Raw genomic sequence first — 55813 nt, 5'->3', positions numbered from 1 at the left:
GCGTCGGGCTCGTCATGGCGGTCACCGCCATCGCCCTCGCCGAAGTCGACGCCGGCCGCGACGTCGGCCCCGTCCAGGCGTACCGGATGGGCCTGACCCGGTACCCGAAGCTGCTCGGAGCGCTGGCGGTCGCGCTCGTCGTAGTGCTGCCGCTGACCCTGAGCCTGGTCCTGGTCCCGCTCGGCGTCTGGCTCGCCGGCCGGTGGGCGCTGCTCGCGCCGGTCGTCACGCTCGAAGATCCGCCGCCCGGGCCGCTCCGCGCGTTGCGGCGCAGCGCGGAGCTGGTGCGGGGACGGTGGTTCAGGGTGACGTCGCTGTCGGTGGCGGCGATCGCGCTGGCGCTAGCGCTGGGGCCCGTGATCGGCACGCTGCTGATCCTGTTCACCGACATGCCGTTCGGGCTGCTCAACGTGGTGAGTGGCGCGGTATACGCGTTGGCGATGCCCCTGGCCGCCCTGACGACGGCGTACGCCTACGCCGACGCGGCCACCGCTGCTCCCGACCCCGTCGGCGCGGCAGCACTCGCGCCCGACCGCGCCAGCGCGGGTTAGCCGCCGGAGTCGGGGAGCTCGGCGCCTTCCGGGACGGAGTCGTCGTCGCGGGTGGCCAGCCAGCCGTCCGGCAGCGCGACCTTGCCCGGAGAGTTGGTGCGGCCGCGAGGCTGGCCCAGGGTGTGCGCGGGGAACGGCTCGGCAGGGTCCAGGCGGGACAGGAGGTCGTCGAGCTCGGTCAGGGTGCTCACCATCGCGAGCGCCCGCCGCAGCTCGGCACCCACCGGGAAGCCCTTCAGGTACCAGGCGACGTGCTTGCGGAAGTCGGTGCAGCCGTCGCGCTCGGAGCCGAACGCCGCGACCAGCAGCTCAGCGTGCCGGCGCATGGTCGCGGCCACCTCGCCGAGCGCGGGCATGACCCGCTCGGGGCGGCCGGCGAAGGCAGCGGCGAGGTCGGCGAAGAGCCATGGCCGGCCGAGGCAGCCGCGCCCGACCACCACGCCGTCGACGCCCGTGTGCGCGACCATCCGGAGCGCGTCGTCGGCCTCCCAGATGTCGCCGTTGCCGAGTACCGGCACGTCGAGGCGCGCTTTCAGGTCGGCGATGGCGTCCCAGTCGGCGGTGCCGGAGTACCGCTGGGCGGCGGTGCGCCCGTGCAGGGCCACGGCGGCCACACCAGCGTCCTGGGCGATCAGCCCCGCCTCGGCGTACGTCAGGTGCTCGTCGTCGATGCCCTTGCGCATCTTGATCGTCACCGGAACGCCGGCGGGCGCCGCCGCCTCGACCGCGCCCCGCACGATGCGCTCGAACAGTCGGCGGCGCCACGGCAGGGCCGACCCGCCGCCCTTGCGGGTGACCTTGGGCACGGGGCAGCCGAAGTTGAGGTCGATGTGGTCAGCGAGCCCCTCGTCGACGATCATCTCGACGGCCTTGCGGGTGATCACCGGGTCGACGCCATAGAGCTGGAGACTGCGGGGCCGCTCGCCTTCGGCAAACGCGATCATGCGCAGTGTCTTCGGGTTGCGCTCGACGAGGGCGCGGGTCGTGACCATTTCGCACACGTACAGGCCAGCCCCGTGCTCGCGGCAGAGCTGCCGGAACGCCACGTTGGTGATGCCGGCCATCGGTGCCAGCACCACCGGCGGGTCGACCGGGTACGGCCCGAATGCCAGTGCGCCACTCACGGTCACAAGGATAGTGTCGTACCCGTGACCACCGATCCGGCGTGCGCGACCGCACACGGTGACCTGCCGCCTGAGCCGGGAAGGCGCACCCTGGTGGCGGTGTTCGAGTCGCCGGTCGCCGATTACCTGCTGAAGTTCGCTGCCGACGTGGGATACCGCACGGTGCTGGTCGATCCGGCGCAGGGCGGCACGGTCAAGGCCGCCGGCCTCGACTCCGACACCGATGTGGTCGTGACCGACCACGACCGGCCCGAGCTGGGCGAGGTGCTGCGTGACGCCCTCGCCGAGACGACCCGGTGGATCGGCCTGATGGGCAGCCCGCGGCACGCGCCGCCGCACATCGAGGCGCTGCGTGCGCTCGGCGTCACCGACGGCGAGATCGGCCGGGTGCACCGCCCGATCGGGCTGAACATCGGCTCGAAGGCGCCAGCCGAGATCGCGATCGCCACGCTCGCCGGGCTCATCGCCGACCGGAACGGCCGCCCCGGCGGCTTCGACTTCTGATGTCGTCGCCGGCGGCTGCGGGGGCTGCCACCAGCCGCGATCCGGTCATGCGTCCGTACACGGACGCCGACATGCCGCGCCTGCTGGACGCGATGGCCGGCTGGATCGCCGAGGTTGGGCGGTGCGGGTACGACCACATCGGCGAGCTGCCACACCGGATCTACGGTGAGAACCGGGGCGACCAGCGCCCGGCTTGCGAGTTGGCGCAGGTCTGGGAGGTCGGCGGCGAGATCGTCGGGCTGGCCGTCAACGGGCGGTTCGGCTCGGCGTTCGACGTGTTCACGGCGCCGGCGCTGCGGGGAACGGACGCCGAGCGCGAGATGCTGCGCACCGCCGCGGCGACCACCGCCGCCCTCACGACCGGCCGATACGTGTCGACCGATCTCTTCGAGTGCGACGCCACCCGCATCAGGCTGCTCAACGCGCTGGGCTTCACGCACTTTCGCACCTGGGATCACGTCAACGAGGTCGACCTCACCGCGCCGGTGCCGGAGCCGCGGGTGCCTGACGGATACGCGGTGCGCACGGCCCGTCTGAGCGACGCCGCCGGGCTCGCCGAGGCGCGCAACTCCTCGTTCGGCGACGACTGGACCGGCGAGCGTTACCGCTCCGGGTTCATGACGAAGCCCGGCTACGACGCTGACCAGGAGATCGTGGTGGAGGCGCCCGACGGCCGGATCGCCGCGTTCACGATCTGCTGGGTCGACGAGCGCAACCGCGCCGGGCACTTCGAGCCGGTCGGCACGCACCGCGACTTCCAGCGCCGCGGGCTCGCTCGGGCCGCGATGCTGTGGGCGATGCGTCGGATGGCGGAGCGCGGCATCACGATGGCGTCGGTCAACCACAACGCCGAAAACGTGCCGGCCCGCAAGCTGTACGAGTCGATCGGCTTCGTCCGGCGGTACGAAACCTACGGCTTCCGCCGGAAGACCCTCCGCACGTGATCAGGGCGTCCCCCAAGTCGTTAGAACGACTTCAGGGACGCCCTGATCACGAAGGGGTTAGCAGCCGGGGAGACGCTCCAGCAGGTACCGCTCGACGGCGTCTAGCGCGACCCGCTCCTGCCGCATCGTGTCGCGGTCCCGGATCGTCACCGCGTCGTCCTGCAGGGTGTCGAAGTCGACGGTCACGCAGAACGGGGTGCCGATCTCGTCCTGCCGGCGGTACCGGCGACCGATCGCCTGCGAGTCGTCGAACTCGACGATCCACCGCTTGCGCAGCGTGGCGGCCAGGTCGCGGGCCTTCGGCGACAGGTCGGGGTTGCGCGACAGCGGCAGCACCGCCACCTTGATCGGCGACAGCCGCGGGTCGAACCGCATCACCGTGCGCTTGTCGACACCGCCCTTGGTGTTGGGCGCCTCGTCCTCGTCGTATGCCTCCAGCAGGAACGCCAGCACCGCGCGGGTGAGGCCGGCTGCCGGCTCGATCACGTACGGCATCCAGCGCTCCTGCTTCTCCTGGTCGAAGTACGACAGGTCGACGCCGGAGTGCTTGCTGTGCGTGGTGAGGTCGAAGTCGGTGCGGTTGGCGATGCCCTCGAGCTCGGAGAACTCCGTGCCACCGAAGCGGAAGCGGTACTCGATGTCGACAGTCCGCTTCGAGTAGTGCGACAGCTTCTCCTTCGGGTGCTCGAAGAAGCGCAGGTTGTCGGGCGACAGGCCGAGGTCGATGTACCAGTTCCAGCGCTCCTGGAGCCAGTACTCGTGCCACTGCTCGTCGCTGCCCGGCTCGACGAAGTACTCCATCTCCATCTGCTCGAACTCGCGCGTCCGGAAGATGAAGTTGCCCGGCGTGATCTCGTTGCGGAACGACTTGCCGACCTGCGCGATGCCGAACGGCGGCTTCTTGCGTGCCGAGGTCTCGACGTTGCGGTAGTTGACGAAGATGCCCTGCGCGGTCTCGGGCCGCAGGTAGTGCAGGCCCTCTTCGCTCTCGACCGGGCCGAGGAAGGTCTTCATGAGGCCGTTGAACATGCGCGGCTCGGTGAAGGTGCCCTTGTTGCCGCAGTTCGGGCAGTTGATCTCGGAGAGGCTGGCGGGCGGGCGGCCGTGCTTGGCCTCGTACGCCTCTTCCAGGTGGTCGGCGCGGAAGCGCTTGTGGCAGGACTGGCACTCGGTCAGCGGGTCGACGAACGCGTCGAGGTGGCCCGAGGCGGCCCATACGTCCTTGGCGAGGATCACCGCGGAGTCGAGGCCCACGATGTCGTCGCGCTGCTGGACCATCGAGCGCCACCACTGCCGGCGGACGTTCTCCTTCAGCTCCACGCCGAGCGGACCGTAGTCCCAAGCCGACCTGGTGCCCCCGTAGATCTCGCTGGAGGGGAAGACGAAGCCCCGGCGCTTGGCAAGGCTGACAACGGCGTCGATGCGATCGGCTGGCATGGTTTTTTCCTCCTACGCCGGCTGGCGGTCGGCGGGGACGGGCGGGTGGACGAGATGAACAACGGCTGTCACCACCGTACGGTTACCGGTGGCGCAAACCCCAGCAGATTACTCCTCGAAGCCGCACACCCTGAACTCGCCGCTGCCGCTGTCCTGGTCCATGGCCACCCGCACGGTGTCGCGGTCACCACTCGTATAAGTGAGATCCGCGGGCAGGGTGAGGTTGATGAGATCCACGTCGCCGAGGCTGTACGAGGTGATCCGCGGCTCGCGCCCCATTCGCGCACCGAACTGCTCCGGCGTCTCGTCGTTGCGCAGCCGGTCGCAGAGCAGGTCGTACGCGTCGTTGAACTTCTGCTCGCGCAAGGCGTCGAAGTAGTCTCCGGCCGTCGCCTGGACCTGCTCGTTCACGGCCTCGCCACCGGTGATGAAGAGGCCCACCAGGGCGGTGCCGCCGGCACCGCAGCACAGCACCGTGGCGAGGGCGGCCACGCCGAGCGCCATCCAGAGCCGGAAGGAACGCCCCTCGGTCGGCGGAGCCGCGAACGGCGGCGTGACCCCCGGACCGGGTGGCGGCTGTGTCATGACGGCAAGCGTAATGTGCGTGGGCTCACGGGAAGTCTGGGGCGCGGTCGCTCGCCGTCGCCACCACCTGGCCGCCGGGCTCGGCCGCCGCGAGCTCCTCGTACGCGGACGGCTCGTCCAGCGACTGCGCGAGCAGCGGTGTGGCGTACACCTTGACGTCGAAGTTGCTCAGCGCCCGCCGGTACGTGCCCACCGACTCCCACTCGGTCACCAGGCACCAGTGGCTCGGCTCGTCCAGCGATCGGGTGAGCTGGCCACGCACGTAGCCGGCGCGTCCCGCCAGTGCGGCGAGGGCGGCGTGTGCCCGTTCGGTGAACGCGGGCGCCGCGTCGTCGTCGACCAGGAACCGGTTCAGAACCAACACGAGCCACTCCCTACAGTGATCCGATGAAGCTTACGCGGCTGAATCCCACCGCCGTGTTCCTCGCCACGCTGGCGCTGGTACTGGTGGCGCTGTTCACGCCCGGCGTGGTCGGTGGCCTGTTGATGCTGGCGCTGGCCGGCGGGCTCATCTACCTGATGACCAGGTCCTGGCCTGTACAGACGCCCGCAAACCGCGCGATCCGGCTCGTGATCCTCACCCTGCTGATCGCCGGCGCCCTTACCAAGATTATGTGAACGAGACTCATGCGCTTTTGACAATCATTGTCATTGAGGCGGAGAGTTGGGGCATGCGTAACCGCACCACCCCTCGCACCCTCCTCGCCGCGGGCGCCGCGGCGCTCGCACTGACCGGCCTCACGGCCTGCGGCGACGACAACGCCAGTTCGGCCAGCGCCGGCAAGCTGGACGTCGTGGCCGCCTTCTACCCGCTGCAGTTCGTCGCCGAGCGCGTCGGCAGCGACGCGGTCACCGTGACCAACCTCGTCAAGCCCGGCGCCGAGCCGCACGACCTGGAGCTGAACCCCGACCAGGTGGCGCAGCTCGCCGACGCCAAGTTCGTCGTCTACCTGAAGGGCTTCCAGCCTGCGGTCGACGAGGCCGTCGACCAGCAGGCGAGCGACAAGGCGCTCGACGTGACCACGGCGGTCCCGCTCATCGACCTCGCCGAGCACGCCCACGAGGGCGAGGAAGGCGAGGAGGAGCACGAGGAGGCGGCCGGGGGCAAGGACCCGCACGTCTGGCTCGACCCCACGCGCCTCGCCACCATCAGCGACGCGGTCGCGAAGCGGCTCGGCGAGACCGATCCGGACCACGCGGCGGACTACACGGCGCGCGCGGCCACGTTGCGGTCCGATCTCGAGAAGCTCGACAAGGAGTACGCGGACGGCCTGAAGACCTGCCAGCGGCGCGAGATCGTCACGAGCCACAGCGCTTTCGGGTACCTGGCCGACCGGTACAAGCTGGAGCAGATCGGGATCACGGGGCTGACGCCCGAAGACGAGCCCTCGCCGCAGCGGCTGGCCGCGGTCGCCGACGAGGCCCGGGAGCACAAGGCGACGACGATCTTCTTCGAGACGCTCGTCAGCCCGAAGGTCGCCGACACCATCGCCAAGGAGGTCGGGGCGCAGACCGCGGTGCTCGATCCCCTGGAAGGGCTGCAGCAGGGCAGCACCGACGACTACTTTTCGGTAATGCGGAAAAACCTGACCACCCTCCGGACGGCTTTGGGGTGTACGTGACGGCTGAGCCGGTCTTCAGCGCTGAGCCGGTCGTAGAAATCGCGCACGGGGTGGTCGGGTACGCCGACCGCCCCGTGCTCCGTGACGTGTCCCTGTCGGCCGCGGCCGGCGAGGTCGTCGCGATCCTCGGCGCCAACGGCTCCGGCAAGTCCACGCTGATACGCGCCATCCTCGGGCTGGTACCCCTGCGGGGCGGCACCGTGCGGCTCTTCGGCACGCCGCTCAAGCGGTTCCGGCAGTGGCGGCGGGTGGGCTACGTGCCACAGCGGCTGGGCGCCGGCAGCGGCGTACCGGCCACCGTCGGCGAGGTCGTCGCCTCCGGGCGGCTGGCTCGCCGGGGCGTCCTGCGGCCACCGGGAGCGGCTGACCGGGCCGCCGTGACCGCCGCGCTGACCGCCGTCGGCCTCGCCGAGCGTGCCGCCGAGCCCGTCGCCACCCTTTCCGGCGGCCAGCAGCAGCGCACCCTGATCGCGCGGGCGCTCGCCGGCGAGCCGGAGCTGCTCGTGCTCGACGAGCCCACGGCGGGAGTCGACGCGAGCAGCCAGACCGCGTTCGCCGACGCGCTGCGGGGCTTCGTCGACACCGGCGGTACCGTGCTGCTGGTGGCACACGAGCTCGGACCGCTCCAGCCACTGATCAACCGGGCCGTCGTGGTACACGATGGCAAGATCGCGCACGACGGCGCCGCACCGGTGCCGGCCGGTCACCACGCCGCGCCCGACCATGACCACGTGCACCCGCACGCGCCCGAGGAACCACCAGGTGTCTGCCTGACATGAACCTGTTCCAGTACGACTTCATGATCCGCGCGCTGATCGGCGCGCTGGTCATCGGCCTCGCCGCGCCCGCGCTCGGGATCTACCTCGTGCAGCGCAAGATGTCGCTGATCGGCGACGGCATCGGCCACGTGGCACTCACCGGCGTCGGCGTCGGGCTACTGCTCGACCGCTCCCCCGTGATCACCGCGGTGATCGTGGCAGCGGCCGGCGCGGTGGCGATCGAGCTGCTGCGCGAGCGCGGGCGCACCTCCGGTGACCTGGCCCTCGCGCTGCTCTTCTACGGCGGTATCGCGGGCGGCGTCATGCTCGTCGGCCTGTCCAACAACCGCAGCAACGCCAGCCTGATGGCGTACCTCTTCGGCTCCCTCACGACCACCTCCCGCACCGATCTCGTGGTGATCTGCGTGCTGGGCGCCGTGGTCCTGGCCGCGATGCTGCTGTTGCGCCCGGCGCTGTTCGCGATCTGCCACGACGAGGAGTACGCCCGGGTGTCCGGGCTGCCCGTTCGCGCGCTCAACATCCTGATCGCGGTCGCGGCCGCGGTCACCGTGACGATCGCGATGCGCACCGTCGGCCTGCTGCTGGTCAGCGCGCTCATGGTCGTACCGGTGGCGGCGGCGCAACAGGTGACCCGCGGCTTCCGCAGCACGATGGCCGCCGCGATGGCGCTCGGTGTGCTCGCCGCTGGCCTCGGGGTGTGGCTGGCGGGCGAGATCGACACGGCGGTGGGCGCCACGATCGTGGTACTGGCCATCGCCGGGTTCCTCGCGGTGGCGGTCGCCGCGGCGGCCTGGCGAGCGCTCCGGCGGCGGCCGTTCACCCGTACCGCTGAGGTGGAACCGCCAGACGTGATCCTGGAGCGCTGAACCCTCCAGACATTGGTTACCGTTGCAAGGTGACCACGACGACCGGTTACGAGGCGTACGAGGGTGCGGGCGAGCTGCTGCGTGCCCTGTCGGCGCCGATCCGCGTGGCGATCGTTACAGAGCTCGCCGATGGGGAACGCTGCGTACACGAGCTCGTCGACAAGCTCGGCGCGCCGCAGCCGCTCGTCTCCCAGCACCTGCGGGTGCTGCGCGGAGCCGGGGTCGTCCGTGGCGCCCGGCGCGGTCGCGAGATCGCGTACACGCTCGTCGACGAGCACATCGCCCATATCGTCGCCGACGCGGTCAGCCACGCGCGGGAGGCAAGATGATGACCGAGGACGGGGCCGGCACGGTCCGCAACACCCGGCAGCGCACGGCGGTCAGCGCCCTGCTGCGCGAGGTGGAGGGGTTCCACAGCGCCCAGGAGCTGCACGCGATGCTCCGCGACCGGGGCGAGCGGGTCGGCCTGACCACGGTCTACCGCACCCTCCAGGGGCTCGCGGACGCCGGCGAGGTCGACGTGATGCGCCCGCCCGGGGGTGAGCACCTGTACCGGCGGTGCAGCGAAGGCCACCACCACCATCTCGTCTGCCGGTCCTGCGGCCGCACGGTCGAGGTGGAGGGGCCCACAGTGGAGGCATGGGCCGAGCGGGTGGCGGCGCAGCACGGGTACGTGGGCGTCTCGCACACCCTGGAGATCTTCGGCACCTGCCCGTCCTGCGCGCGCTGATTCGGTGATCTTGGCGGTCGTGCCGGACGCTTGACGGTGTGAAGATCTACGCCACGCGCGTCCCCACCGCCCTCCGTCAAATCGTCACCGATCTCCTCGTCGTCGCCTGGGTGTACGCGTCGATCCGGATCTCGATGTGGGTGTACGACCTGATCGAAAAGCTGGCCGTGCCCGGGCAGAAGCTGGAAGGCGCCGGCACCGGCATCGCCGACAACCTGTCCGACGTCAGCGGCAAGGTCGGCCGGATACCGGCGGTCGGCAACGACCTGACCAGGCCTTTCGAGAGCGCGGCCAACGCCGCCCGCTCCCTGTCCGACGCCGGCCAGAGCCAGCAGGACGTGGTGGCCGACCTGGCGTGGGCGCTGTCGTTGGCGCTGCTGGTGTTTCCGCTCGGGCTCGTACTCTTCCTGTGGCTACCGCTGCGCATCCGCTGGATGCGGCGAGCCGGAGCGGCCGCGGCCCTGCGCAGGGCACCCGCCGGGCGCGACCTGCTCGCGCTGCGCGCCCTGGCCAACCAGCCCTTGCGCAAACTGACCCGCATTGACCCGGACGTGGCCGAGGCATGGCGCCGAGGCGACGACGACGTAGTCGACGCCCTCGCGTCGTTGGAACTCCGAGCCCTAGGCCTCCGCTAATTTCATTGGGGTCAATCCCCCAGGAGAATCCTCGCTAACTTGTCGGCCATGCCGTCGTACCTGCATGAGGCATTGGTGGAAATGTTCCGGAATCAGCCGGCGTTGGCCGCCGAACTGCTGGCCGGTCCGCTCGGTGTCGACGTGCCGCCCTTCGACCACGCCGGCGTCACGTCAGGAGACCTGACGGATGTGACGCCGACGGAGTACCGGGCGGACGTCGCGGTGACCTTGAACAAGGACGACACCGCTGTCTTCGCCGTGGTGGTGGAGGCGCAGTTGACTACCGCTCCTTACCGCTACCAGAGCGATTTCGCCCGCCGCTACTTCGCTAAGGGCGAGGCCCAAGCCGTGCTGTCGGTCCTGGAGGCCCGCGACCTGCCCGTGGCCGAAGCCGTACGGGAGCGGATCCTTCGCTGCTCTGATGCGGATCAGCTCGAAATCTGGCTCCGCCGAGCCGTCACCGCCCGTAAGGCGGAGGACCTGTTCGCCTAGGCTCGCGCCCCACTGTGATCAGGGCGTCTCTCAAGTCGTTAGAGCAACCTGAGGGACGCCCTGATCACTGTTAGCGGGGGATGCGGCGGCGGGCGTCTTCGGCTGTGGAGGGGCCGGGCTCCCAGTGCGCTACCCATGGCAGGTCGGACTGCGGGGTCACCACGCCCTCCTCCAACCAGGCGTACCGGCCATCCAGGATGCGCTTCGCCGCCGCCGAGTCGCGGCTGTCGGTGTTGTCCCACAGGCCGTCGAAGAGCGCCTCGGCGCGCAGCCGCGCCTGGCGGCAGAACAGGTCGGCCAGTTCGACGCCCTCGGGCCGGTCGCCACGCTGGGCGCGAGCCCGTACGCAGACCGCGGACATCGCGAACAGCTCGGCTCCGATGTCGACGATCCGCCCGAGGAAGCCCTGCTTGCGCTCCAGCTTCCCCTGCCAGCGGGACATCGCGTAGAACGTCGACCGGGCAAGTTTGCGGGACGCCCGTTCCACGTACCGCAGATGGGTGGCGAGCGGCCCGAACTCCCCGTACCCGGTGGGCACCTGCCCCTTGCCGACCGTGAGCGTGGGCAGCCACTTCGCGTAGAACGCACCCGCCTTCGCGCCGGCGCGCGCCTTGCGGCCCAGGTCGGCTTCCGGGTCGATGATGTCGCCGGCCACCGACAGGTGCGCGTCGACCGCCTCACGGGCGATGAGCAGGTGCATGATCTCGGTGGAGCCTTCGAAGATCCGGTTGATGCGCAGGTCACGCAGGATCTGCTCGACCTCGGCGGGGCGCTCGCCACGGGCGGTCAGCGACTCGGCGGTCTCGTATCCGCGCCCGCCCCGGATCTGGATCAGCTCATCGGCGACCTGCCAGGCCATCTCGCTGGCGTACAGCTTGACCAGCGCCGCCTCGATTCGGATGTCGTTGCGGTCGTCGTCGGCGATCATGCAGCAGAGATCGAGCATGGACTCCATCGCGTACGTGGTCGCGGCGATGAACGCGAGCTTCTTGGCGACCGCCTCGTGCAGCCCGACCGCCCGGCCCCACTGCACGCGGTCGGCGGCCCAGAGGCGGGCCACGTTGAGCGACCACTTGCCGGCGCCGACGCACATGGCGGGCAGCGAGAGCCGGCCCGTGTTGAGCGTGGTCAGTGCGATCTTGAGGCCCTTGCCGAGACCGCCGATCACGTTCTCGGCGGGTACGAACACGTCGTGGAACCGGGTCACGCTGTTTTCCAGGCCGCGCAGGCCAAGGAACGCGTTGCGCCGCTCGATCGTGATGCCCGGCGAGTCGCCCTCGACCACGAACGCGGTGATGCCCTTGTCGGGCACGCGGGCCATGACGACGAGCAGCGTGGCGACGGTGCCGTTGGTGGCCCACAGCTTGACGCCGTTGAGCTTGTACCCGCCCTCGACGGGCTCGGCGATGGTGGCAAGGCGGGCCGGGTCGGAACCGACGTCCGGCTCGGTCAGCAGGAAGGCGGACACCTCACCAGCGGCCAGCCGGGGCAGGAACGCCTTCTTCTGCTCGGGGGTGCCGAAGAGCTTGAGCGGCTGCGGCACGCCGATGGACTGGTGCGCCGAGAGCAGTGCCCCGATCGACGGGCTGACCGAGCCGGCGAGCGTCAACGCCTTGCAGTAGTGCAGATTCGAGAGCCCGAGGCCTCCGTACTCCTTGTCGATCTTCATGCCGAAGGCGCCGAGCGCCGCGAGGCCCTGGAAGACCTCGTCCGGGATGCTCGCCTCCCGCTCGATCCGCTGGCCGTCCACTTCGGACCGCACGTATGCGTCGAGCTTGCCGAGGAACTCGGGCTCCGGTTCTGGCTCGGGCCACGGATCGATCAGGTCGAGGCGGAATCGGCCGAGGAACAGCTCCTTGCCGAAGCTCGGCTTGCGCCAGTCCGACTCGCGGGCCGCCTCGGCGACCTGACGGGCCTGCTTTTCCGAAACGTTCGTCTCGGTCACGGCGTACCCCCTTGCCCGAGTGCTGTGACGTGTCCCACGCTACCGGCGAGTATTACCCGGTGGTAGGGGTTCATCGGTCCAGTTACGCCTTAAGAAGGGGAGGAACGCCCAGAACGTGAGGAACCACAGCGCGGTCGCCCCGCTGAGTATGAGCGCGACGGGGCGAGACAGCAGGAAATCGGTGATCAACAGAACCGACGCCACCATCGCCACCAACGTGAACGCCAACCCGCCGGTCGCCATGCTGTGCGCGAAACGCACCAGCTCCGGCTTGCGGCCGAGCCGGAAGAGCGCCCGGTGAAACGCCACCGGCGAGATGATCAGCGCGGCCGAGCCAGCCGCGGCGAGCAGCGCCACCACGTACACATCCCGCTGGAAACCGGTCGCCTTCGGAAACTCGGCGCTGAACGGGAGGATCAGCAGGAAGGCGAAGAGGATCTGCACACCGGTCTGCGCGACGCGCAACTCCTGCAGCAGATCGGCGAAATTACGGTCCCAGCGCTGTTTTTCGGTCTCCTCCTCCACGGTCCAGAGAACTGCCCGCAACCGCCGCTGATCAAACTTTGAGCTACCGCGACGTCCGCGGCGCGCCAGACCGTCGCTCCCGCGGCCTCACCGTCCGCGGGTCACGGTCAACCCCCGCGGGGCGTGGGGACGCGCGGGGTGAGGCCGCGGGAGCAACGGGCAGCTACCGCGACGAACGTCGCGGTAGCTCAGAAGATCTTGATCTACGACCCGCGGCGGATGCGGCCGGCGTAGCGGGCTTCCAGGTCGGTGTTGTGGGCGTCGCCGCCGGGGATGTTCGCCGAGAGGTACACCGGTGGCCGCTCCCCCGCCTCGATCATCCGGCGCACCACCTCGACCACGATCTGCTGGGCGAGCAGCGCGGCGGTGATCGACGAGACCGCGCCCACCGCGCCGCCTCCGGGCAGCGGCAGGGTGGCGTCGCCGTATGGTGCGCCGTTGTCGAGCACCACGTCGGCGAGGTCAGCGAGCTTGCGACCGGACGGGTGGCGGGACTCCACGCGCTCCGAGTGCTCTCGCGACGTGATCGCGATCAGGCCGTGCCCGCGCTCCTTGACCAGGGTCGCGAACTCCACCATCGCGCCGTTGACGCCGGAGTTCGACGCGAGTACGAAGACGTCGGCCGGCTCGATGGGCGCCAGCGCGTACAGCTTGTGCGCCACCGTGAGGTCGCGTTCCAGGAAGGGGCCGAGGATGCTCGCCGGCTCGCCACCCCGCAGCACCAGGTCACGCAGGGCGATCCGGTTGGTGGGCACGAGACCGCCGGCCCGGCCCGCGATCTCCATCGCCAGCGCCTCGGAGTGCCCGGTGCCGAACGCCTGCACGACGCCGCCCGCGCGCAGCGCCGACACGATCAGTTCCGCGGCGCGGCCTACCTCGGAGCGCTGGCCGCTGGCGACCCGGTCGATGGTCTCGGTGACGACCTTCAGGTAGCCGTCCGCGCTCAAAATCATTTACGCCCTACTCGTACTGCTGCTTCGGCGGATCGATCTGCCGCCACGACTCGACCTCGATGAACGGGATGGACTCGTCGTTGACGGGGTCGGTGGCGGTGCGGTCGGTGTACTTGCCGACGACCTCGACCCACGTGTCGGCGGCCAGCCCGCTGGGCGCGTCACCCGACATGCCCACCTTGATCGGTCGCCCGTCGGCGGCGCAGCACGACAGGATGATCCGGGCGAGGATCGGATGGCCGTCGGCGCCCTCCGCGATGAACCCGGTGAGCTGCACCCGGCGGTCACCGATCGAGGTGCCCTTGTCGAAGACCGCCCTCGACGCGTAGTCGAGCACCGTGATCCGCGCCGGATCGCCCTCGGGAAGCGGCGGATAGTCCGACATCTGCTGCTGGTTGGAGAGCGCGGTGCCCGCCTGGCCCGCGGCGTACGAACCAAGTGCCGGCGGGGCCACGAGCAGCAGGCCGAGCACGGGCAGGATCAGGAACCAGCCGACGCGCGGCTCGCGGTGCGGCTTGCCGTCACCATGGTCGTGATCGTGATCCGCCGTCTTTCTCAAGTCGTAGAACAGGGTCATGACCGCTGCCGCGATCAGCAGTACGCCCGCCGCGATCAGGAACGGCCGCAGCCCCTCCTTGACGTACCGGAGGTACATGTCGGTGACGCTGGCCTTCACCACCGCGCCGCCGAAAAGCAGCATCACGACCGCCTGAGCCTGCCGGTTCACAGCAGCACCACCCCTACCGCCACGGCGATCAGGATGCACACCGCGAACGTGGACGGCGCGAACCGCAACGCGAACCGCCGCCCGAACACACCGGCCTGCATCGAGATCAGTTTGAGGTCGACCATCGGCCCCACGACCAGGAACACCAGCCGCGAGGTAAGCGAGAACTGCGACAGCGACGCCGCCACGAACGCGTCGGCCTCCGAGCAGATCGACAGCAGCACGGCGAGTACCGCCAGCGCGATGATCGACAGGACCGGATTGTCAGCGAGCGTCTGGAGCCACCGCTCGGGCACCACGACGTTGATTGTCGCGGCCGCCATCGCGCCCACCACCAGGAACCCGCCCGCGTGCACCACGTCGTGCCGGACCGCCGCCCAGAACGCCTGCCCGCGCGGCACCCCGTCGAGGTCGGGCCGGTGCGGCAGGCGGATCCAGTCGGCGCGGCCGAGCCTCAGCCAGAGCCAGCCCATGATCATGGCGACGATGAGGCTCGCGACGCCCCGGCCGACGACCATCTCGGGGTTGTTGGGAAACGCGACCGCCGTCGCGGTGAGCACGATCGGATTGATCGCGGGTGCGGCCAGCAGGAACGCCAGCGCCGCCGCTGGGGTGACCCCGCGCCGGATCAGCGAACCGGCGATCGGCACCGCGCCACACTCGCAGCCGGGCAGGATCACGCCCGCGCCGCTGGCTACGGGGACTGCGAGAGCCGGGTGCTTGGGGAGCGCCTTGGACCAGAACGACCGAGGGACGTACACCGCGATCACGGCCGACAGCGCGACGCCGAAGACCAGGAACGGCACGGCCTGCACCATCACGGACACGAACACCGTGGTCCAGGTCTGCAGTCGCGGGTTGGAGATGGCGTCGGCCAGTGGATTGCGGAAGAGCACCAGCAGGACGAGCACGACCGCGAGCACCTCGACCGAGCCGATCCGGTCGCCGAAAAGCCGCCGCGGCGCCTCTTTCGTCTCCCGCGCCTCCTGGCCTGTTGCTTCCCGCGCCTCCTGGCCTGTTGCTTCCCGCGCCTCCTGGCCTGTTGCTTCCCGCGCCTCCTGGGTCTCCGGGTCGACAGAGGTCACGGCAGGAGAGTAACGCACCTGGCCTGCGGTGTAACGTTGGCGAGAACAACCGACAGGGGAGCGCACAGCGCTGAGAGTGCGGCCGGCGATGACGCGGCACGCAGACCCTCGAACCTGATCTGGGTAATGCCAGCGCAGGGAGTCCGGAGGATGTCACATGTCACCTACTCGATGGCGCACCGTCGATATCGTCGTCGCCGCCGTGCTCGGCGTCGCGTTCGGCGTGATCTTCTGGGCCTGGGGCCTGCTCTGGGAAGGCCCGGCCAACGCGATCCCGCTGCCGGGCCGCGCGTTCATCTACGGCGTCTGGCTGCTGCCCGCGGTGCTCGGCCCGCTCGTCATCCGCAAGCCGGGCGCCGGCATCTTCACCGAACTTGTCGCCGCGCTCGTCTCCACGCTCCTCGGCTCGCCGTGGGGCCTGCTCACCGTGCTGTACGGGCTGTTCCAGGGTGCGGCGGGCGAGTTCGCGTTCGCCGCCACCGGGTACCGGCAGTGGCGGCTGCCGACCGCCATCGTGGGCGGCGCGCTGGCCGGTGGCGCGGCCACTCTCCTCGACGTCATCAACTACTACCCCGACACGTCGACCGGCTGGAAGTGGGCGTACGGCGCGCTCGTCGTGCTCAGCTCCGCGGTCATCGCCGGTGGCGGCGCCTGGGCGCTGACCCGCGCGCTCGCGCAGACCGGCGTGCTGGACCGGTTCCCGGCGGGCCGCGACCGCGTCACGGTCTAGGCCCTAATGCGCGCGTGAACGACCCGAGCGGAGCGAGGCATCAGACTCAGTGATCAAGCTCAGCGGGTTCGGGTGGCGGCACGCAGGCCGGAAACGGTGGGCGCTGCGCGATCTCGACCTGCGGGTGGAGCGCGGCGAACGGGTACTCCTGCTCGGGCCTTCGGGCGCCGGCAAGAGCACGCTGCTCGCCGCGCTCGCCGGCCTGCTCGCCGCCGACTCCGGTGAACGGGAAGGCACCGTCGACGTCGACGGGCGCGCCGGCATCCTCTTCCAGGACCCCGAGACACAGCTCGTCATGGCACGCTCCGGCGACGACGTGGCGTTCGGGCTGGAAAACCTCGGCATACCGCCGGACCAGATCTGGCCACGCGTCGACGAGGCGCTGCGACGGGTCGGCTTCCCCTACGGCCGCGACCGCCACACCGCGGCCCTGTCCGGCGGCGAGCAGCAGCGGCTCGCGCTCGCCGGCGCCCTCGCGCTCAGGCCAGACGTGCTGCTACTCGACGAGCCCACCGCCAACCTCGACCCCGAGGGCGCCGACCTGGTGCGCGGCGCGCTCGCCCAGGCGCTCGACCCCGACAGCACGCTGATCCTGGTAGAGCACCGGGTCGCGGAGGCGCTGCCACTCGTCGACCGGGTGGTGGTGCTGGAGCCGGGCGGTGGCGTGCGCGCGGACGGCCCACCCGAGAAGGTGTTCACCGAGCACGGCGACCGGCTCGCCGCCGAGGGCGTGTGGGTGCCGGGACATCCGGTGCCACCGCGACGCGCGGTTCGCGCGCCCGGAAAGGCGTTACTGTGCGCGGAAAAGGTCGCCCTCCGCGACCGCTTGGCCGCCGTCGACCTGACGGTACTGGAGAACGAGGCGCTCGCGGTCCTCGGGCCGAACGGCGCCGGCAAGTCCACATTGGCCCTTCTGCTGGGCGGCCTGCTCAAGCCCGACAATGGACGGGTACGGGCGACGGAGGCGTTGGCCGGCACCGAGGCGGCCACTCCCCCGCACCGCTGGCGGGCGCGCACGCTGGCACGGCGCATAGGATCGGTCTTTCAGGACCCGGAGCACCAGTTCGTCACCGCCCGTGTCCACGATGAACTCGCCATCGGTGCCGATCCATCCACTGTGGACGTACTATTGGGACGGTTGCGTTTGGACCAGCTCGCCGGTGCGAACCCGTACACCTTGTCAGGTGGCGAGGCGCGGCGGCTGAGCGTGGCGACGGCGCTGGCCGCGGCGCCACGCCTCCTTGTTTTGGACGAGCCCACGTTCGGCCAGGACCGTCGCACGTGGATCGAGCTGGTCGACCTGCTGGCAGACCTGCGCGACGCCGGCCACGGCATCGTCGCCGTCACCCACGACCGCGACTTCGTCCAAACTCTCGCCGACCGCACGGTGACCCTGTGACCACGCTAGCTGGCAGACCTGCGCTACGCCGGCCACGACCGCGACTTCGTCCAAGCTCTCGCCGACCGCACGGTGACGCTGTGAGCGCGCTGGCTGGCGCTCGCTCTGCTCCCCCTTTTGCGGGTGCGGGAGGCGGCGCATGACCGGGCTCCTCGCGCGGCGGAATCCGGTGGCCAAGCTGGCGGCGGCGCTGGTGTTCACGCTCGCGCTGGTCGTGACGCTCGACCCTCTGACGCCGGCCATCGCGATCGCGATCGAGCTGGCGCTGGTGCCGCTGTTCGGGCTGAGCTACGGCACACTGGCCCGGCGCGCGTGGCCGTTGCTGGTGAGCGCGCTCGGCGTGGTCGTGACGATCGTGCTGTTCGCGGCGGAGCGCGGCGGCGACCACCTCTTCGAGGCCGGCCCGATACTGGTGACGACCGGCGTGCTCACGTCCGCACTCGGCCTCGCGCTGCGCGTCGTGGCTATCGCCCTGCCAGGCGTGCTGGTGTTCGCGTCCACCGACCCGACCGACCTCGCCGACGCCCTCGTGCAGAACGCGCGCGCACCGCACCGGTTCGCGATCGGTGCGCTGGCGGCGTTCCGGCTGGCACCGTTGATGCGGCAAGAGTGGCAGCAGCTCACACTGGCCCGCCGCGCCCGCGGCATCGACGCCGGCCGCAACCCACTGGCCGCGCTGCGCATCTTCGCGTCGACGTCGTTCGCGTTGCTGGTAGGCGCGATCCGGCGCGGCACCCGGCTGGCGATCGCCATGGACGCGCGCGGCTTCGACTCAGGCATGACCCGCACGCACGCCCGCGTCCAGCACTTCCGGTTGGCGGACGCCGCGCTGATCGTGGCCACCGTGGCGGTAGCCGCCACCATCCTGGCCATCTCCGTAGCAGCCGGCACCTTCCGCCCCCTCCTCTAGCTCCCCCTCCCACCCCCGCCCCCGCCCGTGATCATTGCGTCATTCAAGTCGTAAGAACGCCTTGAATGACGCAATGATCACGGGCGCCGCGCCCCGCGCCCCTTCGCTGCCCCCGCGCAGCGCGGCCCCCGTGGGCCGCGCTGCGCCCGCGCGGGCTCTCTTCTCGTCGATCAAGGGCGAATGCACGTGGTTGGATCTCTTTTCCGCGTGCGTTTGCCCTTGATCCATGGGGTTGCCCTTGATCGGCGGCGGGCCGCGCGACGCATTCGCGGTGACTGCCGGGGCTTGATCGCCGCCGCTGGGAGGCGGGGGGACGCGCGATGGACCAGATCCCGGTTATGTGCCACGAAAAGCGTGCGATCCGCCGTGGCGGGTGTGGGGGCGGGACCATTTATGTATGACGACGTGGAAGTGGGCGGGGCCCACATAGCTGACGCGGCGCCTCCGCTGGTCGACAATGACCGCTGTGTGGGGCGATGGGCGGGACGGCGGTAATCCGCGCTGGGTGGTGGCCGAGCTGGTGGCCGACGCGGCACGCCACCGATATCCGGCGGACGTACTCGCGGTTGGGGTACACGGGTCTCTGGCTCACGGCGACGACACCGATACCAGCGACGTTGACATGATCGTGGTGACCTACCGGCCGGGCAGCGGGCCGCGCCCCGTGACGCGGCGGGTCGATGGGGTGCTGGTGGACCTGAGCGTGATCGGCGCCGACCAGTACCTGCAACACGCACGCACCTTGTCGACGTCGTGGCCCTTGGCCGCCGACCGGTACATGACGACGAAACCGATTCACGATCCGGACGCGTGGCTGGAACAGCTGCGCGACACCCATCTGAGCCGGCTGGCGGACGCGCGACCGGCGGAGTTCAGCACGCTGGCGCGCGAGGCGTGGTGCCGGGCCGCCTCGGCGCACGCCCGCGCGATCCGGCTCACCCAGTGGTACGACACCGACACCGCGATGCTGATGATCGGCGAGGCGCGGTTGAGCGCGTCGATGGTGGTGGGGCTGCTGTCCCGCACGTACTTCCGCAACAGCGCCGACGCGGTCAAGCGGACGGGTCTCGCGGGCGCGGACATGACCGAGTTGGGGTCGGTACTGCGCGCCCAGTCCGACGACCTGGCCGCCCGCGGTCGCCCGGTCGACGCCACCGTCGGCGAGTTCTTCGAGTAGCGAGGCCCGCCGGCACCGCCCGGCGTACCGAACGCGCCGGTGTCGCGGTGGCGGCGGCCGAGACTGTGGCGATCTGCTGCCCCTGCAGGGGCAGCAGATCGCCACAGACGCCGCAGCGTCTGAATCTTGGAGCGCTACCGTCGCCCCAGCGACGCTGCAGCTCCAAGATCTGCCAGCGGCATTGCTACGCGCTGGTGCGAAGGGGGCGAATCGCCCGCCCACCTCGGCCGCAAGTGCCGCGAACCTGCCCCAGACCCGCCGCAGACCGCGGCGGCGCTCGCCGATCAAGGGCAAGCCCATCGATCAAGGGCATATGCACGCGGAAGAGAGATCCAACCACGTGCAATCGCCCTTGATCGGCGCGCAGGGGGCGAGCCGCGCACGAGCGAGGCCGCGCGCAGAGGGCGAGCCGCGCGAGGACCGCGCGCAGAGAGCGAGCCGCGCGAGGGGCGCGCGCAGAGAGCGAGCCGCGCGAGGGCCGCGCGCAGAGAGCGACGCTGCGCGCGAGCGAAGCGCGCGCAGGGAGAGGCCGGGCGTGGAGGGCGGCGTCGCGCCGGGCGCGGTGAGGGAGGGGTTACAGGGGGCCGGTTACGCCGATTAGGGAGCCGATTGCGTACGTTGCCGCCGCGGCCGCCGCGCCGAGAAGGAGTTGGCGGAGGCCGCTGCCCAGCCAGGAGCGGTTGGTGAAGCGGGCGACAAGCGCACCCGCCACGAATAGTCCTACCCCGCCCACCGCCAGCGCGAGCCACAGCGCGTCGAAGCCCACCAAGTATGTTGCCAGCGGCACCAGCGCCCCGACAGAGAAGCACACGAACGAGGAGCCGGCCGCGACCCAGGGACTGGGGCGCTCGTCCGGGTCGACGCCCAGCTCCTCGCGGGCGTGCACGCGCAGCGCCTCGTCGGGGTTGCGTTTCAGGATGTCGGCCACCTGCTCGGCGAGATGGCGAGGCAGCCCGCGCTTGGTCCACAGGGAGACCAGCTCGCGCGCCTCGGCTTCGGGGAAGCGTTCGAGCTCGCGCCGTTCCTTGGCCACCTCGGCGGCCACCTGTTCGTTCTGGGTGCGCACGCTCGTGTACTCGCCGAGGCCCATCGATATTGCCCCGGCGACCAGTCCGGCGACGCCGGTCAGCACGATGTTGCGCGACGATACGCCGCCACCGCCCACGCCGGCGATCAGCGCGATGTTGGTGACGAGGCCGTCCATGGCGCCGAACACGGCCGGCCGGAGCCAGCCGCCGGAGACGTCGGCGTGGTGGTCGGAGTGGATGGCCGCCGGTCTGTCGGCGGTCACGGAAGGGTGAGGATCTCGTGCCCGTCGTCGGTCACCACGATGGTGTGCTCGAACTGGGCGGTCCACCGGCGATCCTTGGTGACCACGGTCCAGCCGTCGCGCCACATCTCGTACTCGTGCGTGCCCAGCGTGATCATCGGCTCGATGGTGAACGTCATCCCCGGCTCCATGATCACGTCGAGCTGGGGGTTGTCGTAGTGCGGCACGTACAGCCCGCTGTGGAACGCCTCGCCGATGCCGTGCCCGGTGAAGTCCCGCACGACGCCGTACCCGAACCGCCGCGCGTATGCCTCGATGACCCTGCCGACGGCGTTGAGCTGACGGCCCGGCGCGACCGCGCGGATGCCGCGCATCATCGCCTCGTGCGTGCGCTCGACCAGCAGCCTGGCCTCTTCCGACACCTCACCGACGCAGAACGTGGCGTCGGTGTCGCCGTGTACGCCGTTGATGAACGCTGTGACGTCGACGTTGATGATGTCGCCGTCTTCGATCACGGTCGTGTCGGGGATGCCGTGGCAGATGACCTCGTTGAGGCTGGTGCAGCACGACTTCGGGAAGCCCTTGTAACCGAGTGTCGACGGGTAGGCGCCGTGGTCGCAGAGGAACTCGTGGACGACCCTGTCGATCTCGTCGGTGGTGACGCCCGGCTTGCAGTGCTCACCGGCGAGCTGCGTGGCCTGCGCCGCGAGCCGCCCCGCGAGCCGCATCTTCTCGATCGTCTCGGGGGTCTGCACATGCGAGCCGCGCCACTCGCGGGGGCGCTTCTTGCCCACGTACTCGGGACGGACGATCTGGGCGGGCACCTGGCGCCACGGCGAGAGCTGGCCAGGCACCAATGGGGCGCGGACGTTCATGGCATCCACCCTAGCGCCGCCGACCGTACCCCCGATGGTTGCCGCATGACAAGCGATGTGAAACGGTGAGTGCGTGGATCAGGAGTTCTCCACCCGGGTGAGTCAGGCGGGTGACCAAGTCACCGTCTGGGTCGCGGGCGAGGTGGACATGGCTACGGCCGACCTCATGTACAAGGCGGCGACCCCCGAGGGCGTCCGCGAACTGACGCTCGACCTGACCGGCGTCACCTTCTTCGACTCGGCCGGCATCCACGCCCTGATCCGGCTCACCGGCCGGTACCCGGAAGCGATGACCGTACTCCCCTCGCACGCGGTGCGCCGCGTCCTCGACATCGCCGGCCTCGGCGACCAGGGCTGGCTCAGCCGTCCTTGAACACGCGGCGGATGGTGATCTCCGTGCCTTGATCGGTGCGGTCCACCGCCAGATCGGCGAGCGCCCCGATCAGCACGAGCCCCCGGCCGCGGAGCCCGGCACCGGCCGAATCCCGCCACTGGCCGCTGTCTCGCACGACCGCCACGACCTCCGGCCCCCGGATCTCCGCGCGCACCGCGATCCTCGACTCGGTTGGGTCGACGGGGTGCTCGATCGCGTTCGCCGCCGCCTCCGACACCGCCACCACGAGGTCGAACCGCTCGTCCTCCGGCACATCGTGCGCGACGAGGAAGGACTCCAGCCGGCGGCGCAGCACCGACAGCTTGGTCGGATCGGCCGGCAGCACCAGCCCGAACCGGTCGATCTCGGTCGCCTCGACGGCTAGCAGCGCGATGTCGTCCCGGCGCGGTACGCCGGTGGCCTCGTCGAGCACCGCGTCCAGCATGTCCTCGACGTGGTCGTACGGGCGCGTGGCGGTGGCGCGCAGCCGGTCCGTGCCGGCGTCGATGCCGCCGCGCCGGTCGTCGATGGCGCCATCCGTGTACAGCAGGAGGCGCGCGCCCGGGTCCAGGTGGCCCTCGCGGGTGGGGAAGATCGCCTCCGGCATCGCGCCCACCGGTGGGCCCAGGGCCTCGTCGTGCAGGAGCGCGGTGCCGCCGTCCGGATCGATCAGCAGGGGTGGCGGATGCCCGGCGCTGGCGAGCCGCATCCGTCCGGTACGCGGGTTCAAGCGCAGGCACGCCGCCGTGGCGAACACGCGCCGTCCGGTCGAGCCGAGCAGGCGGTTCAGCCGGGTCAGCGCGGCACCGGGATCGAACCCCTCCAGCACGTACGCCCGCAGCGCGTTGCGTATCTGGCCCATGACGGCGGCCGCCTGTACGCCCTTGCCGACGACGTCGCCGATCACCAGTACCAGCTCGCCGTCGCCCGCCGGGATCACGTCGTACCAGTCGCCGCCCACGTCCGCCTCGGCGCTGCCCGCGAGGTACCGGCTGGCGACGATCGCGCCCGGCACCGTCGGCAGCGTCTGCGGCAGCAGGCTGTGCTGGAGCGTGGTGGCGATCCGGTGCTCCGCCTCGTAGAGCCGGGCGTTCTCCAGCCGCAGCCCCACCAGCCGGCCGAGCTGGGCGAGGAGCGCCCGCCCGGACTCGTCGGCCACCGGGGGCCACACGCGCAGCTGCCCGAACGTGGCGCCGCCGCTGCCCACCAGCGGTACCGGGGAAGACGGGGTATCGGGGCCGGCACCGCCCGCGTCGACCTCGTGCCGAGTACCCGGAATGGATGCGACGACGCGGCCGGCGCCGACCATGCGCTGCCCGTGCTCGGCGGCGAGCCGAGCCACCTCGCTTGTGGACTGTGCCGCGCCGATCGCGACGGCGGCGTCGGCCAGGGCACGGAGCTGGCGGATGAGCTGGCCGCGCAGCCGGCTCAGTTCCATTGTGGACCGCACCCGGGCCACCAGCTCCTGTGCCGCGAACGGCTTGATGAGGTAGTCGTCCGCTCCCGCGGCCAGCGCCTCGACGGACGCCTGGTCGCCGGCCCGCGCGGAGAGCAGCACGATCGGCAGGTGGCTGGTCGCGGGGTCGGCGCGCAGGCGGGCGATCAGGCCCAGGCCGTCCAGTCGGGGCATCATCACGTCGGCGAGGACAAGATCGAAGGGCCGGTCGCGCACCGCCGCCAGCGCGGCCTCGCCGTCGGGCACGGCCGTCACCCGCCAGTACGGGGACAGCAGCCGGACCAGGTGGTCGCGCAGGTCGGAGTTGTCGTCGGCGACCAGGATGTGGCCGCCTTCCCCGCCCGCTTCCCCGCTGTCGGTGCCGCTGGACCACCAGGTCACCTCGCTGGCGTACAGCGGCGCGATCTGCGGGTCCGAGTCGATGGCGCGGTGGATGATGCTGTCGGGCCGCAGGTGGCCGGTGCCGAACGGCACAGTGACCGTGAACGTGCTGCCCGCGCCCAGCTCGCTCGACACGCCCACGGCGCCGCCGTGCATGGTCACGAGCTCGCGCACCAGCGCGAGGCCGATTCCGGTGCCCTCGTGGCTGCGGGCGCGCGCGTCCACGGTGCGGTGGAACCGCTCGAACAGCTTCGGCACCTCGTCCGGCGCGATCCCGACTCCGGTGTCCGCCACGGTCAGCACGGCGGATCCGCGCTCGGTCCGCACCCGCACCACGATCTCGCCCGCGAACGTGAACTTGACCGCGTTGGACAGCAGGTTGAGCAGCACCTTCTCCCACGAGTCGCGGTCGACGTAGACGGGAGCGGTCAACGGTGGACAGTCGACCACGAGGCGCAGGCCGGCGCGCTCGGCGGCGCCCCGGAAGGTGCTCGCCACCCGCGCCGTGAACGCGCTCAGGTCGGTGGGACGGTAGGCCGCCTGGAGGCGGCCGGCCTCGATCGCCGCGAAGTCGAGCAGGGTGTTGACCAGCTTGAGCAGCCGCTGGCCGTTGCGGTGGATGACCTCCGCCGGCTCCCGATGCTGTACCGGCAGGTCGTCGGCGGCGAGCATGTCCTCGGCGGGACCGAGGATCAGCGTGAGCGGGGTGCGGAACTCGTGGCTGACGTTGGCGAAGAAGTCGTTCTTGGCTCGGTCGAGGGCGGCGAGTTGGGCGGCGCGGTCCCGCTCGTACTCATATGCCCGCAGGTTGGCGACCCCGCGCGACACCTGGTCGGCGAGCACGTCGAAGTAGTCGCGGTACGGCTGGTCGAGCTCCAGGTGACGGTTGACCCCGAAGACGAACGCGCCGACCGGCTGCCCGCCGGCCAGGACCGGCCGCACCAGCGCCCGCTCGGCGGCGGACTCGGGAGCTTCGAAGAGCAGGTCCGCCGCGTGCAGGCTGCCCGCGAACGGGTCCGGCATCGCCGCCTGTCGCAGGTGCTTCTCGGGTACGCCGCACGCGCCGGCCAGGGCACCGTCGAGGTACAGGAGCGCGAACGGCACGTCGGCGGGCTCGGCCGACAGCAGGCGGCACACCTCGGCACCGAACTCCGGCCCGCTCCGGTCGGTCAGCTCCGCCAGCCCGGCGCCCAGCGTGCTGATCGTGCGCAGCCGGCGTTCGCTCAGTACCCGTCCGGTGGTCTCGCTGACGATGCACAGCACCCCGCCGACCGAGCCGTCGTCGAGCCGCACGGGGTCGTACGAGATGTCGAAGTACGTCTCCTCCAGAAAGCCGCGCCGGTCGAGCCGGAACGGGTGGTCCCTGCCCCAGAACGACTCGCCGGAGCGCTCGACGCTGGTGAGCAGCGGATCCAGCACGTCCCACAGCTCCGCCCAGTGCTCCCGGGCGGGCGCGCCGAGCGCGTGCGGGTGCTTGTCACCGATCGTCGGCCGGTACGCGTCGTTGTAAAAAGCGACCCGCTCCGGCCCCCAGAACATGACCGCCTGGGTGCGCGAGGCGAGCAGCATGCTGACCGCACTGCGCAGCGGAACTGGCCAGCAGTCCGGGCTGCCAACGGCGGTGGCCGCCCAGTCGTGGGCCCGCATGAGGGCGCCCATGTCGCCCCCACGGTCGAAGGCGACGGCGAGTCCGGCCGGGACCGGCGCGGTACTCGCTGACCCCATACTGGCTCCCCGGGAAGATCGGCTCCTGCGGAGCTAGTACCCGATCGGGGCGCCTACATAACTAGCGAGCGGCCGACACCGTGCGGCGGGCGCGTGCGGCCTCGACCAGCGCGTCGAAGAGCCGGAAGTCGCTCGTGTCTTCGGGGTGCCACTGCACGGCGACCGCGAAGGTGCGCCGCGGGTCTTCCACGATCTCGACCAGGTCGTCGCCGGTGGACCAGCCGACCGCCTCGAGCCCGCCGACGTCGCGCACACCCTGGTGGTGGAACGAGTTGACGACGAGTTCGTCGCCGAGGATCGAGTGGGCGCGCGAGCCGGGCAGCACCCGTACCCCGTGGTGGCCGAACTTGGGTCCGCTGGTCGGCCGGTGCCCGTCGTGGCCGAGCACGTCGGGGAGGTGCTGGTGGAGCTTGCCGCCGTACGCCACGGCCATCAGTTGCAGCCCTCGGCAGATGCCCAGCAGCGGCAGGTCCATGTCGATGGCCGCGCGCAGGAGCAGCAGCTCGGCGACGTCACGCTTCGGGTTGACCTTGGTCGTGGGGTGCGGCGCCTCGCCGAAGAGACCGGGGTCGACGTCGGAGCCGCCGGTGAACATGATGCCGTCGAGGCCCTCCAGGACGTCGACGTCGGGCGCGTCGGGCGTGATCAGTACGGCTCGACCGCCGCTCTCGTGCACGGCGTGCACGTACGAGAGCGGGAGCACCGCCGAGAGGGTGTCGTTGATGCCGAACTTCGCGTCCTCGGCGTACGTGGTCAGGCCAATAACTGGGCGCCTCATGCTCCCAACCTATCGCGCGCCATGGTCAGCGCGAGCCGAACGGCCTGGCGAGAGCCGTTCGGACGGTTCAGGGCACCGCGGTAGGGGGTCGCTGAACCGGCAGTTTGAACACCTGCGCGCCCCAACCGCCCGGGGTGGCCACCAACTTGGCGGCCAGGTCCTTCAGCTCCGGCGAATCCGGCGAAAGCCGCGCGATGTCGATGTTGACGCAGAGGAACGCGACGAGCCCCAGCGTGCGGTCTTCGAGGGAGATCGTGGTCGCCTTGACCTCACGGCCGTTCTTCGGGTGGCGCAGCCGGTACGAGTGGCGGACACCGGCCCACTTGTTGGTCGCGTAGGCGTGAATCACGTCTTCGCCGAAGCTGGACGCCTGGTCGCCATCTTTCCGGTCGGTGATCGAATTTTTGATGACGATGACGGAATGCAACGGGTCGCGCGTGTCGTGCAGGACGAACTCGATCGGTACGCCCGCGAATGTGTCGCCGAGGCCCGCGGTGATCTTTTGAAACTGCTGGAGCATGTGCTGGCGCTGGGCGGCCAACGATTGCGGCTCGACGAGCTGGCGAAGCTTCTTCCGGTATCGACTGCGCAGCTTGTCGAGCAGCAGGACGGCGTTGGCGGAACGCTCCACGACGTTGCGATTGTGCTCGGCGAGATAGAGCAGGTCGATAGCCGCCCGCGGGTTGTAGTGGACGAGCAACTCCTGGCACACCCGCTCGAACGACGGCATGTCGAGCCGCAACAGGCCGTTACTACCGACCTTGATCGGATAGTCCGCCATTTCCACGAGCGCCTGCCCCGTCAGCGTGACCTCTTTCGGCGACAGGGAACGGCCGACGAAATGGGTGACGAGCGCCGCCGCACTCGCACCGAGCACGGCGCTGACGATCTCGGTGATCACGCTTGCCCTCCCGCCGCATGGCGCGCCAGCAACACCCGGACCAGGCAGCGCCGCTGCCCCGCCGCCGGGTCGTCGGTGAAGGCGCCGCGCTTGTGCAGCACGGCGTTGTCGTCGACCACCAGCAGGTCGCCACGCGCCAGGGTGAGCTTGTACTGAAGGTCGCGCCGCCCCAACACCTCGTCGAGCGCGTCGAGCGCCGCGAGATCGCTGGCGTCGAGCGGCACCCCGGTGATCGCCGGTGCCATCTCGACCCGCTGGCGGTTGCAGCGCACCCGCGGGCGGGCCCCGCCGAGGTCGAAGATCGGTGCCCACATGACCGGTGCCTGACCGCTCTGCGCCACGTGCGACCGCTCGAACGCGTATGGCTGGCAGAGCCGCTCGAACTCGCGCGGGAACTCCCGGCGGAGCACCTCGATCACCGCTGGCGTGCGGATCAGTGTCGACTCGCCGCCGGCGGACGCCGTGCCGAGGCACAGCAGGCCGAACATGTCGACCTCGTGCCCGTGCGGGTTCATCGCACCGTCGTTGTGGATGTCGAGGTCGTCGGCGGACTTGGACGTGTAGATCCCGGGGCGGTAGGTGCCGTCGGACCGGAACCGCGAACTGCCCTCGTCGCGGACCAGCCACCCCAGCGACATCGCGCCTTCCGGCCCCTGGAGCAGCGGGTCGCCGACCGACTTCAACAGCTCAGGCGCGAACCCGCACGCCTGCTCCGGAGTCAGGTCGTCGACCGGCACGCCGCTTACCAGGGCGAATCCCGGAAAGCCATCGAGGCCACGCATTATCTGGTTGGCGAGAGCATGATGATCATCGGTATAGGGAACCTGCCAGGAATAGTCCACGGCACCGACCACATCGCCTCCCCTTTTCCGAATGGGTTAACCCAGCGTAGGGAACACTTCGACCGATAGCAATTGACCGTACGTCGACCACTGATAGCTGATAGCCTGACCGCGCTTGGGTCTCGGGCCGCGAGAGACGATCTTTTTCAGAGGCATTTCCCCTGACAGAAGGTGCCGAATTGATCAGCGACATGATTCACAACGGCGTGGATTCGTTGCCCGCGCTCGGCCCGTACCGGCCCGTCGTAAACGCGGGTGGCCTGCTTTTCGTCTCCGCGCAGACGGGAATCGACCCGCTCACGCTGGAGTTGCCCGGCGGTGATTTCAAGACCGAGTGCCGCCAGGCGTTCGCAAACCTCCTGACGGCCGTACGAGCCGGCGGGGCGACCGCCTCCGACATCGTGCGGATGACGGTCCTCTACACCGACCTGGCCTACTTCGACGCGATCAACGAGGTCTACGCGGAGACGTTCCCGCTCGACCCGCCGGCCCGCACCGCGGCCGTGGTGCAGTTGCCGGGCGGCAAGCGGATCGCCATCGACGCGATCGCGGTCGCGCCTTAAGGCAGGCCCTACAGCGGGGTGACGTACGCCCCGGTGATGCCGCCGTCGACGACGAACTGCGCGGCGGTCATGAACGACGCGTCGTCGCTGGCGAGGAAGGCCACCGCCGCCGCGATCTCCTCCGGCTGGGCGAACCGGCCCATCGGCACGTGTACGAGGCGCCGGGCGGCCCGCTCCGGGTCCTTGGCGAAGAGTTCGAGGAGCAGGGGTGTCGCCACCGGCCCGGGGCAGAGCGCGTTGATCCGGATGCCCTCCCGGGCGAACTGCACGCCCAACTCCCGAGTCAGCGCCAGCACGCCGCCCTTGCTGGCCGTGTACGCGATCTGACTGGTCGCGGCGCCCATGAGGGCGACGAACGACGCGGTGTTGATGATCGAGCCCTTGCCCTGCCGTTGCATGTGCGGGATCGCGTACTTGCAGCACAGGAAGACGCTCGTGGTGTTGACCTTGATGACCCGCTCCCAGGCGTCCAGCCCGGTCACCAGGATCGAGTCGTCGTCCGGCGGCGAGATGCCGGCGTTGTTGAACGCGATGTCGACCCGGCCGTGCCGCTCCGCCACCCCGTCGAAGAGCGCGCGCACCGCCTCCTCGTCGGTGACGTCGCACCGCACGAACTCGCCGCCGACCTCGTCCGCGGCCGCCTTACCCGCGTCTTCGTTGACGTCGACGCAGACTGCGAGCGCCCCCTCGGCGCTCAGCCGCCGCACGGTGGCCAGCCCGATGCCCGACCCTGCTCCGGTCACCACCGCGACCCGCCCCGCCAGCCGTTCCATGTGCACCCCTCTTCTCGTGATCAGGGCGTCCCTCAAGTCGCTCTAACGACTTCAGGGACGCCCTGATCACGTTGCGATGAAGATGTTTTTCTCGTCCGTGAAGGCTTTCAGGGCGTCCGGGCCGAGTTCGCGGCCCAGGCCGGACTGTTTCATCCCGCCGAACGGGGTCCAGTAGCGCACCGACGAGTTCGAGTTGACGCTCAGGTTGCCCGCTTCCACACCCCGAGCGGCCCGGATCGCCCGGCCCACGTCGCGGGTCCAGATCGAGCCGGACAGCCCGTACTCGGTGTCGTTTGCCAGCGCCAGCGCCTCCGCCTCGCCGTCGAACGGGAGCACCGACACCACGGGGCCGAAGACCTCCTCGCGCCAGTGCCGGTCGGCTGTCGAGCCGGCGAGCAGCACCGTCGGCGCGTACCAGAATCCGTCGCCCTCGGGGGCCGAGCCCGTGAACGCGACCTCGGCCTCGTCCACATAGGACGCGACCGCGGCGCGCTGCCCGGCCGAGATGAGCGGGCCCATCTCGGCCGTCTCCAGCGCCGGGTCCTGCACCCGGAACGCCTTGACCGCCACCTCCAGCAGCTCCAGGAACTTCTCGTACACCGGCCGCTCCACCAGCAGCCGCGACCGGGCGCAGCAGTCCTGGCCGGCGTTGTCGAAGACCGCGGCCGGTGCCGCCGCGGCGGCACGCTCCAGGTCGGCATCGGCGAAGACGATGTTGGCGCTCTTGCCCCCCAGCTCCAGCGTCACCCTCTTCACCTGCTCCGCACAGCCGGCCATGATGCGCTTGCCGACCGCGGTCGAACCCGTGAAACACACCTTCCGGACGGCGGGGTGGGTCACGAACCGCTCGCCCACCACGCTTCCCTTGCCGGGTACGACCGTGAAGACGCCCTCCGGCAGCCCCGCCTCCAGGGCCAGCTCGCCCAGGCGGATCGCGGTGAGCGGCGTCAACTCGGCCGGCTTGAGCACCACCGTGTTTCCCGCCGCGAGCGCCGGGACGAACCCCCACCCGGCGATCGGCATCGGGAAGTTCCACGGCACGATCACGCCGACGACGCCCAGCGGCTCGTGGAACGTCACGTCGAGCCCACCCGGTACCGGAATCTGCCGGCCGGTCAGGCGCTCCGGCGCGCCCGCGTAGTAGTCGAGCACGTCGCGGACGTTGCCCGCTTCCCAGCGCGCGTTGCCGATGGTGTGCCCCGCGTTGCGCACCTCGAGCTGCGCCAGCTCTTCGAGATGCGCGTCGACCACCGCGGCGAAACGCCGCAGCAGCCGGGCGCGATCACCGGGCGAGACCCGCCGCCACGATTCGAACGCCCCCCTCGAACGCTCGATCGCGGCGTCGGCCTCCCCCATTGAGTACGACGGAACGGTCGCGACGGTTCGCGCCGTCGCGGGGTTGAGAACCTCAGAGACGCTCGAAGCCACGGAACATCTCCCAATCTGTGACCGCAGCGTCGAACGCGGCCAGCTCCACCCGGGCGTTGTTGGCGTAGTGCCCGACGACCTCGGCACCGAACGCGTCCTGCGCCACCGGCGAGGTCTCCCACAGCGCGAGCGCGTCGCGCAGGGTCGCCGGCACCCGGGGCGCCTTCGCGTCGTCGTACGCGTTGCCGGCGTACGCCTCTTCCAGCTCCAGCTCGTTTTCGATGCCGTGCAGGGCGCCCGCCACGAGTGCGGCGATCGCCAGGTACGGGTTGACGTCCGCACCGGGTACCCGGTTTTCGACGCGGGTCGAGTGCTGGCTGTGCCCGACGACCCGCAGGGCGCACGTGCGGTTGTCGGTGCCCCAGCGCACGGCCGTCGGCGCGAACGAACCAGGCTGGTAGCGCTTGTAGGAGTTGATGTGCGGCGCGTAGAAGAGGCTCAGCTCGCGCATCGTGGCGAGCAGCCCAGCTATCGCCCGCCGCCCCGTCACCGACAGGTGAGAGGGACCGTCGCCGTACATCGCACCGGCGCCGTCGGCGGTACGCAGCGAGAAGTGGATGTGACAGGAGTTGCCCTCGCGCTGGTTGGGCTTGGCCATGAAGGTGACCGACATGCCCTCCTGGGCCGCGATCTCCTTCGCGCCGTTCTTGTAGATCACGTGGTTGTCGGCGCACGTGAGCGCGTCGGCGTACCGGAAGGCGATCTCGTGCTGCCCGAGGTTGCACTCGCCCTTGGCGCTCTCCGGTACGAGCCCGGCGCCCGCCATCTCGTTGCGGATGCGGCGCAGCAGCGGCTCGACCCGTGCGGTGCCGAGCAGCGAGTAGTCGACGTTGTAGAGGTTCGCCGGGTTGAGGTCGCGGTAACCGCGCCGCCAGGCGTCTTCGTACGAGTCGCGGTAGAGCACGAACTCCAGCTCGGTGCCCGCGTACGCCGTCAGGCCGTGCTGAGCGAGGCGGTCCAGCTGGCGGCGCAGGATCTGGCGCGGCGAGGCGATCACATCGCCCTCGTCATCGAGCCACTTCAGGTCGGCGAGCAGCATCGCGGTGCCGTCCTGCCAGGGCACGCGGCGCAGCGTGGCGAGATCAGGCACCATCGCGAAGTCGCCGTAGCCGCGCTCCCAGGACGACATCTCGTATCCGTCGACCGTGTTCATGTCGACGTCGACCGCAAGCAGGTAGTTGCACCCCTCGCTGCCGTGCGGCACCACCTCGTTCAGGAAGAACGGGGCATGGAACCGCTTGCCCTGGAGGCGTCCCTGCATGTCGACGAGCGCGAGGACGACCGTGTCGATCTCGCCACTGCCTACCGCCGCACGCAGTTCGTCCACCGAGATCATGTGGGCCACTCTCCCATAAGAAAGGTCTATTAGTAAACCAATAGGCCGCGCAACAACTCGGCCGTACCGTCGCAGTGCTCCTCCATCGCGGCCCGCGCCCCGCCCGGATCGCCCGCGAGGATCGCGTCGATCACCTGTGCGTGCTGTGCGTCGGAGTGATCCAGGTTGCGCTTGATGACCGGTATCGCCGCCAGCAGCTTGTCGAGGCGGAGCTGTACGTCGGCGACCGCCGCGGCCAGCGACTGGCTGCCGCTCGCCGCCGCGACCGCGAGGTGCAGCCGCGAGTCGGACACCCGCCGGGTCGCGGGATCGCGGTCGCGCGAGGCGGCCAGGCAGGTCACCAGGTGCTGGCGGTCGGTGGCCGGCATCGCGCGGTTCGCCGCCAGCGCCGCCGCGCCCGGCTCGACCACCCGGCGGAAGTCGAGCGCGTCGTGCAGCGCGTCGCCCATCTCCCGTGCCAGCTGCCCGGCGTCCTGACTCGACGCGGCGGCCGGGCTCGTCGACAGTACGAAGGTGCCACCGGCCCGACCACGCCGCGACTCCAGGTAACCGGCGTCGCGCAGCGCCGCGATTGCCTCCCGCAGCGTCACCCGGCTGACCCGCAGCTTCTCGGCCAACTCGCGCTCCGCCGGCAGCCGCTCGCCGACACCGACCACACCCAGCTTGATCGCCTGTACCAGCCGAGCCACCGTGATCTCGAAGGCGTTGCCGCCCCGGACCGGCCGCCACATCGCCATGGCGGCCGGATCGGTCTGAGCGTCGGCCACGATCGTCACAGCGCGAAATCTACTCGCTGCTTGTCGTCGCCTGCTTCTCTTGGCTTTCCGGCACATTCTGTCGGGGACCGGTGAACCACTTGCGGGCGCTCACCATCCACCACACCCACGCGCCACCGAGCACCACCGCGACGGCCACGATCGTGTAGTTGAACGTGGACGCCGTGACGGGAGAGGCCGTCGGCAGCACGAAGAGCACGCAGATGATCCCGACCCACACGATCGCGGCCCAGCCAACAGGCGCGCTCCACTTGCCCAGGTTCCACGGGCCGGGCCGGAAGTCCGGGCTGCGCCGGCGCAGGAACACCGGAGTCACGTACGCGATGTAGAGGCCGATGACGGCGATCGACGTCGCGGCGAGATACGCGGCGTTGTTCCACAGCGACGGCAGCACCAGCAGGCTGGAGCACGTGACGCACAGCCAGATCGAGTTCGTCGGCGTGCCGGTGCGCGGGTTGACCTGGCGCCAGATCCGCGAGCCGGGCAGCGCCCCGTCACGGCTGAAGGCGTACGCCATCCGCGAGTTGGCGGTCACCGACGCCATGCCGCAGAAGAACTGCGCCACCACGCAGATGAACAGCAGGAACGTGCCCGTGTTCTTGCCGGCCGCGTCGATGAAGATCTGCGCCGGCGGCAGGCCGAGATCGGTCTTGCGCTCCGCTTCGTAGTCCTGGATCGACCAGGTGATCGCCACCAGCAGCAGGAACCCGGCGATCACCGAAACGACGACCGACATCACGATGCCGCGTGGGGCCGCCTTGGCCGCGTCGTGCGTCTCCTCGGCCACGTGCGCGCTCGCGTCATACCCCGTGTACGTGTATTGCGCCATGAGCAGACCAATGAGCACGGCGTAGACGCTGGCCCCGGCAAACGTGAAGCCGGTGGCGTTCTTGACCTCGAAGAACACCTCGGAGATCGGCTTGTGCTGGTCCGGCACGATCGCCAGCACGCCCACGATCACGGCGACACCGACCAGATGCCACCAGGCGCTGACGTCGGAGAGCATCCGCACCAGGTTGACGCCGAACGTGTTGAGCAGGCCGTGCGCGACGATGATGACGAGGAAGATCAGGAACGTGCGGCCGGTCGTGACCTTCATGTCGAAGGTCAGGCTGAGAAACGCCGACGTCGTGATGGCGGCGCCGAAGTCGATGGCCGCCGTGACGGCGACCTCGCCGAGGAAGTTGAACCAGCCGACGAACCATGCCCAGGCGGCACGATTACGCTTGGCCAGGGCTGAGGCCCACCAGTACAGGGCGCCCGCCGTCGGGTACACCGAGCAGATCTCTGCCATGGCCAGCGCGACCAGGATGACCATGACGCCGACGAAGAGCCAGCCCAGCGTGATGGCCAGCGGGCCACCGGCCGTCATGGCGATCCCGTACGAGGTGATCGCGCCGGCGAGGATGGAAATAATCGAGAAGGACACCGCGAAGTTGGAGAAGCCTGACAGCTTGCGATGCAGTTCCTGCTTGTAGCCGAGCTGGGCGAGGCGTTCCTCGTCAGTCATTGCGCTCATCGTGCCGACCTCCTGTGACCTGGGCCACCCTCCTGCCCGACATCGTGGACCCACCAGACCCGCAGGTCAATGGATCACTGAGCCTTTATTCCGCTGTTTACATACCTTTATCGAACCCCGCGGTGTTCAGGGCGTCCCTCAAGAGAAGGGGCGGAGGAGGGGGGTTATGGCGTCGGCGGGGACGGGGGCGCCGAAGAGCAGGCCCTGGCCGGTGTCGCAGCCTAGCGCGCGGAGCAGCTCGGCCTGCTCGGTGGTTTCGACTGCTTCGGCGGTCACGGTCAGGCCAAGGGCGTGGGCCAGCCGGACCAGCGCGTCGACGATGCGCTCGTCGGCGAGGCTGGCCGAGTCGGCTATGCCGCCGGAGCGGAGGCCCTCGATGAACGGCCCGGCCAGCTTCAGGGCGTGGATCGGCAGCCGCCGCAGGTAGGCCAGGTTGGAGTATCCGGTGCCGAAGTCGTCGATCGCTATTCGTACGCCGGTCGCCGCCAGGCCGCGCAGCGAGTGCACCGGCTCGCCGGCGGTGGGCATGACGGCGCTTTCGGTGAGTTCGAGTTGGAGCAGGTCGGCGGGGAGGCCGGTATCGGTGAGGATACGGGCCACCTCTTCCACGATGCCGGGCGCGTTGGCCTGCCGTACCGCGAGGTTGACGCTGACCACCAACCGCGCCTCGGGATACGCGCGATGCCATGCGGCGCCTTGGGCACACGCCTGCTCCAGCACCCACCGTCCAAGTCGGACGATGAGCCCGGTCTCCTCGGCCAGCCCGATGAAGCGGTCGGGTGGCAGGGTGCCCAACTCGGGGTGGCGCCACCGCACCAGCGCCTCGACCGCGCGCAGTGTGCCCCCGTCGAACGACACGATCGGCTGGTACTCCACTGTGAACTCACCGCGTTCGAGGGCAGCGGGTAGGGCGTTGACGAGCGCCGACCGGATCATCTGGCGTTCGCTGCGGGCCGGATCGTAGAGCGCCCAACGCCCCCGCCCTTCGGCTTTCGCCCAGTACAGCGTGGTGTCGGCGGCCTTCATGACGTCGGTGGGCGTGGTTTCGCGGGCCGACTGCTCGACGATGCCGACGCTCGCGGTGACCGACAATGGCGGGTGCGCGTCGATGCGTACAGGTGTGGCGATCGCCGCGAGCGCCGCCTCCGCGACGGCGATGGCGAGGTCGACGCCGTCGGAATCCTCGATGAGGATGACGAATTCGTCCCCGCCCATCCGGGCGACCAGATGGCCGCGCTCGGACACCGAGGCGGCCAGCCGGCGGGCGACCACCACGAGCAGTTCGTCGCCGACGTGGTGGCCGAGGCTGTCGTTGACCGCCTTGAACCCGTCGAGGTCGATGAAGCAGACGCCGACGCGGGCGGAACCGCCGTCGAAGACGGTGGCGAGCCGCTCGAAGAAGAGAGTGCGGTTGGGCAGGCCGGTCAGCGGGTCGTGCAGGGCCTGGAAGCGCAGCCGTTCCTGCAGTTCGTACCGGTCGGTGATGTCTTCGAGCATCGCGACGGTGAACCGCGGGCGCCCCTCTTCGTCGCGGATCAGCGAGACGGCCAGGTCGGTCCAGACGATGCTGCGATCCTTGCGGTAGTACCGTTTTTCGAGGCGGGCGCTGTCGCGCTTGCCTTCGAGCAGCTCGCCGTACAGCTCCCACATGCCGGGGGCGTCGTCGGGGTAGAACAGCTCGGCGACGTTGATTTCGCGCAGTTCGTCGACGGTGTATCTGAGCATCTCCGCGAACGCCTGGTTGACCTCGACGATGTTGCCTTCCATGTCGCCGATGCCGATGCCGATGGCGGCTCCCGCGAACAGCGCCCGGAAGCGCGCCTCGCTGGCACGCAGCGCCTGCTCGATCTGGTTACGCGCGGCCCACACGGCCTGGCTGATCCGCTCCTGCTGGGCGAATGTGCGGTCGCGCAGCGCCCGTGCGTATCCGGTGGCGATGGCCGCCTGCAACGTGATCGCCCGCTCGACGAGCCCTGCCGACGAGACGCAGGAGGGCAGGACGTGGGCGAGAAACGAACGCCCGAACGTCACGAGCGTCTCGTCGAGGAACTCGGGCGCCGTAAAGTGGGCGTCGACCAGCGCACGGCCGACGATGCGGCCCGGGTCGGGGCGGAACGGCTCGGCGAGGAGCGCGTCGGCGAGCGTGATCGTGTGCCGCAGCAGCATCCGCTCGGTTTCGTCGGGGCTCATCGGCACGAAACCGAGCGCGTCTCCGGCACGCGCCCACAGGGCGGCGTACCGCTCCGCTCCTGCCTGACTGAAGTGCTCCGGCCGGGACAAAGGCGTACTACATCGAAGGCTTGCGGCCGACACCACCGTAGGCGCCGAACCGTTCGGGGTGATCGCCGACATCGCCCGGTGACTCGGGACGCCACAGGGGCAGGAAGACAAGTCCCGGCTCGACGAGCGCGAAGTCACCGAAGTAGCCGGCGATCTCGTCGTGTGAACGCAGCGTGATCTCGGTCGCGGTGCGCGCGGACAGGCGCTGGGCGTCGAGCATCTCCTGCGGCTGCTTGTCGAATGTGGAGTGTGAGATGGCGAGGAAGCTGCCCGGGGGCGCGGCGTCACGGAGCGTGGCCACGGCTTCGGCCGGACGGTCGGCATCGGGCACGAAGTGCACGACGCCGGCCAGCAGCACCGCAACCGGGCGGCTCAGGTCGATCAGCCCCATCTTCTGCGCGTCGGCCAGAATGCGGTCGGGATCGCGCATATCGGCCTCGATGACGCCAGCGAGGTCGTTGCCCTCCAAAATGGAGCGACTGTGCATGACCGCGACCGGGTCGACATCGACATAGACCACGCGGGAGGCGGGGTTGGCGGCCTGCGCCACCTCGTGCACGTTGCCGACGGTGGGGATGCCGGAACCGATGTCGAGGAACTGGTCGACCCCCTCGTCGACCAGGTATCGCACGGCCCGTCGCAGGAAGGCCCGCCCGGCGCGCATGGTGTCGGCCAGGTTGGGCGTCATGCTGGCGATCTGCTCAGCCAGCTGGCGGTCGACCTCGAAGTTGTGAGCTCCGCCGAGGAAGTAGTCATAGACCCGTGCGGCACTCGGGCGGGTCAGGTCGATGTCTGTGGGCTGTCCGCCTGGAAGTTCCACGCGCTGAGCATACGCGTGAATCATGCCGCGTCGAGGAGGAGCGCGATGCCCTGCCCGACGCCGATACACATGGTGCACAACGCGTATCTGGAGCCTCGCTGCCCGAGTTCGAGGGCGGCGGTGAGCGCGAGCCGGGCCCCGCTGGCACCCAGCGGATGGCCGAGCGCGATCGCCCCGCCGTTGGGGTTGACGTGCTCGGCGTCCTCGGGCAGGCCAAGCTCGCGCAACACCGCGACCGCCTGCGCGGCGAACGCCTCGTTCAGCTCCACGACGCCCAGGTCGCCGATCCCGAGGCCGTACCGGTCGAGCAGCCGCCGGGTGGCCGGTACCGGACCCACACCCATCACGCGGGGCGGCACTCCCGCGGAGGCCGCGCCCACGACGCGAGCCAGGGGTGTCAGCCCGTACCGGCGCACGGCCGTCTCGCTGGCGACGAGCAGCGCGACGGCGCCGTCGTTGACCGGCGAGGCGTTGCCGGCGGTGACGGTGCCGCCCTCCCGAAAGGGTGTGGGCAGCGCGGCGAGCTTGGCCAGCGACGTCTCCCGGGGCGGTTCGTCCGCCTCGATGAGCCCCCGGGCCGGCGCTTCGATCGGGGCGATCTCCAACGCGAGGCGGGACCGCGCCTTGGCCGCCCGCTCCTGTGAGCGCAGCGCGAACTCGTCCTGCGCCAACCGGGAGATCTCGTAGGCGGCGGCCACGTTTTCGGCGGTCTCCGGCATCGAGTCGGTGCCCCAGCCGGCCCGCATGAGCGGGTTGACGAACCGCCAGCCGATCGTCGTGTCGTAGATCTCGGCGGTACGCGCGAACGGCTTCGTGGCCTTGGGCATCACGAACGGCGCCCGGCTCATGCTCTCGACGCCGCCCGCGATGACGAGGTCGGCCTCGCCCGCCTTGATCGACCGCGCGGCGTACGCCACGGCGTCCAGCCCCGAGCCGCAGAGCCGGTTGACCGTGGTGCCCGACACGTGCTCGGGAAGACCGCCGAGCAGCGCGGCCATCCGGGCGACGTTGCGGTTGTCCTCACCGGCCTGGTTGGCGCAGCCGAGCACGACGTCGTCGACCGCCGACCAGTCGACGGACGGCAGCCTGGCGGCCAGCGACCGGATGGTGTGCGCCGCCAGGTCGTCCGGACGGATCCCGGACAGCGCACCCGCGTACCGGCCGAACGGGGTGCGGACTCCCCCGACGAGAAAGGCATCCATGTCAGAAAGGGTAGGCAGGTACGTCGCCGCGGACCGTGACCCACCGGGTCTCTGTGAACGCCTCCACGTTGGCCGCGGCGCCACCGAAACGCGAGCCGGTGCCGGACGCGCCGACGCCGCCGAAGGGCACGTTGGCCTCGTCGTTGACCGTCTGGTCGTTGATGTGCGCGATGCCGGTCGGTATCCGGTCGGCGAGCGCGAGGCCCTTCATCACATCGCGCGTGATGATGCCCAACGACAGCCCGTACTCGGTGCCGGCGGCCAGCTCGGCGGCCTCGTCGAGGCTGTTGAACCGGGCGACGGGCGCCACCGGGCCGAAGACCTCGTTGGCGTACGCGGGCATGTCGGGCCGGACGTCGGCGAGCACGGTGGGCCGGTAGAAGAGTCCTTCGAAGGTGCCGCCGGCCGCCAGCCGCGCCCCTGCGTCGACGCTCTCCGTCACCAGAGCGTGGATCTTGTCGCGCTGCCCCGCGTCGATGACCGGCCCCAGCTGGAGGGCGTCGGCCTTCTTCGCGAGCCGGCCGACGAACTCGTCGTACAGGGACTCGTGCACCAGGTGCCGCCCCGTGGTCATGCAGATCTGCCCCTGGTGGTTGAACGAGCCCCACGCGGAAGCCGAGACGGCGCGGTCGAGGTCGGCGTCGTCGAGCACCACGACGGCGGAGTTGCCGCCGAGTTCGAGGTGCGCGCGGGTGAGGTGCTCGGCGGCGAGCGCGCCGACCCGGCGGCCGGCGGCGGTCGACCCGGTAAACGAGATCACCCGCACGTGCGGGTCGGTGATCAGCGCCTCGCCGGCCGGTACGCCGCCGGGCAGCACGTGCAGCAGGCCGTCTGGTAGCCCCGCCTCCTCGAAGATGCGGGCGATCAGCAGGCCGCCGCTGACGGCGGTGCGCGGGTCGGGCTTGAGCACGACGGCGTTGCCGAGCGCGAGTGCCGGCGCCACCGACCGGATCGACAGGATCAGCGGGAAGTTGAACGGCGAGATCACTCCGACCACGCCAGCGGGCACGCGCCGCGCCATGCTGAGGCGCCCGTCGAGGCTGGGCAGCAGCTCACCGTACGGCCGGGAAGGCAGCGCGGCGGCCTCGTAGCACTCCTGCATGGCGACGCCGATCTCGAAGTCGCCCTTCGGCGGTACCGCGCCGGTCTCCCGGACGATCCAGTCGCGTACCTCTTCGGCGTGCTCCTTCCACAGGTCGCCGGCGCGGCGCAGTACCGCGGCGCGCTCGGGGTGCGGCAGCGCCGCCCAGCCGGGCTGTGCGGCCGCGGCGGCCCTAGCGGAGGCGGTGACGTCGGAAGGCGCCGCGATGCCGACCCGGCCCAGCTCGGCGCCGGTGGCCGGGTCTTCGACGGGAAGGTCGCCACCGTCCCCGGCGGTCCAGCCGTTACTGAAGAACTTGCTTTGCCAGGTCGGTGTCTCGAGCAGCATCGGTACTCCCTGGGGTGGACTCGCGCTTGGCCGCCTGGATCTGGGCGTAGATGTGCGACCGGAGCTCGGTGAAGCGGCTGTCGGAGCGGGTGTGCAGCTGGTCGCGGGCGTCGGGCAGGTCGATGTCGACGTCTTCGCGGACCACGGTGGGAGAGGACGACAGGACGATCACGCGCTGGCCGAGGTACACGGCCTCGTCGATGTCGTGTGTGACGAAGAGGATGGTGACGGCGAGCTTGTGCCACAGGTCGCGGATCAGATCTTCGAGGTCCGCGCGGGTCTGTGCGTCGACGGCCGCGAACGGCTCGTCCATCAGGAGCACATCCGGCTGGTACGCGACCGCGCGCGCGATCGCGACGCGCTGCTGCATACCGCCGGACAGCTGCCAGGGGTACGCGTCATGGGTGTCGCCGAGCCCGACCGCCGACAAGGCGTCGTCGACCAGCGACCGCCGCGTGGCCCGCGGCAGCTTCTTCTGCCGCAGCGGGAGCTCGACGTTGTCGCGCACGCTCATCCACGGGAAGAGGCTGCGACCGTACTCCTGGAACACCACCGCCATGCCCGGTGGCGGTCCGGACACGCGCCGGCCGTCGAGCAACGCCTCTCCGCTGGTCGGGGTAAGGAGCCCCGCGATGCACTTGAGCAGCGTCGTCTTGCCGCACCCGGACGGGCCCACCAGGCAGACCAGGTCGCCGGCATCGACACCGAAGGTCAGGTCGCGGATCGCCTCGACCTGGCGTTCCTTGCCCTGGTACACCTTTCGCAGGCCCCGTACTTCTAGGAGCATCGTGTTCCTTTCACGCCCGCTGGACACTTTCACGAACCCCGCTGGGCGCGGCGCAGCCCGTGGTACCAGGCCAGCGCCCTGCTCTCCACGAGGCGGAAGAGCAGGGACAGGACGAGGCCGATGAGGCCGAGCAGCAGGATGCCGCTCCACATGTCGGGGATCGCGAACCCGCGCTGGAACTGGACGATCGCGAAGCCCAGCCCGTTGCTGGCGGCGAACATCTCGCTGATGACCATGAGGATGATGCCGATCGACAGCGCCTGGCGCATGCCGGCCGCGATCTGCGGGCTGGCGCCGCGCAGTACCAGGTGGCGCAGCCTGGCCAGGCCGGTGATCCGGTACGAGCGGCAGGTGTCAGCCAGCACCGAGTCGACGGCGCGCACACCCTCGACGGTGTTGAGCAGGATCGGCCACACGCAGCCTGCCGCGATGACCACGACCTTCATTGTGTCGCCGATTCCCGCGAAAAGCATGATGACGGGGACCAGTACCGGTGGCGGGATCGCGCGGAAGAACTCGAGCACCGGCTCCAGTACGGCGCGGACCGCTCGGTTGCCGCCCACCAGTACGCCGAGGGCGATGCCCGTGACCACCGCGAGCGTGTATCCACCGGCCAGCCGCAGGAGGCTGGGCAGCACGTCGGTGCGCAGCCGGTCGCCGGTCCACACGTCGGGGAAGATGCGCAGGATCTCGCGCAGCGGCGGCATGTAGAAGTTGGTGCTGTTGGCGGTCGCGAACCACCACACCGAGAAGAGCACCGCGGGCAGCGCCACGGCCAGTACGACGCGGATCGCGATTCTCATACGACCACCTCGCCCCGCACCGACTGGTGCCACCGCAACAGCCAGCGCTCGACGCGCCGGGCTCCGAGGTTGATGGCGACGCCGAGCAGTCCGGTGACCGCCACGAGGGCGTACATGTCGGGGATCGCGTTCGACGCCTGCGCGACCGCGATCCGGCTGCCGAGCCCGGGCGCGCCGATGACGAGTTCCGCCGTGATGGCGAGGACAAGCGCGACCGCCGCCGCGAGCCGCACGCCGGTCATGACGTACGGCAGGGCGGTGGGCCAGAGCACGTACCGGATGCGCGCCCACAGGCCCAGCCCGTAGCTGCGCGCCGTCTCGTCGGCGACCGGATCCACATCCTGTACGCCATAGAGAACCTGGATCAGCACCTGCCAGAACGACGCGTACACGACGAGCAGGAGGGTCGACTGGAGCTCGGTGCCGTACATCAGCACGGCGAGGGGGATCAGCGCCACCGACGGGATCGGCCGCAGGAACTCGATGGTCGACGCCGTAACCGCTCGCAACCCCGGCACCGTGCCGATCACGATGCCGGCGACGACCCCGGCGACGACCGCGATGGCCAGCCCTATCGCCCACGCGACGAGGGTGTCCCAGAGGGCCTGCCAGAACCCGCTGTCGCCCACCTCACCGGCCAGCGCGCTCGCGATCCGGTGGGTGGGCGGCAGGAAGTCGGCCGGCACCAGGCCGAGGTACGGCAGCACCTCGACCAGCACGAGGAGGCCGGCGAGCCCGAGCAGCCCGAGCACCGCCTTCATGGAAGCAGCTTGCCCAAGTCTGGTGTCTTGTCACCGAACACGCCGTCGCCCTTGCCGAGCTGCGACAGCGTCTCCAGCGACGCCTTGTTGATCTCGGTGGGCCACTTCGGCAGCGTCAGCGTCTCCACTACCTTCGGGTCGATCTTCGTGTACGTGCCGAGGACCTTGCGCACCTCGTCGGGGTGGGCGTCGGCGTACGCCAGCGACTCGTTGATCGCTTCGGTGAAGCGCTTGACCAGGTCCGGGTCGTCTTGGATGAGCTTGGTCGACGCGAAGTACGTGGCGACGGTGAGGTTCGGCGCGGCGTCCACGTAGTTCCACGCGACGACCCGCCCGCCCTGCGCCTTGATGGCCGACAACGACGGCTCGACGACCCAGGCGGCGTCGACCTGGCCGGCGGCCAGCGCGGCGGGCATCTGGGCAAACGCGATCTCGGTGAACTGGATCGACTTCGGGTCGCCGCCGGCCTTGCGCACCGACTCGCGCACCGTGGTGTCGCCGATGTTCTGCAGCGTGTTGACGGCCACCTTCTTGCCGGCAAGATCCTTCGCCGACTGGATCGGGCTGTCGGCCTTGACCGTCACGCCGCCGAAGTCGGCACCGGCCTGGCCGGTGGAGGCGACGCCGTTGGCCACGATCTTGATCGGCACGTTCTTGGTCTGCGCGATCATCAGCGACGTCACGTTGCTGAAGCCGAACTGGAACTGCCCGCTGACCACGCCGGGCACGATCGCCGCGCCGCCCTGACCACTCTCCATCGTCAGGTCGATGCCGCGGCTGGTGAAGAAGCCTTTCTCCTTGCCGAGATAGATCGGTGCCACGTCGACGATCGGGATGACGCCGACGGTCACCTTGGTGCTGCCCTCCTGGCCGGTCGTCGTCTCCGGCGAATCCGAGCCGCCGCACGCGGTGGCGGCGACCAGGACGACAGCGGTGCAAAGGACAGCGAAGGGCCGTGCCATGGGACCTCCGAATGTGTGCTCTGTTGATATGTACGGATGGCGAACATCAGTTCTCCATATGAACGTAGGCCCGTGACGCGGCTCACGTCAATGGAGACCTTTGACAGCGTCGAGCCCGCAGACGTACGGTTCGCCTAGCGAACCGATGTTCTACACACGCACAAAGGGATGGTCGCATGGGGGAGATAACCTCGCTGCGGGATGCGATCGCCGACCTGGCCTTCGACGGTGCGACCGTGGCCCTGGAGGGCTTCACCCATCTCATCCCCGTCGCGGCCGGGCAGGAGATCATCCGGCAGGGCCGGCGCGACCTCACTCTCGTGAGGATGACGCCCGACATCGTGTACGACCAGATGATCGGCGCCGGCTGCGCGCGCAAGCTGGTCTTCTCGTGGGCGGGCAACCCCGGTGTCGGCTCGCTGCACCGGTTCCGCGACGCCGTGCAGAACGGGTGGCCGGTGCCGCTGGAGATCGAGGAGCACAGCCACGCCGGCATGGCCAACCGGTACGTCGCCGGTGCCGCCGGGCTGCCATTCGCGGTACTGCGCGGATACGTCGGCACCGATCTCGTGGCGCAGACGCCCAACATCAAGCCGATCACGTGCCCGTTCACCGGCGAGGTGCTCACCGCGGTGCCCGCCCTCAATCCGGACGTCGGCATCGTGCACGCCCAGCGCGCCGACCGGGCCGGCAACGTGCAGATGTGGGGCATCACCGGCGTACACAAGGAGGTCGTGCTGGCCTCGAAGCGCTCGCTGGTCACCGTCGAGGAGATCGTCGACCACCTCGACCCCCGGCCGGGCGCGGTGATCCTGCCGCACTGGGCGATCACCTACGTCGCCGAGGTGCCCGGCGGCGCCCACCCGTCGTACGCGATGGGCTACAGCGAACGCGACAACGACTACTACCAGGCGTGGGACGCCATCAGCCGCGACCGCGACGCCTTCGGCGACTGGCTCACCAGCACAGTCATGCGCGAGGTCCGCGCGATCCTCGGAGACCAAGCGTGAGCTGGAGCGCGGACGAGATGATGACCATCGCCGCCGCGCGGGCGCTGCGCGATGGCGCGCGCTGCTTCGTCGGCATCGGCCGGCCGAGTACCGCCGCGAACCTCGCGCGCCGCACGCACGCGCCTGACCTGGTACTGATCTACGAGTCCGGCACGATCGGAGCGAAACCGGGCACGCTGCCCCTTTCCATCGGCGATGGAGTACTGGCCGAAACCGCCGACACGGTCGTCTCGGTGCCGGAGATCTTCAACTACTGGCTCCAGCCCGGCCGGATCGACGTCGGCTTCCTGGGAGCGGCGCAGATCGACCGGTACGGCAACATCAACACGACGGTCATCGGCGACGACTACCGATCCCCTCGGGTGCGGCTCCCCGGCGCAGGCGGAGCCCCCGAGATCGCCGCGTCCTGCCGCGAGGTGATCGTCGTCGTCAAGCAGAGCCCGCGCGCATTCGTCGAGCGGGTCGACTTCGTCACCTCGGTCGGGTACGGCTCGGGCCCCGGCGACCGGGCCCGGCTCGGCCTCACCGGTCGCGGGCCCGCCCTGGTCATCACCGACCTGGGCATCATGGAGCCCGACCCGGAGACCGCCGAGCTGACCCTGACCCAGGTGCACCCCGGCGTCGCCCCGGCTCAGGCGACCGCCGCGACCGGCTGGCCGCTCGCCGTGGCCGGCACCCTGAGCACGACGCCCGAGCCGACAGCGGCAGAGTTGGCCGCACTGCGCGACCTGAACCGGCAAGCTGGACCCTAGAGGGGGCAACATGGGTTACCGACGCGATGACGGTGCAACGCATCCGCCGTTGCTCTCTCCTGGATACAAGTCCACGGTGCTGCGCGCGCCGAGCCAGGCCCCCATCCTGCTGCCGCACACGCTCACCGAGATCACCGGGCCGCTGCTGGGCGAGGGCCGGGTCAGCGCCGCCGACGCCGACCTGACCAAGCACCCCGACGGCGAGGCCACCGGGCAGCGCATCATCGTGCACGGCCAGGTGCGCGACAGCGACGGCCGGCCGGTACCCGACACGCTCGTCGAGTTGTGGCAGGCGAACGCCGGCGGGCGGTACCTGCACAAGTGGGACCAGCACGACACCCCGCTCGACCCGTACTTCACGGGAGTGGGCCGGGCGCTGACCGACTCGACGGGCCGGTACCGGTTCGTCACCATCAAGCCCGGCGCGTACCCGTGGGGCAACCACTACAACGCCTGGCGGCCCGCGCACATCCACTTCTCGCTGTTCGGCCGGGCGTTCACGCAGCGCCTCGTCACGCAGATGTACTTCCCGGACGACCCGCTCTTCCCCCACGACCCGGTCTTCAACTCGGTGCCCGAGGCGGCTCGCTCCCGGCTGGTCTCGCGCTTCGACCTGACCAACAGCGTCGAGGCGTGGGCGCTGGCGTTCGAGTTCGACATCGTGCTCCGCGGGCGGGAGCAGACGCCGATGGAGGACGCGCACGCATGAGTGAGACGCCGTCGCAGACCGTGGGACCGTTCCTCTCGATCGGGCTCCCGTGGCCCGATGGACCGTTCGTGGTACTGGACGCCGATCCGAACGGGTTCTGGGTGCACGGCGTCGTGACCGATGGCGCGGGTGAACCAGTACCCGATGCCCTGGTCGAAACCTGGCAGGCCGACCCGGATGGGCGCTTCGACCACCCCGACGACCCGCGTGGCGCGGTTTCCGGGTTTCGGGGTTTTGGGCGGTGTCCCACCGACGACACCGGCCGGTACGCGATCCGCACCCTCAAGCCGGGGTCCGTTCCCGGGCCCGGCGGAGCGCCGCAGGCGCCGCACATCGACGTGTCGGTGCTGGCCCGCGGCCTCCTGCACCGGGTGGTCACGCGCATCTACTTCGCCGACCACGCCGACGCGAACGCCGCCGACCCGGTGCTGCTCACGGTGCCCGACGACCGGCGTGCGACCCTGATAGCCGTGCCGGACGACGAGGGATACCGCTTCGACATCCGCCTCCAGGGCGAGCGAGAGACCGTCTTTTTCGATGTCTGAGCTGTTCGGCGGTGTGCTCGCGGCCGGTGCGGTCCGCGAGACGGTCGCCGACGCGGCCTGGCTCCAGGCCATGCTCGACGTCGAGGCCGCGCTCGCGCGGGCCTGCGACGCACCGGCCGATGTCGCCGCGGAGATCTCCGGTGCGTGCCGCGCCGAACGATTCGACATCGCCGAGCTCGGCGCCGCGGCGGCGGGAGCCGGCAATCCGGTGATTCCCTTGGTACGCGCACTGCGTTCCGCCGTCTCGCTGGCCGCCGCCGAATACGTCCACAAGGGAGCGACCAGCCAGGACATCCTCGACTCGGCCGCGATGCTGGTCGCGCACCGGGCGCTCGGCCCGCTCCTCGACGACCTGATGGGCGCCGCCGAGGCAGCGGCCCGGCTCGCCGAGGCGCACCGCGCCACCCCGGTGGCCGCACGCACGCTGCTGCAGCAGGCGTTGCCCACGACGTTCGGCCTGGTGGCGGCCGGCTGGCTCACCGCACTCGACCAGGCGATCGACCGCCTCGCCGAAGTGCGCTCGCACCGGCTGGCCGCTCAGCTCGGCGGCGCCGCCGGCACACTGTCGGCCCTCGCACCGTCCACTGTGGGCAGGTTGGCCGCTGAGTTGGGACTCACCGAGCCGATACTGCCGTGGCACACCGATCGCACCCGCGTCGCCGACCTGGCCGGTGCGCTGGGCACCGCCGCCGGTGTGGTCGGCAAGGCGGCCCGAGACATCGTCCTCTATGCACAGACCGAGGTCGGCGAGGTCAGCGAGGGCCGGCCGGGTGGCTCGTCCGCGATGCCGCACAAGCGCAACCCGGTCGCCGCCGTATCGGCCAGCGCGTGCGCGGCGCAGGCACCCGGCCTGGTCGCCACGCTGCTTGGCGCGATGGCCCAGGAACACCAGCGCGCGGCTGGCGGCTGGCACGCCGAGTGGCGTCCACTTCGCACACTGCTCCTGAGCACCGGATCAGCCGCGTACTGGCTCCGCGAATGCCTCACCAACCTGCGCGTCGACCCCGATCGCATGCGCGCCAACCTCTCCCTCACCGGCGACGCCATGATGGCCGAACGCGTAGCCGCGACTCTCGCCCCCTCCCTCGGCGTGGATGCGGCCCACGACAAGGTCCGCGCCACACTGGCGTCCGGCCAGTACCTGGCGGACGCCTTTCCGGAGGTGGACCTGTCCCTCGACACAGGCTATGCAGGATCCCTTGTGGACACTGCTATCCGCCACCACTCGTCCCGGGAGACGCTGTGAACGCTGTCGACGTGCACTACATCGTCGAAGGGCCCGCCGAGGCGCCGGTACTCGTGCTCGGCGGCTCGTTGGGAAGCACCCTGCGGATCTGGGACGCGCAGGCCGCGCGGCTCAGCTCGCGCTTCCGCGTCGTGCGGTTCGACACGCGGGGGCACGGTGAGTCGCCGGTGCCGCCGGGGCCGTACACGATCGCCGACCTCGGCCACGACGTGATCGCGCTGCTCGACCGCCTCGGCGTGTCCAAGGCGCACTTCTGCGGCGTCTCGCTCGGCGGCATGACCGGCATGTGGCTCGGCGCGTACGCCCCTGACCGGATCGACCGGCTGGTGCTGTGCTGCACGTCGGCGCGGCTCGGCCCCCCGGAGATGTGGGCCGAGCGGGCACGAACCGTCCGCGAGCAGGGCGTCGCCGCGCTGGCCGACACGGTCGTGGCGCGGTGGCTGACGCCGGAGTACGCGGCTCGCAACCCGGGGCTGGCGCGCGACCTGCGCGACATGATCGCCGCGACGCCGGCCGAGGGGTACGCGGGCTGCTGCGGCGTAATAGAGCACATGGACCTCACGGGCATCCTGCCCACCGTGCGCGCCGCCACCCTGGTGATCGCCGGTGCCGACGACCCGGCCACCCCGCCCACGCACGGCGCCAGCATCGCCGCCGCCATCCCCGGGGCCCGCATGGCGATCGTGCCGCACGCCGCACACCTCGCCAACGTGGAGCAGGCCGACACGGTAACCGCACTGATCATGGAGCATCTCGATGGCTGACCCGGCGTACGACGAAGGCATGGCGGTGCGGCGTGCGGTACTCGGCGACGCGCACGTCGACCGGGCCATCGCCAACACCACCGAGCTGACCGCACCGTTCCAGGACCTCATCACCCGGTACGCCTGGGGCGCCGTCTGGGGCCGCGACGGCCTCGACCGGCGCACCCGCAGTTGCGTCACCCTCGCCGTGCTGGCCGCGCTGCGCTGCGACGAAGAGCTGGCCATGCACGTCCGGGCGGCGCTCCGAAACGGCCTGACGGCTGACGAGATCGGCGAGGTGTTGCTGCACACGGCCATCTACGCTGGTGTGCCGGCGGCGAACAGCGCATTGGCGATAGCGCAGCGGGTGCTCGCCGAGGGGGAACGATGACCGAGCCGGGGCGCGAGGCCCACTTTGTACAGTCGTTGGAGCGCGGCCTCGCGGTGATCCGGGCGTTCGACGCCAACCACCCTGAGCTGACACTCAGCGAGGTGGCGCGCATCTGCGACCTGACCCGGGCCGCCGCGCGGCGCTTCCTGCTCACCCTCGCCGACCTGGGATACGTGCGCACGGATGGGCGGCTGTTCAGCCTGACCCCGCGCGTGCTGGAGCTCGGCTACGCGTACCTGTCGAGCATCTCGCTGCCCGAAGTCGCCGAGCCGCATCTGGAGCGGCTGGTGGCACAGGTACGCGAATCGTCGTCGGTCTGCGTACTCGACGGCGACGACGTGGTGTACGTGGCTCGGGTGCCCACCTCGCGCATCATGACCGTGGCGATCAACGTGGGCACCCGCTTCCCCGCACACGCCACGTCGATGGGGCGCGTACTGCTCTCCCACCTCACCGACGAGCAGATGGACTCATACTTGAGCCGGGCGAAGCTCAACCGGCTGACCGCGCGCACGATCACGACGACCGACGGCTTGCGGGCCGAGCTGCGACGGGTGCGGGCGCAGGGGTACGCGATCGTGGATCAGGAGTTGGAAGAGGGGCTGCGCTCGGTGGCGGCACCGATCCGCGACCGCACCGGAGCCGTTGTGGCGGCCGCCAACATCTCCGTACACGCCAGCCGCAACTCGGTCGAATCCATCCGCCGCGACCTCCTCCCCCACCTGTTGGCCACGGTCGCCCAGATCAACGCCGACCTCCACATAGCCTCCCCCCGATCCCACCGCACCGGCGCCTAGACCCCACTCCCCCTCCGTGATCAGGGCGTCCCTCAAGTCGCTCTAGCGACTTGAGGGACGCCCTGATCACGAACCCGCCGCTGCGCGGCCGGGCCTCGCGCCGTCGGCGCGAGGCAGCAAAAACGCTGAAGTTGCGGCATCACGGGCGACCGGAGGCCGCAAGTTCGGCGTTTTCGCCCCAACGCCCGCGAGGGCCGCGGACCCGCCACAGACCGGCGCGGCGCGGGCGCGACGGGTGGGGGTTAGGTTGGCCAGCGTGAACGCGGACGTGACGACGTAAAGTACGCCGATCGCCAGGAACGCGCGGATCCACGGTCCGATCGGCAGGTACGCGATGCCGACGCCGACCGCGACCATCGAGGCGGCGAACGACAGTCCAGCCTGGACGAAGAACGCGGTGGTGTCTTGCGTTGGATTGGAACGGTCATACACACAGCGTGCGGCAACGGTGTACGCCAGTCATGGGGGTGCGGGCTCAGGAATGTCAGCCACCTGGCGGACGTTCCCTGAGTACCCAAGCTGAAAGATGGGTAACTAACCGCAAGAGAGCGGCAGCCGATGCGAAAGTCCTCGCCGACGTACTGCCAAGGGGCTGCGACGGTGGGCGACAGGGGGCGCGAGAGCGCCCCCATCGGTACGTAGTGTGGATGCTCATGACGAGCCCGCCGCCGCCCGGCACGCCTTACCACCGACTGGCTCGCACCGACCGGCACCGCTGGTGGCGTCCGATCCTCGGCACGGTGGCGGTTCTCGCGGCCTACATCTTCGTTCTCACGGCGGCTGGCTGCGTGGTGGTCGTGGTCACGGAGTTGGGGCGGCTGCCGAAGACCGCGGACGGCTTGCCTGACGTCGGGCCGATCGCCGGCACGGCCGGGCTGTTGCTGAGTCTGGCCATTTTTACGCCGCTGCTGCTCATGGCGGCGTGGCTCATACAGCGCCGGCCGGCGGGGACGCTGGTGTCGGTGACCGGCCGGCTGCGGTGGCGGTGGTTGGGCACGTGCGCGTGGGTGGCGCTGATCTTCGTACTTGTGCTGATCGGTCTGGGCTCGGTGATCGGCGACGATGTGGCGCCCGCGGCGGCGACGTGGGTGGGGTGGCCGGAGTTCCTGCTCGCCACGGTGATGCTCGTGCTGCTCGTGCCGTTGCAGGCCAGTGCCGAGGAGTTTCTCTTCCGAGGGTGGCTGCTGCAGGCGGTCGGGGCGTACCTGCGGGGGCCGTGGGTGCCGATCGCGGTGCAGGCTGTGCTGTTCGGCGCGGCACACGGTTGGGGTACGCCGTGGGGCTTCGCCGCGCTGGCCGTGTTCGGCGCTGCGACGGGTTGGCTGACGGTACGCACCGGCGGCTTGGAGGCCGGCATCGCCCTGCACGTGCTCACGAACCTCGTCGCGTTTCTGGTCGCGGCCGCCCTCGGTGACCTCGACACCGACGAGACGCTGGCCGACGCGCCCGGTTACCTGGCCGCCCTGGACATGGTGGTCGTGTGCGGGTTCGCGGCGGTGGTGCTGGTGCTCGCCAGGCGTCGCGGGCTGGCTGACGTCGTACCCGATCCGTCGCCGTGGCCGCGGCCGGCACCGCCGCATCCGCCGGTGTGGCACGCACCGCCGCTCCATCCGGCGCAGCCGGAGCCGGTCGTCAGCCTTGAAGAGCCGGCTCCTTAGGCGCGTCAGCCGCGGAAGCCGCCTCCGCGGGCGGTGTCGAGGCCGGGCCGGGAGTCGATGTCGACGCGCTCAACTGCTCCCAGAGCATGCCGAGCTGGTGCGCGAGCGCCCCCACGATGGCGGGCACGATCGGCAGGATCCAGTCGGCCACGATGCCGCGGTGCGGCAGGTTCAAGATGAGTACCGCCGCGGCGGCACCGCCGAACCCGTGAGCGAGCGCCCGCCAGACAGCCTTGCCGGCGTGTCCCACCGCGGCGCGCCGGGCTGCCCGGTCACCGAGATCGGGAAAGCCGGCGAGCGCCCGAGCGTCGCGCCTGCCGAAGTTGAGCCCGGCCACCACTGCGGTGGCGGAGGTGCCCACGACGGTGGCCACCAGGAGGCTCCGGGTCAAAAGCATCAACAATCCGAACGCGGCTCCGCCTACGCCGACAGCGACTGCGGCGCGGATCCACTCCTTCTTGTCGCCCGGATACCAGTAGTACTTCGTGGTGCCCTCAGAGACTTGCTTGACGATCCGCCCCATCGCGGTGCTCACCCCACTGGCCGTAACCTGCATCGCAGTCGGTCGTTACAAAGCGTAGTTAGGCGATTACGAGGCGCGCGTGGGCTTTCTGAAAACGCGTGTCATTCTCCCGAATCCTGAGACAGCGGTCGGACCGCCGGGCCGCCCAGTACGGTGCCGTCGAGGTCGAACCGGGAGCCGTGGCAGGGGCAGTCCCAGGAGTTCTCGTCGTCGTTGTACCGCACCACGCAGCCCAGGTGGGTGCAGCGCGCCGAGAGCGTGACCAGCGCGCCCGCCTCGTCACGGCGGGCCGCCACGAGCCGCATGCCCTGGCGGAAGACGCCCGCCTCACCCGGCTTCAACCGCGATGGGTCACCGGCGATCACCGCCCGCACCCGATCACCGACGAAGTGGGCGGCCACCTCCGCGTTGTCACGGGCGAAGTCGACGGCCGACTGCCGCACCGAGAGCCGCCCCGGGTCGTAGATCCGCGCCCACGGGTTGTCGACACCCATGATCAGATCGCTGATGAGCAGGCCGGCCAGCGTGCCGTTGGTCATGCCCCACTGCCCGAACCCGGTGGCGACCCACAGATGATCGCCGCCGAACGGGTACCGCCCGATGAACGGCAGCCCGTCGACCGTGGTGTTGTCCTGTGCCGACCAGCGGTACTCGATGCCGCCCAGGCCGAAGCGGCCGACCGCCCAGCGCCCCAGCGACTCGTGCCGGGCGAGCGCGTCCGAGGCGGTACCGGTGCGGTGGTGCTCGCCCAGGACGATCACCAGGGAGCCGGCAGCCCGCACGGAGTGGTGGGTGTCCATCGACAGGTACATGCCGTCGGGGACCAGGCCGTCGACTGGCGTACCGGCCACGACGAGGTCGCGCACCGGCGCCATCCGGGCGAAGAAGAAGCCGCGGTCCAGGAACGGCGTGTGCGTCGCCACCACCACGTCGCGGGCCCGCAGCCGCCCGAGCTCGGTGGCCACCACGCCGCCGCTTACGTCCAGAGCACGCGCGCCCTCGACGATGTAGCTGCCGTCGCCGGGGATCTCGGCGGCGAGCGCGGCCAGCCAGCGCACCGGATGGAACTGCGCCTGCCCGCGCACCGCCACGGCGCCGGCCACCGGATACGGCAGGTCGACGTCGTCGACGTACTCGGCGCGCAGTCCCGCCTCGGCGGCGGCCTCCGCCTCCCGTTTGAGCTCGTCGCGGTGTCCGGATCCCTCCGCGTAGACGTAACTGTCCTGGATGGACAGATCGCAGTCGACGTCGAGAACGGCCGACTCGGAGCGGATCCAGTCGAGCGCGGCGAGCTGCCCCGCCGCGTACCCGGCCGCCGTGCCGGCCCCGAACCGCCCCTTCAGCTTCGCGTAGATCGCGCCGTGCTGGGCGCTGACCTTGGCCGTGGTGTGCCCGGTGACGCCGCCGAGCAGCCGGCGCGCCTCCAGTAGGGCCACCGTGCGGCCGGCGCGCTTGAGCAGGTACGCCGTCGTGATGCCGGCGATCCCGCCGCCGAGCACCGCGACGTCGACGTCGGGGAGGCCGGTGACCGGCGGAGGCACCTCGGGCGAAGCGCTCGCGAGCCAGTACGACCTGGGCTCCGGAAGCTTCATGCCCGGTTATGTACCCCGGGGAGGCCCGATCAGAACAGGATCGTCGCGAACTCGCCCGCGGGGCGGAACCCGCAGCGGGCGTACACGCGTCGGGCCCGCTCGTTGTGACCGTTGACGTACAGGCTGACCGTCGGCGCCACCCGCCGCAGCGAGTCGCGGACCACCGCCGCCATGGCCGCCGCCGCCAGCCCGCGCCCGCGCCAGTGCGGCGCCACCCAGACGCCCTGGACCTGCGCGGTGTGCCGGGTGACGACGGCCAGCTCGGCCTTGAAGACCACCTCGCCGTTCAACACCCGGGCGTACGCGCGGCGCGACCGCACCAGCTCGTTGATCCTTCGGCGGTACCCCCGGCCGCGGTCGTCGCCCATCGGTGAGACGCCGACCTCTTCGGTGTACATCGCCACAGCCGCCGGAAACAGCAGGTCGATCTCGTCGGGGCGGACGAGGCGCACACCGGGGTCGGCTGACACGGCGGGCGGGGCGTCCGCGACGAGCAGCGGCTGGTGCGGCCGGACGTCGCGCGCGGCACCCCAGTACGGAACGAGTCGCTCCCACAGGCCGAGCACCGCGTCGGCGCGCCCGACGATCGACGAGCAGCCCCGCTCTTCGCCGAGGATCATGTCAGCGAAGGCGGCCACCGCTGACGGGCTGGCCAGTACCGGCGTCAGGTGACCGCCGAACCAGCACAGCGACTCCAGGTGGCGGCGGGACCCGTACCCGTAGATCCGCCCGTCGGCGCGCCACCACGACAGGCCGTGCGTGGCGACCCGCTCAGCCACCTGCGCGCCACCGATGGGGTCGTGGTCGAGGATCCTCTCGACCGCTCCCCGCTCGGCTTCGCCGAGCTGGCGCACGGGCATCGTCAGCACATCTACCAGCCTGCCAGATCAGAGCCCAGAGAGCATCGCCTTGCGATCACGCGGAGCCGCGCACGACCAGTTCGGTCGGGAGTATGACCGCCGCGGGCGGCTCGCCGGCGATGTGGCCGAGCAACAGGCGCACCATCTCGCCGCTGATCCGGCCCAACGGGTGCCGGATCGTGGTAAGCGGGGGTGTCGAGGACAAGGCCACTTTGGAATCGTCGAAGCCGCCGACCGCCACATCCTCGGGCACCCGCTTGCCGGCCCGCCGCAGCGCGGCGATCGCGCCGGCGGCCATGAGATCGGAGCAGACGAACACCGCGTCGATGTCGGGCGCCTGCGCCAGCAGCCGCTCCATCGCGGCCTCACCGGACGCCTGGGTGTAGTCGCCGCTGACCACCAGCCGGCGGTCGCCCTCGCCGAGCACGTCGTGGTATCCGGCGAGCCGGTCGACGCCACCCGACGTGTCGAGCGGCCCCGTGATCGTGGCGATCGTCCGGTGCCCGCGTGACCGCAGGTAGGAGACCATCTGCCGCGCGCCGTCGCGGTCATCGGCGGCCACGTACGAGATCTCGCGCTCGTGCCCCAGCGGCCGCCCGCAGGTGACCACCGGCAGCCCTCGGCCCTTCAGCTCCCGCAGCAGCGGGCTGCCCGCGTGGTCGGAGACCAGCAGCGCGCCGTCGACGTGACCGGCCGTCACGTACCGCCCGACCCGCTTGCGGTCTTCTTCGGTGCCGGCGATGGTCAGCAGCAGGGTGATGTCGTGGTCGGCGAGCGCCCGCGTGCAGCCGCGCAGCAGCACGTTGAAGTTGGGGTCTTCGAAGAGGCGGTCCTGCGGCTCGGAAAGGATGAACGCCACCGAGTCGGACCGCTGGGTCACCAGGCTGCGGGCGTGCTGGTTGACCACGTACCCCGTCTTGCGGATCGCCCGCTGCACCGCCTCCAGGGCCGGCCCGCTGACGTTGTGCCCGCCGTTGAGCGCGCGGGACACGGTGCCGCGGGACACGCCTGCGACGGCGGCCACGTCGTCCATGGTCGGCCGGGCGCGGTGCGATCGCGAGTGGTTTGGCACCTGCTTATTGTCCGTCACGACTTTGACCGCTCCGGAGCGTAGGGACACCTTGACAGGTGTCATTGTAAGCGCTCACAGTGTGTCGGCAGTGTTTCGTACGTAACTCCTCGTCACCTGACTGTGAGCGCTCACATGAAGAAGTTACGAACCGCTAC

59 protein-coding genes and 1 riboswitch (1 of these 60 cut by a window edge) are annotated in these 55813 nt (G+C 70.4%); of the genes, 26 read left to right on the top strand and 33 right to left on the bottom strand.

The window, feature by feature from the left end; all coding sequences use genetic code 11:
- Window positions 1–551, top strand: the final stretch of a protein-coding gene (locus tag QMG73_RS34905) for a hypothetical protein (RefSeq protein WP_281902966.1). The gene continues 1309 nt to the left of window position 1, outside the view; 551 of the gene's 1860 nt are visible here — the last part of the coding sequence; its start codon lies beyond the left edge, outside the window; its stop codon occupies window positions 549–551.
- Here QMG73_RS34905 and dusB read toward each other — a convergent pair.
- Window positions 548–1675 (bottom strand): tRNA dihydrouridine synthase DusB, encoded by a 1128-nt coding sequence (gene dusB / locus QMG73_RS34900; RefSeq protein WP_407676895.1) that lies wholly within the window; start codon window positions 1673–1675, stop codon window positions 548–550. The genes QMG73_RS34905 and dusB overlap by 4 nt on opposite strands.
- Before the next feature lie 24 nt (window positions 1676–1699).
- On the opposite strand from dusB, the gene QMG73_RS34895 reads away from it, so the two are divergent.
- Window positions 1700–2179, top strand: a complete 480-nt coding sequence (locus QMG73_RS34895; protein WP_281902962.1) for an XdhC family protein — start codon at window positions 1700–1702, stop codon at window positions 2177–2179.
- Window positions 2180–2226: 47 nt separating this feature from the next.
- A complete protein-coding gene (locus QMG73_RS34890; RefSeq protein WP_281902960.1) occupies window positions 2227–3123 on the top strand; it encodes a GNAT family N-acetyltransferase in 897 nt (298 codons plus the stop codon).
- A gap of 57 nt (window positions 3124–3180) precedes the next feature.
- On the opposite strand, the gene QMG73_RS34885 is transcribed toward QMG73_RS34890, so the two are convergent.
- The 3 genes from QMG73_RS34885 to QMG73_RS34875 form a co-directional block, all read right to left on the bottom strand.
- The gene (locus tag QMG73_RS34885; protein ID WP_281902958.1) at window positions 3181–4560 is read right to left on the bottom strand and encodes a glycine--tRNA ligase; all 1380 of its coding nucleotides are present in this window, start codon (window positions 4558–4560) and stop codon (window positions 3181–3183) included.
- Window positions 4561–4668: 108 nt separating this feature from the next.
- Window positions 4669–5145, bottom strand: coding sequence for a hypothetical protein (locus tag QMG73_RS34880; RefSeq protein ID WP_281902956.1), 477 nt, complete (start codon window positions 5143–5145; stop codon window positions 4669–4671).
- Window positions 5146–5170: 25 nt separating this feature from the next.
- Window positions 5171–5509 (bottom strand): antibiotic biosynthesis monooxygenase, encoded by a 339-nt coding sequence (locus tag QMG73_RS34875; RefSeq protein ID WP_281902953.1) that lies wholly within the window; start codon window positions 5507–5509, stop codon window positions 5171–5173.
- 23 nt (window positions 5510–5532) lie between these two features.
- Between QMG73_RS34875 and QMG73_RS34870 the strand changes: the two genes are divergently transcribed.
- Genes QMG73_RS34870 through QMG73_RS34835 form a run of 8 tightly spaced genes read left to right on the top strand, consistent with a single transcriptional unit; the run spans window position 5533 to window position 10269 of the window.
- On the top strand, window positions 5533–5763 hold the full coding sequence (locus QMG73_RS34870) for a hypothetical protein (protein WP_281902951.1): 231 nt from the start codon (window positions 5533–5535) through the stop codon (window positions 5761–5763).
- A gap of 53 nt (window positions 5764–5816) precedes the next feature.
- Window positions 5817–6767, top strand: a complete 951-nt coding sequence (locus QMG73_RS34865) for a metal ABC transporter substrate-binding protein (RefSeq protein ID WP_281902949.1) — start codon at window positions 5817–5819, stop codon at window positions 6765–6767.
- Window positions 6764–7546, top strand: coding sequence for a metal ABC transporter ATP-binding protein (locus QMG73_RS34860; protein ID WP_281902947.1), 783 nt, complete (start codon window positions 6764–6766; stop codon window positions 7544–7546). The genes QMG73_RS34865 and QMG73_RS34860 overlap by 4 nt, the downstream gene beginning before the upstream one ends.
- Window positions 7543–8412, top strand: coding sequence for a metal ABC transporter permease (locus QMG73_RS34855; protein WP_281902945.1), 870 nt, complete (start codon window positions 7543–7545; stop codon window positions 8410–8412). Before QMG73_RS34860 ends, QMG73_RS34855 begins: the two co-directional genes overlap by 4 nt.
- Window positions 8413–8441: 29 nt before the next feature.
- Window positions 8442–8741, top strand: coding sequence for an ArsR/SmtB family transcription factor (locus QMG73_RS34850; RefSeq protein ID WP_265249529.1), 300 nt, complete (start codon window positions 8442–8444; stop codon window positions 8739–8741).
- Window positions 8741–9142: a Fur family transcriptional regulator gene (locus tag QMG73_RS34845; protein ID WP_281902972.1), complete on the top strand. Its 402-nt coding sequence runs from the start codon at window positions 8741–8743 to the stop codon at window positions 9140–9142. The genes QMG73_RS34850 and QMG73_RS34845 overlap by 1 nt, the downstream gene beginning before the upstream one ends.
- A 38-nt stretch (window positions 9143–9180) precedes the next feature.
- On the top strand, window positions 9181–9777 hold the full coding sequence (locus QMG73_RS34840; RefSeq protein WP_281902943.1) for a hypothetical protein: 597 nt from the start codon (window positions 9181–9183) through the stop codon (window positions 9775–9777).
- Window positions 9778–9825: 48 nt separating this feature from the next.
- A complete protein-coding gene (locus tag QMG73_RS34835; protein WP_281902942.1) occupies window positions 9826–10269 on the top strand; it encodes a hypothetical protein in 444 nt (147 codons plus the stop codon).
- Window positions 10270–10339: 70 nt separating this feature from the next.
- On the opposite strand, the gene QMG73_RS34830 is transcribed toward QMG73_RS34835, so the two are convergent.
- The 5 genes from QMG73_RS34830 to QMG73_RS34810 form a co-directional block, all read right to left on the bottom strand.
- Entirely contained in the window at window positions 10340–12214 is a 1875-nt protein-coding gene (locus QMG73_RS34830; protein ID WP_281902940.1) for an acyl-CoA dehydrogenase family protein, read from the bottom strand.
- A gap of 39 nt (window positions 12215–12253) precedes the next feature.
- Window positions 12254–12739, bottom strand: coding sequence for a DUF6328 family protein (locus QMG73_RS34825; RefSeq protein ID WP_281902938.1), 486 nt, complete (start codon window positions 12737–12739; stop codon window positions 12254–12256).
- Window positions 12740–12942: 203 nt separating this feature from the next.
- Window positions 12943–13692 carry an SIS domain-containing protein gene (locus QMG73_RS34820; protein ID WP_281902936.1) on the bottom strand — a complete coding sequence of 250 codons (750 nt, stop codon included), beginning with the start codon at window positions 13690–13692 and terminating at the stop codon, window positions 12943–12945.
- A 7-nt stretch (window positions 13693–13699) separates the two neighbouring features.
- Entirely contained in the window at window positions 13700–14419 is a 720-nt protein-coding gene (locus tag QMG73_RS34815; protein ID WP_281902934.1) for a TIGR03943 family putative permease subunit, read from the bottom strand.
- On the bottom strand, window positions 14416–15357 hold the full coding sequence (locus QMG73_RS34810; protein ID WP_281902970.1) for a permease: 942 nt from the start codon (window positions 15355–15357) through the stop codon (window positions 14416–14418). Before QMG73_RS34810 ends, QMG73_RS34815 begins: the two co-directional genes overlap by 4 nt.
- 191 nt (window positions 15358–15548) lie before the next feature.
- Window positions 15549–15662, top strand: a riboswitch (TPP riboswitch).
- On the opposite strand from QMG73_RS34810, the gene QMG73_RS34805 reads away from it, so the two are divergent.
- From QMG73_RS34805 to QMG73_RS34790, 4 genes are all read left to right on the top strand, one after another.
- The gene (locus QMG73_RS34805; RefSeq protein ID WP_281902932.1) at window positions 15662–16234 is read left to right on the top strand and encodes an ECF transporter S component; all 573 of its coding nucleotides are present in this window, start codon (window positions 15662–15664) and stop codon (window positions 16232–16234) included. (Overlaps the previous riboswitch by 1 nt.)
- A gap of 49 nt (window positions 16235–16283) precedes the next feature.
- Window positions 16284–17633, top strand: a complete 1350-nt coding sequence (locus tag QMG73_RS34800; protein ID WP_281902930.1) for an ABC transporter ATP-binding protein — start codon at window positions 16284–16286, stop codon at window positions 17631–17633.
- Between the two features lie 139 nt (window positions 17634–17772).
- Window positions 17773–18543, top strand: coding sequence for an energy-coupling factor transporter transmembrane component T family protein (locus QMG73_RS34795; protein WP_281902929.1), 771 nt, complete (start codon window positions 17773–17775; stop codon window positions 18541–18543).
- A gap of 457 nt (window positions 18544–19000) precedes the next feature.
- Window positions 19001–19720: a nucleotidyltransferase domain-containing protein gene (locus tag QMG73_RS34790; RefSeq protein ID WP_281902927.1), complete on the top strand. Its 720-nt coding sequence runs from the start codon at window positions 19001–19003 to the stop codon at window positions 19718–19720.
- Between the two features lie 574 nt (window positions 19721–20294).
- Here QMG73_RS34790 and QMG73_RS34785 read toward each other — a convergent pair.
- Window positions 20295–21011 carry a VIT1/CCC1 transporter family protein gene (locus QMG73_RS34785; RefSeq protein ID WP_281902925.1) on the bottom strand — a complete coding sequence of 239 codons (717 nt, stop codon included), beginning with the start codon at window positions 21009–21011 and terminating at the stop codon, window positions 20295–20297.
- Window positions 21008–21865, bottom strand: a complete 858-nt coding sequence (gene map / locus QMG73_RS34780) for a type I methionyl aminopeptidase (RefSeq protein WP_281902923.1) — start codon at window positions 21863–21865, stop codon at window positions 21008–21010. The genes QMG73_RS34785 and map overlap by 4 nt, the downstream gene beginning before the upstream one ends.
- Before the next feature lie 73 nt (window positions 21866–21938).
- Between map and QMG73_RS34775 the strand changes: the two genes are divergently transcribed.
- Complete coding sequence (locus tag QMG73_RS34775; protein WP_281902921.1) at window positions 21939–22238, top strand: STAS domain-containing protein; 300 nt, start codon at window positions 21939–21941, stop codon at window positions 22236–22238.
- Here the strand turns inward: QMG73_RS34775 and QMG73_RS34770 are convergent.
- From QMG73_RS34770 to QMG73_RS34755, 4 genes are all read right to left on the bottom strand, one after another.
- Window positions 22225–25800, bottom strand: a complete 3576-nt coding sequence (locus QMG73_RS34770) for a SpoIIE family protein phosphatase (RefSeq protein ID WP_281902919.1) — start codon at window positions 25798–25800, stop codon at window positions 22225–22227. The genes QMG73_RS34775 and QMG73_RS34770 overlap by 14 nt on opposite strands.
- Window positions 25801–25861: 61 nt before the next feature.
- Window positions 25862–26578 (bottom strand): gamma-glutamyl-gamma-aminobutyrate hydrolase family protein, encoded by a 717-nt coding sequence (locus QMG73_RS34765; protein ID WP_281902917.1) that lies wholly within the window; start codon window positions 26576–26578, stop codon window positions 25862–25864.
- 67 nt (window positions 26579–26645) lie between these two features.
- Window positions 26646–27479, bottom strand: a complete 834-nt coding sequence (locus QMG73_RS34760) for a PAS domain-containing protein (protein WP_281902916.1) — start codon at window positions 27477–27479, stop codon at window positions 26646–26648.
- The gene (locus QMG73_RS34755) at window positions 27476–28321 is read right to left on the bottom strand and encodes a TauD/TfdA family dioxygenase (protein WP_281902914.1); all 846 of its coding nucleotides are present in this window, start codon (window positions 28319–28321) and stop codon (window positions 27476–27478) included. The genes QMG73_RS34760 and QMG73_RS34755 overlap by 4 nt, the downstream gene beginning before the upstream one ends.
- Before the next feature lie 179 nt (window positions 28322–28500).
- Between QMG73_RS34755 and QMG73_RS34750 the strand changes: the two genes are divergently transcribed.
- The gene (locus QMG73_RS34750; RefSeq protein WP_281902911.1) at window positions 28501–28884 is read left to right on the top strand and encodes a RidA family protein; all 384 of its coding nucleotides are present in this window, start codon (window positions 28501–28503) and stop codon (window positions 28882–28884) included.
- Between the two features lie 8 nt (window positions 28885–28892).
- Here the strand turns inward: QMG73_RS34750 and QMG73_RS34745 are convergent, their stop codons facing one another.
- The 13 genes from QMG73_RS34745 to QMG73_RS34685 all read right to left on the bottom strand — a co-directional run bounded on the left by QMG73_RS34745 (window position 28893) and on the right by QMG73_RS34685 (window position 43760).
- Entirely contained in the window at window positions 28893–29657 is a 765-nt protein-coding gene (locus QMG73_RS34745; protein ID WP_281902909.1) for a 3-oxoacyl-ACP reductase, read from the bottom strand.
- A 66-nt stretch (window positions 29658–29723) separates the two neighbouring features.
- Window positions 29724–31013, bottom strand: a complete 1290-nt coding sequence (locus QMG73_RS34740) for an aldehyde dehydrogenase family protein (protein WP_281902907.1) — start codon at window positions 31011–31013, stop codon at window positions 29724–29726.
- Between the two features lie 52 nt (window positions 31014–31065).
- A complete protein-coding gene (locus QMG73_RS34735) occupies window positions 31066–32421 on the bottom strand; it encodes a glutamine synthetase family protein (RefSeq protein ID WP_281902905.1) in 1356 nt (451 codons plus the stop codon).
- Between the two features lie 29 nt (window positions 32422–32450).
- Window positions 32451–33197: a FadR/GntR family transcriptional regulator gene (locus tag QMG73_RS34730; RefSeq protein WP_281902904.1), complete on the bottom strand. Its 747-nt coding sequence runs from the start codon at window positions 33195–33197 to the stop codon at window positions 32451–32453.
- Between the two features lie 10 nt (window positions 33198–33207).
- Complete coding sequence (locus QMG73_RS34725) at window positions 33208–34707, bottom strand: amino acid permease (protein ID WP_281902902.1); 1500 nt, start codon at window positions 34705–34707, stop codon at window positions 33208–33210.
- A 147-nt stretch (window positions 34708–34854) separates the two neighbouring features.
- The gene (locus tag QMG73_RS34720) at window positions 34855–36996 is read right to left on the bottom strand and encodes a putative bifunctional diguanylate cyclase/phosphodiesterase (protein WP_281902900.1); all 2142 of its coding nucleotides are present in this window, start codon (window positions 36994–36996) and stop codon (window positions 34855–34857) included.
- 7 nt (window positions 36997–37003) lie between these two features.
- Window positions 37004–37816, bottom strand: coding sequence for an SAM-dependent methyltransferase (locus QMG73_RS34715; protein WP_281902899.1), 813 nt, complete (start codon window positions 37814–37816; stop codon window positions 37004–37006).
- 20 nt (window positions 37817–37836) lie between these two features.
- Window positions 37837–39018, bottom strand: a complete 1182-nt coding sequence (gene pcaF, locus QMG73_RS34710; RefSeq protein WP_281902897.1) for a 3-oxoadipyl-CoA thiolase — start codon at window positions 39016–39018, stop codon at window positions 37837–37839.
- Between the two features lies 1 nt (window position 39019).
- Window positions 39020–40447: a benzaldehyde dehydrogenase gene (locus QMG73_RS34705; protein ID WP_281902896.1), complete on the bottom strand. Its 1428-nt coding sequence runs from the start codon at window positions 40445–40447 to the stop codon at window positions 39020–39022.
- Window positions 40404–41234, bottom strand: a complete 831-nt coding sequence (locus QMG73_RS34700; RefSeq protein WP_281902895.1) for an ABC transporter ATP-binding protein — start codon at window positions 41232–41234, stop codon at window positions 40404–40406. Before QMG73_RS34700 ends, QMG73_RS34705 begins: the two co-directional genes overlap by 44 nt.
- Before the next feature lie 29 nt (window positions 41235–41263).
- Entirely contained in the window at window positions 41264–42037 is a 774-nt protein-coding gene (locus tag QMG73_RS34695; RefSeq protein ID WP_281902893.1) for an ABC transporter permease, read from the bottom strand.
- Window positions 42034–42798: an ABC transporter permease gene (locus QMG73_RS34690; RefSeq protein WP_281902890.1), complete on the bottom strand. Its 765-nt coding sequence runs from the start codon at window positions 42796–42798 to the stop codon at window positions 42034–42036. The genes QMG73_RS34695 and QMG73_RS34690 overlap by 4 nt, the downstream gene beginning before the upstream one ends.
- Window positions 42795–43760, bottom strand: coding sequence for an ABC transporter substrate-binding protein (locus QMG73_RS34685; RefSeq protein WP_281902888.1), 966 nt, complete (start codon window positions 43758–43760; stop codon window positions 42795–42797). The genes QMG73_RS34690 and QMG73_RS34685 overlap by 4 nt, the downstream gene beginning before the upstream one ends.
- A 176-nt stretch (window positions 43761–43936) precedes the next feature.
- Between QMG73_RS34685 and QMG73_RS34680 the strand changes: the two genes are divergently transcribed.
- Genes QMG73_RS34680 through QMG73_RS34645 form a run of 8 tightly spaced genes read left to right on the top strand, consistent with a single transcriptional unit; the run spans window position 43937 to window position 49953 of the window.
- Window positions 43937–44770: a CoA transferase subunit A gene (locus QMG73_RS34680; RefSeq protein ID WP_281902886.1), complete on the top strand. Its 834-nt coding sequence runs from the start codon at window positions 43937–43939 to the stop codon at window positions 44768–44770.
- Window positions 44767–45522: a CoA-transferase subunit beta gene (locus QMG73_RS34675; RefSeq protein WP_281902885.1), complete on the top strand. Its 756-nt coding sequence runs from the start codon at window positions 44767–44769 to the stop codon at window positions 45520–45522. The genes QMG73_RS34680 and QMG73_RS34675 overlap by 4 nt, the downstream gene beginning before the upstream one ends.
- Window positions 45523–45532: 10 nt before the next feature.
- Window positions 45533–46231: a protocatechuate 3,4-dioxygenase subunit beta gene (gene pcaH / locus QMG73_RS34670; protein ID WP_281902884.1), complete on the top strand. Its 699-nt coding sequence runs from the start codon at window positions 45533–45535 to the stop codon at window positions 46229–46231.
- A complete protein-coding gene (gene pcaG, locus QMG73_RS34665; protein ID WP_281902883.1) occupies window positions 46228–46776 on the top strand; it encodes a protocatechuate 3,4-dioxygenase subunit alpha in 549 nt (182 codons plus the stop codon). The genes pcaH and pcaG overlap by 4 nt, the downstream gene beginning before the upstream one ends.
- On the top strand, window positions 46769–48022 hold the full coding sequence (pcaB, locus tag QMG73_RS34660) for a 3-carboxy-cis,cis-muconate cycloisomerase (RefSeq protein ID WP_281902881.1): 1254 nt from the start codon (window positions 46769–46771) through the stop codon (window positions 48020–48022). Before pcaG ends, pcaB begins: the two co-directional genes overlap by 8 nt.
- Window positions 48019–48786 carry a 3-oxoadipate enol-lactonase gene (pcaD, locus tag QMG73_RS34655; RefSeq protein ID WP_281902879.1) on the top strand — a complete coding sequence of 256 codons (768 nt, stop codon included), beginning with the start codon at window positions 48019–48021 and terminating at the stop codon, window positions 48784–48786. The genes pcaB and pcaD overlap by 4 nt, the downstream gene beginning before the upstream one ends.
- Entirely contained in the window at window positions 48779–49156 is a 378-nt protein-coding gene (pcaC, locus tag QMG73_RS34650; protein WP_281902877.1) for a 4-carboxymuconolactone decarboxylase, read from the top strand. The genes pcaD and pcaC overlap by 8 nt, the downstream gene beginning before the upstream one ends.
- Window positions 49153–49953 carry an IclR family transcriptional regulator domain-containing protein gene (locus tag QMG73_RS34645; RefSeq protein ID WP_281902875.1) on the top strand — a complete coding sequence of 267 codons (801 nt, stop codon included), beginning with the start codon at window positions 49153–49155 and terminating at the stop codon, window positions 49951–49953. Before pcaC ends, QMG73_RS34645 begins: the two co-directional genes overlap by 4 nt.
- A 66-nt stretch (window positions 49954–50019) precedes the next feature.
- Here the strand turns inward: QMG73_RS34645 and QMG73_RS34640 are convergent, their stop codons facing one another.
- The gene (locus QMG73_RS34640; protein ID WP_281902873.1) at window positions 50020–50385 is read right to left on the bottom strand and encodes a YiaA/YiaB family inner membrane protein; all 366 of its coding nucleotides are present in this window, start codon (window positions 50383–50385) and stop codon (window positions 50020–50022) included.
- Window positions 50386–50606: 221 nt separating this feature from the next.
- Here QMG73_RS34640 and QMG73_RS34635 point away from each other — a divergent pair, with 221 nt between their 5' ends.
- On the top strand, window positions 50607–51611 hold the full coding sequence (locus QMG73_RS34635; protein WP_281902871.1) for a CPBP family intramembrane glutamic endopeptidase: 1005 nt from the start codon (window positions 50607–50609) through the stop codon (window positions 51609–51611).
- Here QMG73_RS34635 and QMG73_RS34630 read toward each other — a convergent pair.
- The 4 genes from QMG73_RS34630 to QMG73_RS34615 form a co-directional block, all read right to left on the bottom strand.
- Window positions 51586–52146, bottom strand: coding sequence for a hypothetical protein (locus QMG73_RS34630; RefSeq protein WP_281902869.1), 561 nt, complete (start codon window positions 52144–52146; stop codon window positions 51586–51588). The two genes, QMG73_RS34635 and QMG73_RS34630, sit on opposite strands and share 26 nt — an antisense overlap.
- 89 nt (window positions 52147–52235) lie before the next feature.
- On the bottom strand, window positions 52236–53726 hold the full coding sequence (locus QMG73_RS34625) for an FAD-dependent oxidoreductase (protein ID WP_281902867.1): 1491 nt from the start codon (window positions 53724–53726) through the stop codon (window positions 52236–52238).
- Between the two features lie 29 nt (window positions 53727–53755).
- Window positions 53756–54595, bottom strand: a complete 840-nt coding sequence (locus QMG73_RS34620; protein ID WP_281902865.1) for a GNAT family N-acetyltransferase — start codon at window positions 54593–54595, stop codon at window positions 53756–53758.
- A gap of 46 nt (window positions 54596–54641) precedes the next feature.
- Window positions 54642–55619, bottom strand: a complete 978-nt coding sequence (locus QMG73_RS34615; RefSeq protein ID WP_281902968.1) for a LacI family DNA-binding transcriptional regulator — start codon at window positions 55617–55619, stop codon at window positions 54642–54644.
- Window positions 55620–55813: the final 194 nt, after the last annotated feature.

It is taken from the genome of Phytohabitans aurantiacus (genome assembly GCF_027923225.1).
Taxonomy (GTDB): Bacteria; Actinomycetota; Actinomycetes; order Mycobacteriales; family Micromonosporaceae; genus Phytohabitans; species Phytohabitans aurantiacus.
Note: the sequence above shows the minus strand (reverse complement) of the source record. Positions and strands in the feature narration are given on the sequence as shown.

What these genes read in the sequence shown, in the direction of transcription:
- QMG73_RS34865 (WP_281902949.1), top strand. Translation starts at nt 5,817, where the DNA reads ATGCGTAACCGCACCACCCCTCGCACCCTCCTCGCCGCGGGCGCCGCG.
- QMG73_RS34880 (WP_281902956.1), bottom strand. Translation starts at nt 5,145, where the DNA reads ATGACACAGCCGCCACCCGGTCCGGGGGTCACGCCGCCGTTCGCGGCT.
- QMG73_RS34700 (WP_281902895.1), bottom strand. Translation starts at nt 41,234, where the DNA reads ATGCTCCTAGAAGTACGGGGCCTGCGAAAGGTGTACCAGGGCAAGGAA.
- QMG73_RS34890 (WP_281902960.1), top strand. Translation starts at nt 2,227, where the DNA reads ATGCGTCCGTACACGGACGCCGACATGCCGCGCCTGCTGGACGCGATG.
- QMG73_RS34735 (WP_281902905.1), bottom strand. Translation starts at nt 32,421, where the DNA reads ATGATCTCGGTGGACGAACTGCGTGCGGCGGTAGGCAGTGGCGAGATC.
- QMG73_RS34855 (WP_281902945.1), top strand. Translation starts at nt 7,543, where the DNA reads ATGAACCTGTTCCAGTACGACTTCATGATCCGCGCGCTGATCGGCGCG.
- QMG73_RS34740 (WP_281902907.1), bottom strand. Translation starts at nt 31,013, where the DNA reads ATGGGGGAGGCCGACGCCGCGATCGAGCGTTCGAGGGGGGCGTTCGAA.
- pcaF (WP_281902897.1), bottom strand. Translation starts at nt 39,018, where the DNA reads ATGGATGCCTTTCTCGTCGGGGGAGTCCGCACCCCGTTCGGCCGGTAC.
- pcaB (WP_281902881.1), top strand. Translation starts at nt 46,769, where the DNA reads ATGTCTGAGCTGTTCGGCGGTGTGCTCGCGGCCGGTGCGGTCCGCGAG.
- QMG73_RS34805 (WP_281902932.1), top strand. Translation starts at nt 15,662, where the DNA reads ATGTCACCTACTCGATGGCGCACCGTCGATATCGTCGTCGCCGCCGTG.
- QMG73_RS34835 (WP_281902942.1), top strand. Translation starts at nt 9,826, where the DNA reads ATGCCGTCGTACCTGCATGAGGCATTGGTGGAAATGTTCCGGAATCAG.
- QMG73_RS34885 (WP_281902958.1), bottom strand. Translation starts at nt 4,560, where the DNA reads ATGCCAGCCGATCGCATCGACGCCGTTGTCAGCCTTGCCAAGCGCCGG.
- pcaG (WP_281902883.1), top strand. Translation starts at nt 46,228, where the DNA reads ATGAGTGAGACGCCGTCGCAGACCGTGGGACCGTTCCTCTCGATCGGG.
- map (WP_281902923.1), bottom strand. Translation starts at nt 21,865, where the DNA reads ATGAACGTCCGCGCCCCATTGGTGCCTGGCCAGCTCTCGCCGTGGCGC.
- QMG73_RS34795 (WP_281902929.1), top strand. Translation starts at nt 17,773, where the DNA reads ATGACCGGGCTCCTCGCGCGGCGGAATCCGGTGGCCAAGCTGGCGGCG.
- QMG73_RS34615 (WP_281902968.1), bottom strand. Translation starts at nt 55,619, where the DNA reads ATGGACGACGTGGCCGCCGTCGCAGGCGTGTCCCGCGGCACCGTGTCC.
- QMG73_RS34725 (WP_281902902.1), bottom strand. Translation starts at nt 34,707, where the DNA reads ATGACTGACGAGGAACGCCTCGCCCAGCTCGGCTACAAGCAGGAACTG.
- QMG73_RS34625 (WP_281902867.1), bottom strand. Translation starts at nt 53,726, where the DNA reads ATGAAGCTTCCGGAGCCCAGGTCGTACTGGCTCGCGAGCGCTTCGCCC.
- QMG73_RS34770 (WP_281902919.1), bottom strand. Translation starts at nt 25,800, where the DNA reads ATGGGGTCAGCGAGTACCGCGCCGGTCCCGGCCGGACTCGCCGTCGCC.
- QMG73_RS34790 (WP_281902927.1), top strand. Translation starts at nt 19,001, where the DNA reads ATGACCGCTGTGTGGGGCGATGGGCGGGACGGCGGTAATCCGCGCTGG.
- QMG73_RS34635 (WP_281902871.1), top strand. Translation starts at nt 50,607, where the DNA reads ATGACGAGCCCGCCGCCGCCCGGCACGCCTTACCACCGACTGGCTCGC.
- QMG73_RS34870 (WP_281902951.1), top strand. Translation starts at nt 5,533, where the DNA reads ATGAAGCTTACGCGGCTGAATCCCACCGCCGTGTTCCTCGCCACGCTG.
- QMG73_RS34820 (WP_281902936.1), bottom strand. Translation starts at nt 13,692, where the DNA reads ATGATTTTGAGCGCGGACGGCTACCTGAAGGTCGTCACCGAGACCATC.
- pcaH (WP_281902884.1), top strand. Translation starts at nt 45,533, where the DNA reads ATGGGTTACCGACGCGATGACGGTGCAACGCATCCGCCGTTGCTCTCT.
- QMG73_RS34745 (WP_281902909.1), bottom strand. Translation starts at nt 29,657, where the DNA reads ATGGAACGGCTGGCGGGGCGGGTCGCGGTGGTGACCGGAGCAGGGTCG.
- QMG73_RS34685 (WP_281902888.1), bottom strand. Translation starts at nt 43,760, where the DNA reads ATGGCACGGCCCTTCGCTGTCCTTTGCACCGCTGTCGTCCTGGTCGCC.
- pcaC (WP_281902877.1), top strand. Translation starts at nt 48,779, where the DNA reads ATGGCTGACCCGGCGTACGACGAAGGCATGGCGGTGCGGCGTGCGGTA.
- QMG73_RS34845 (WP_281902972.1), top strand. Translation starts at nt 8,741, where the DNA reads ATGACCGAGGACGGGGCCGGCACGGTCCGCAACACCCGGCAGCGCACG.
- QMG73_RS34680 (WP_281902886.1), top strand. Translation starts at nt 43,937, where the DNA reads ATGGGGGAGATAACCTCGCTGCGGGATGCGATCGCCGACCTGGCCTTC.
- QMG73_RS34645 (WP_281902875.1), top strand. Translation starts at nt 49,153, where the DNA reads ATGACCGAGCCGGGGCGCGAGGCCCACTTTGTACAGTCGTTGGAGCGC.
- QMG73_RS34695 (WP_281902893.1), bottom strand. Translation starts at nt 42,037, where the DNA reads ATGAGAATCGCGATCCGCGTCGTACTGGCCGTGGCGCTGCCCGCGGTG.
- QMG73_RS34765 (WP_281902917.1), bottom strand. Translation starts at nt 26,578, where the DNA reads ATGAGGCGCCCAGTTATTGGCCTGACCACGTACGCCGAGGACGCGAAG.
- QMG73_RS34690 (WP_281902890.1), bottom strand. Translation starts at nt 42,798, where the DNA reads ATGAAGGCGGTGCTCGGGCTGCTCGGGCTCGCCGGCCTCCTCGTGCTG.
- QMG73_RS34705 (WP_281902896.1), bottom strand. Translation starts at nt 40,447, where the DNA reads ATGCTGCTCGAGACACCGACCTGGCAAAGCAAGTTCTTCAGTAACGGC.